Annotated in this window: 45 protein-coding genes, 5 tRNA genes and 2 pseudogenes (1 of these 52 only partly in view); 24 read left to right on the forward strand and 28 right to left on the reverse strand. The window is 65.4% G+C overall.

Features of this window, described 5'->3' with window-relative positions:
* Window positions 1–1,690: IPT/TIG domain-containing protein (locus tag CKY51_RS03070; RefSeq protein ID WP_211904858.1), on the reverse strand; the 1,690-nt coding region annotated here is incomplete at its 3' end.
* A gap of 5 nt (window positions 1,691–1,695) precedes the next feature.
* Here CKY51_RS03070 and CKY51_RS03075 point away from each other — a divergent pair.
* The gene (locus tag CKY51_RS03075; protein ID WP_152248868.1) at window positions 1,696–2,742 is read left to right on the forward strand and encodes a cytochrome-c peroxidase; all 1,047 of its coding nucleotides are present in this window, start codon (window positions 1,696–1,698) and stop codon (window positions 2,740–2,742) included.
* On the opposite strand, the gene CKY51_RS03080 is transcribed toward CKY51_RS03075, so the two are convergent.
* The 4 genes from CKY51_RS03080 to CKY51_RS03095 form a co-directional block, all read right to left on the reverse strand.
* On the reverse strand, window positions 2,739–3,233 hold the full coding sequence (locus CKY51_RS03080) for a hypothetical protein (RefSeq protein ID WP_152248869.1): 495 nt from the start codon (window positions 3,231–3,233) through the stop codon (window positions 2,739–2,741). The genes CKY51_RS03075 and CKY51_RS03080 overlap by 4 nt on opposite strands.
* A gap of 231 nt (window positions 3,234–3,464) precedes the next feature.
* On the reverse strand, window positions 3,465–6,554 hold the full coding sequence (locus tag CKY51_RS03085; RefSeq protein ID WP_152248870.1) for an efflux RND transporter permease subunit: 3,090 nt from the start codon (window positions 6,552–6,554) through the stop codon (window positions 3,465–3,467).
* Entirely contained in the window at window positions 6,551–10,048 is a 3,498-nt protein-coding gene (locus CKY51_RS03090) for an efflux RND transporter permease subunit (RefSeq protein WP_152248871.1), read from the reverse strand. The genes CKY51_RS03085 and CKY51_RS03090 overlap by 4 nt, the downstream gene beginning before the upstream one ends.
* The gene (locus CKY51_RS03095) at window positions 10,045–11,166 is read right to left on the reverse strand and encodes an efflux RND transporter periplasmic adaptor subunit (RefSeq protein ID WP_022973508.1); all 1,122 of its coding nucleotides are present in this window, start codon (window positions 11,164–11,166) and stop codon (window positions 10,045–10,047) included. The genes CKY51_RS03090 and CKY51_RS03095 overlap by 4 nt, the downstream gene beginning before the upstream one ends.
* A gap of 206 nt (window positions 11,167–11,372) precedes the next feature.
* On the opposite strand from CKY51_RS03095, the gene CKY51_RS03100 reads away from it, so the two are divergent.
* The 6 genes from CKY51_RS03100 to CKY51_RS03125 all read left to right on the forward strand — a co-directional run bounded on the left by CKY51_RS03100 (window position 11,373) and on the right by CKY51_RS03125 (window position 13,550).
* Window positions 11,373–11,789: a c-type cytochrome gene (locus tag CKY51_RS03100; protein WP_152248872.1), complete on the forward strand. Its 417-nt coding sequence runs from the start codon at window positions 11,373–11,375 to the stop codon at window positions 11,787–11,789.
* Window positions 11,790–11,797: 8 nt separating this feature from the next.
* The gene (locus CKY51_RS03105; protein WP_022973506.1) at window positions 11,798–12,259 is read left to right on the forward strand and encodes a c-type cytochrome; all 462 of its coding nucleotides are present in this window, start codon (window positions 11,798–11,800) and stop codon (window positions 12,257–12,259) included.
* Between the two features lie 95 nt (window positions 12,260–12,354).
* Window positions 12,355–12,430 (forward strand) — tRNA-Ala (locus CKY51_RS03110).
* Between the two features lie 46 nt (window positions 12,431–12,476).
* Window positions 12,477–12,552, forward strand: a tRNA-Glu gene (locus CKY51_RS03115).
* A 794-nt stretch (window positions 12,553–13,346) separates the two neighbouring features.
* A tRNA-Ala gene (locus tag CKY51_RS03120) sits at window positions 13,347–13,422 on the forward strand.
* Window positions 13,423–13,474: 52 nt separating this feature from the next.
* Window positions 13,475–13,550, forward strand: a tRNA-Glu gene (locus CKY51_RS03125).
* Between the two features lie 104 nt (window positions 13,551–13,654).
* On the opposite strand, the gene CKY51_RS03130 is transcribed toward CKY51_RS03125, so the two are convergent.
* The gene (locus CKY51_RS03130) at window positions 13,655–13,828 is read right to left on the reverse strand and encodes a hypothetical protein (RefSeq protein ID WP_152248873.1); all 174 of its coding nucleotides are present in this window, start codon (window positions 13,826–13,828) and stop codon (window positions 13,655–13,657) included.
* Between the two features lie 346 nt (window positions 13,829–14,174).
* Window positions 14,175–14,261: transfer RNA gene (locus CKY51_RS03135), tRNA-Leu, on the reverse strand.
* 139 nt (window positions 14,262–14,400) lie between these two features.
* Here CKY51_RS03135 and CKY51_RS03140 point away from each other — a divergent pair.
* Both CKY51_RS03140 and CKY51_RS03145 read left to right on the forward strand, forming a co-directional pair.
* Complete coding sequence (locus CKY51_RS03140) at window positions 14,401–14,784, forward strand: response regulator (protein WP_022973505.1); 384 nt, start codon at window positions 14,401–14,403, stop codon at window positions 14,782–14,784.
* 826 nt (window positions 14,785–15,610) lie between these two features.
* Window positions 15,611–18,595 (forward strand): annotated as a pseudogene (locus CKY51_RS03145) (PAS domain S-box protein); the annotation flags it as partial.
* 35 nt (window positions 18,596–18,630) lie between these two features.
* On the opposite strand, the gene CKY51_RS03150 reads toward CKY51_RS03145, so the two are convergent.
* Together CKY51_RS03150 and CKY51_RS03155 are read right to left on the reverse strand one after the other, a co-directional pair.
* Complete coding sequence (locus CKY51_RS03150) at window positions 18,631–20,985, reverse strand: Tex family protein (protein WP_152248874.1); 2,355 nt, start codon at window positions 20,983–20,985, stop codon at window positions 18,631–18,633.
* A gap of 98 nt (window positions 20,986–21,083) precedes the next feature.
* The gene (locus tag CKY51_RS03155) at window positions 21,084–21,311 is read right to left on the reverse strand and encodes a hypothetical protein (RefSeq protein WP_022971760.1); all 228 of its coding nucleotides are present in this window, start codon (window positions 21,309–21,311) and stop codon (window positions 21,084–21,086) included.
* A gap of 190 nt (window positions 21,312–21,501) precedes the next feature.
* Here CKY51_RS03155 and CKY51_RS03160 point away from each other — a divergent pair, with 190 nt between their 5' ends.
* Window positions 21,502–22,713 carry an NAD(P)/FAD-dependent oxidoreductase gene (locus tag CKY51_RS03160; RefSeq protein WP_022971761.1) on the forward strand — a complete coding sequence of 404 codons (1,212 nt, stop codon included), beginning with the start codon at window positions 21,502–21,504 and terminating at the stop codon, window positions 22,711–22,713.
* On the opposite strand, the gene CKY51_RS03165 is transcribed toward CKY51_RS03160, so the two are convergent.
* The 5 genes and pseudogenes from CKY51_RS03165 to CKY51_RS03185 all read right to left on the reverse strand — a co-directional run bounded on the left by CKY51_RS03165 (window position 22,671) and on the right by CKY51_RS03185 (window position 26,279).
* A complete protein-coding gene (locus CKY51_RS03165; RefSeq protein WP_022971762.1) occupies window positions 22,671–23,129 on the reverse strand; it encodes a hypothetical protein in 459 nt (152 codons plus the stop codon). The two genes, CKY51_RS03160 and CKY51_RS03165, sit on opposite strands and share 43 nt — an antisense overlap.
* Window positions 23,130–23,155: 26 nt before the next feature.
* A complete protein-coding gene (locus CKY51_RS03170; RefSeq protein WP_022971763.1) occupies window positions 23,156–23,353 on the reverse strand; it encodes a PspC domain-containing protein in 198 nt (65 codons plus the stop codon).
* A 112-nt stretch (window positions 23,354–23,465) separates the two neighbouring features.
* Entirely contained in the window at window positions 23,466–24,542 is a 1,077-nt protein-coding gene (locus CKY51_RS03175) for a class III poly(R)-hydroxyalkanoic acid synthase subunit PhaC (RefSeq protein WP_152248875.1), read from the reverse strand.
* Window positions 24,543–24,556: 14 nt separating this feature from the next.
* Window positions 24,557–25,606 (reverse strand): annotated as a pseudogene (phaE, locus tag CKY51_RS03180) (class III poly(R)-hydroxyalkanoic acid synthase subunit PhaE); the annotation flags it as partial.
* Between the two features lie 58 nt (window positions 25,607–25,664).
* Window positions 25,665–26,279, reverse strand: coding sequence for a CDP-alcohol phosphatidyltransferase family protein (locus CKY51_RS03185; RefSeq protein WP_022972400.1), 615 nt, complete (start codon window positions 26,277–26,279; stop codon window positions 25,665–25,667).
* Window positions 26,280–26,406: 127 nt separating this feature from the next.
* Between CKY51_RS03185 and CKY51_RS03190 the strand changes: the two genes are divergently transcribed.
* A complete protein-coding gene (locus CKY51_RS03190) occupies window positions 26,407–27,165 on the forward strand; it encodes a 3-hydroxybutyrate dehydrogenase (protein ID WP_022972399.1) in 759 nt (252 codons plus the stop codon).
* A 150-nt stretch (window positions 27,166–27,315) separates the two neighbouring features.
* On the opposite strand, the gene CKY51_RS03195 is transcribed toward CKY51_RS03190, so the two are convergent.
* From CKY51_RS03195 to ppsR, 3 genes are all read right to left on the reverse strand, one after another.
* A complete protein-coding gene (locus CKY51_RS03195) occupies window positions 27,316–27,804 on the reverse strand; it encodes an NUDIX hydrolase (protein ID WP_022972398.1) in 489 nt (162 codons plus the stop codon).
* A gap of 62 nt (window positions 27,805–27,866) precedes the next feature.
* Window positions 27,867–28,376 (reverse strand): DUF1249 domain-containing protein, encoded by a 510-nt coding sequence (locus tag CKY51_RS03200; RefSeq protein WP_022972397.1) that lies wholly within the window; start codon window positions 28,374–28,376, stop codon window positions 27,867–27,869.
* Window positions 28,377–28,503: 127 nt separating this feature from the next.
* Window positions 28,504–29,325 (reverse strand): posphoenolpyruvate synthetase regulatory kinase/phosphorylase PpsR, encoded by an 822-nt coding sequence (ppsR, locus tag CKY51_RS03205; RefSeq protein ID WP_031339803.1) that lies wholly within the window; start codon window positions 29,323–29,325, stop codon window positions 28,504–28,506.
* Window positions 29,326–29,467: 142 nt separating this feature from the next.
* Here ppsR and ppsA point away from each other — a divergent pair, with 142 nt between their 5' ends.
* Both ppsA and CKY51_RS03215 read left to right on the forward strand, forming a co-directional pair.
* Window positions 29,468–31,846, forward strand: coding sequence for a phosphoenolpyruvate synthase (ppsA, locus tag CKY51_RS03210; protein WP_152248877.1), 2,379 nt, complete (start codon window positions 29,468–29,470; stop codon window positions 31,844–31,846).
* Window positions 31,846–32,802 carry a mechanosensitive ion channel family protein gene (locus CKY51_RS03215; protein ID WP_170292286.1) on the forward strand — a complete coding sequence of 319 codons (957 nt, stop codon included), beginning with the start codon at window positions 31,846–31,848 and terminating at the stop codon, window positions 32,800–32,802. Before ppsA ends, CKY51_RS03215 begins: the two co-directional genes overlap by 1 nt.
* Window positions 32,803–32,957: 155 nt before the next feature.
* Here CKY51_RS03215 and orn read toward each other — a convergent pair whose 3' ends face one another.
* The 3 genes from orn to mntR form a co-directional block, all read right to left on the reverse strand.
* Complete coding sequence (gene orn / locus CKY51_RS03220) at window positions 32,958–33,542, reverse strand: oligoribonuclease (RefSeq protein ID WP_152248878.1); 585 nt, start codon at window positions 33,540–33,542, stop codon at window positions 32,958–32,960.
* Window positions 33,543–33,612: 70 nt separating this feature from the next.
* Window positions 33,613–34,128, reverse strand: coding sequence for a tRNA adenosine(34) deaminase TadA (gene tadA, locus CKY51_RS03225; RefSeq protein WP_022972392.1), 516 nt, complete (start codon window positions 34,126–34,128; stop codon window positions 33,613–33,615).
* A complete protein-coding gene (gene mntR, locus CKY51_RS03230) occupies window positions 34,125–34,592 on the reverse strand; it encodes a manganese-binding transcriptional regulator MntR (RefSeq protein ID WP_022972391.1) in 468 nt (155 codons plus the stop codon). Before mntR ends, tadA begins: the two co-directional genes overlap by 4 nt.
* Before the next feature lie 147 nt (window positions 34,593–34,739).
* Here mntR and CKY51_RS03235 point away from each other — a divergent pair, with 147 nt between their 5' ends.
* A complete protein-coding gene (locus CKY51_RS03235) occupies window positions 34,740–36,077 on the forward strand; it encodes an Nramp family divalent metal transporter (protein WP_022972390.1) in 1,338 nt (445 codons plus the stop codon).
* Window positions 36,078–36,164: 87 nt separating this feature from the next.
* Here CKY51_RS03235 and CKY51_RS03240 read toward each other — a convergent pair whose 3' ends face one another.
* From CKY51_RS03240 to CKY51_RS03270, 7 genes are all read right to left on the reverse strand, one after another.
* Window positions 36,165–36,989: an alpha/beta fold hydrolase gene (locus CKY51_RS03240; RefSeq protein WP_152248879.1), complete on the reverse strand. Its 825-nt coding sequence runs from the start codon at window positions 36,987–36,989 to the stop codon at window positions 36,165–36,167.
* A gap of 340 nt (window positions 36,990–37,329) precedes the next feature.
* Window positions 37,330–37,488, reverse strand: coding sequence for a XapX domain-containing protein (locus CKY51_RS03245; RefSeq protein WP_152248880.1), 159 nt, complete (start codon window positions 37,486–37,488; stop codon window positions 37,330–37,332).
* Entirely contained in the window at window positions 37,485–37,709 is a 225-nt protein-coding gene (locus CKY51_RS03250; protein WP_031339797.1) for a DUF1427 family protein, read from the reverse strand. The genes CKY51_RS03245 and CKY51_RS03250 overlap by 4 nt, the downstream gene beginning before the upstream one ends.
* A 7-nt stretch (window positions 37,710–37,716) precedes the next feature.
* Window positions 37,717–39,336 (reverse strand): MFS transporter, encoded by a 1,620-nt coding sequence (locus CKY51_RS03255; RefSeq protein ID WP_022972386.1) that lies wholly within the window; start codon window positions 39,334–39,336, stop codon window positions 37,717–37,719.
* A 76-nt stretch (window positions 39,337–39,412) separates the two neighbouring features.
* The gene (locus tag CKY51_RS03260; RefSeq protein ID WP_022972385.1) at window positions 39,413–41,254 is read right to left on the reverse strand and encodes an amidohydrolase; all 1,842 of its coding nucleotides are present in this window, start codon (window positions 41,252–41,254) and stop codon (window positions 39,413–39,415) included.
* Between the two features lie 118 nt (window positions 41,255–41,372).
* Complete coding sequence (locus CKY51_RS03265; protein ID WP_022972384.1) at window positions 41,373–42,029, reverse strand: hydrolase; 657 nt, start codon at window positions 42,027–42,029, stop codon at window positions 41,373–41,375.
* Entirely contained in the window at window positions 42,026–42,466 is a 441-nt protein-coding gene (locus CKY51_RS03270; RefSeq protein ID WP_052172259.1) for a helix-turn-helix transcriptional regulator, read from the reverse strand. Before CKY51_RS03270 ends, CKY51_RS03265 begins: the two co-directional genes overlap by 4 nt.
* 377 nt (window positions 42,467–42,843) lie before the next feature.
* Here CKY51_RS03270 and CKY51_RS03275 point away from each other — a divergent pair, with 377 nt between their 5' ends.
* The 8 genes from CKY51_RS03275 to CKY51_RS03310 all read left to right on the forward strand — a co-directional run bounded on the left by CKY51_RS03275 (window position 42,844) and on the right by CKY51_RS03310 (window position 52,895).
* Complete coding sequence (locus CKY51_RS03275) at window positions 42,844–45,945, forward strand: sensor histidine kinase (RefSeq protein WP_022972383.1); 3,102 nt, start codon at window positions 42,844–42,846, stop codon at window positions 45,943–45,945.
* Complete coding sequence (locus CKY51_RS03280; RefSeq protein WP_022972382.1) at window positions 45,938–46,579, forward strand: response regulator; 642 nt, start codon at window positions 45,938–45,940, stop codon at window positions 46,577–46,579. The genes CKY51_RS03275 and CKY51_RS03280 overlap by 8 nt, the downstream gene beginning before the upstream one ends.
* A 274-nt stretch (window positions 46,580–46,853) precedes the next feature.
* Window positions 46,854–48,008: a Cache 3/Cache 2 fusion domain-containing protein gene (locus CKY51_RS03285; RefSeq protein WP_170292287.1), complete on the forward strand. Its 1,155-nt coding sequence runs from the start codon at window positions 46,854–46,856 to the stop codon at window positions 48,006–48,008.
* 42 nt (window positions 48,009–48,050) lie between these two features.
* Complete coding sequence (locus CKY51_RS03290) at window positions 48,051–48,668, forward strand: DUF8082 domain-containing protein (RefSeq protein WP_022971950.1); 618 nt, start codon at window positions 48,051–48,053, stop codon at window positions 48,666–48,668.
* Window positions 48,669–49,131: 463 nt separating this feature from the next.
* The gene (locus CKY51_RS03295) at window positions 49,132–50,043 is read left to right on the forward strand and encodes a helix-turn-helix domain-containing protein (RefSeq protein ID WP_022971949.1); all 912 of its coding nucleotides are present in this window, start codon (window positions 49,132–49,134) and stop codon (window positions 50,041–50,043) included.
* Window positions 50,044–50,170: 127 nt separating this feature from the next.
* Window positions 50,171–51,352, forward strand: a complete 1,182-nt coding sequence (locus CKY51_RS03300; RefSeq protein ID WP_022971948.1) for a cytochrome P450 — start codon at window positions 50,171–50,173, stop codon at window positions 51,350–51,352.
* 8 nt (window positions 51,353–51,360) lie between these two features.
* Complete coding sequence (locus CKY51_RS03305; protein WP_022971947.1) at window positions 51,361–51,669, forward strand: 2Fe-2S iron-sulfur cluster-binding protein; 309 nt, start codon at window positions 51,361–51,363, stop codon at window positions 51,667–51,669.
* The gene (locus CKY51_RS03310) at window positions 51,666–52,895 is read left to right on the forward strand and encodes an NAD(P)/FAD-dependent oxidoreductase (RefSeq protein WP_022971946.1); all 1,230 of its coding nucleotides are present in this window, start codon (window positions 51,666–51,668) and stop codon (window positions 52,893–52,895) included. Before CKY51_RS03305 ends, CKY51_RS03310 begins: the two co-directional genes overlap by 4 nt.
* A 38-nt stretch (window positions 52,896–52,933) precedes the next feature.
* On the opposite strand, the gene CKY51_RS03315 is transcribed toward CKY51_RS03310, so the two are convergent.
* Entirely contained in the window at window positions 52,934–53,845 is a 912-nt protein-coding gene (locus CKY51_RS03315) for a LysR family transcriptional regulator (RefSeq protein ID WP_152248882.1), read from the reverse strand.
* A gap of 107 nt (window positions 53,846–53,952) precedes the next feature.
* On the opposite strand from CKY51_RS03315, the gene CKY51_RS03320 reads away from it, so the two are divergent.
* Together CKY51_RS03320 and CKY51_RS03325 are read left to right on the forward strand one after the other, a co-directional pair.
* The gene (locus CKY51_RS03320) at window positions 53,953–55,521 is read left to right on the forward strand and encodes a proton-conducting transporter transmembrane domain-containing protein (protein ID WP_031339459.1); all 1,569 of its coding nucleotides are present in this window, start codon (window positions 53,953–53,955) and stop codon (window positions 55,519–55,521) included.
* 25 nt (window positions 55,522–55,546) lie between these two features.
* Window positions 55,547–57,318: the 5' portion of a YbcC family protein gene (locus CKY51_RS03325; protein WP_022971943.1), read on the forward strand. It continues 622 nt past the right edge of the window; only the first 1,772 of its 2,394 coding nucleotides appear in the window; it begins with the start codon at window positions 55,547–55,549; its stop codon lies off the right edge, out of view.

Genomic DNA, 57,318 nt, shown 5'->3' on the forward strand with positions numbered 1-57,318 from the left:
GTGTCGTGCCGTCGGGGGCGTACACCCTGTAGTAGGCCTGGCGGCCTGCCGGGAACGTTGCCTGCCCGGCAACTTGCAATGCCAAGGTTTGACCGGCCGTGCCGGCAAAGCTCAGCCGCTCATTCTGGCCGCGCCGTCCCAAGGTCAAGGTCTGTGCGGTGTCTGCCGTCAGGGTTCCGGTGACGTCACTGGAGAGCGTGCTCTTGAAGCTCATCGTGTGATCACCGTCGTAAGGCGAAGTGACAATGACGCTGTAGGTCCCAGCCACGGTGTTGGGCAGGTTGACCTGACAACCGTCGTTGCCCGCAAAGCATTGTTGATCCGTCACGAACCAGCCGTCCGGGCTATAAACCGCCAGATAAGCAAAACCGCTGGCATTAGGCGTCACCAGCTCGCTCAGGCCCAGGCCTAGGTTTTGACCTGCCGCCGCGGTGAAGTACAAGCGCTTACTCTGCGCGATACCGGTCAGTGGTAGGGAAAGCACATTGCCATTGATAGAAAGGAACCCTGCCTTTTCTATCGCCAATGTCCAACTGGCCGGTGCGTCCGAGGCACGCAGCAGGACCATGTAGGTGCCATTAGCTCGTCCCTTCGGCAAATGGACCGACGGACTGCTCGACGAGACCGACCCGCTTGCCAAGCTGGCATTTGTCGGGCCATAGACGGTGTAGCTGAGGGTCGATGTCCCCAGGCCGCCGAACTGCAGACTGACAAGGTCGGCCGAGGATGCGTCATAGAGCACAGCAACAGCCTTGTCTTTCGCATTCAACAACATTGCCGGTGGCGAGGCGTCAAGTGACACGCGACTTACTGACTCGATGTCGCTGGTCGCTACACCCGTCGGCACCACGACCACATCCTGAGAGCTGGTGGCCGAGCCATATGGAGTAGTCACAGTCACCCTGCCGCTGCCTAGCGCTGGCGGAACGATGAAAACGATCTGCGTGTCGGACAAACTGGTCGCAGAGACTGTTCGGCCATTGAAAAATACAGATGTCTGGCCTGCGACCGGCAACAGGTGCTGGCCGGAAACGGTCACTTGATCCCCTACCGCCACGATCAATGGTGCCACCGATGCAATCGTCGGCGCCAAGGCTGCGGTATCGACAATGAAGTCAGTTGCACTACGCGCAGTAGCGCTACCCACGGTGACCGTAATGGCGCCTGTCGTCGCACCCGAGGGTACGGTGGCGATCAACTCATTGAAGCCAGCACTCACGACGGTGGCGGTGACGCCGTTGAACTTGACCTCATCCTGCGTTGCCGCGTCATTGAAGCCCTGCCCTGTGATCTTGACGGTGGTGCCTGGCGCGCCACGCCCTGGGGCAAAGGTAAAGATCGCAAGTTGATCGGCAGCGACACGATCGACCGCGATTAGATTCCCCATGCTGTCATAGCTGTAGCGCGCACTTGCGCCGGCGTCGTTGCGTACCGCAACCAATCGACCACTGGCGTCGTACGAATAATTTGTCGCGACTGCCACTGACGTGAGCAGAAAGAACAGCAGGAGTAAAAGCGCACTGCCAGGGTGGCCGATCTTGCGGTCGTTCTGTTTTCCAACACGCCCCAACACCTGGCCATGCCTGGACGACTGCCCTTCCATGAGGCTTTCCTTGTAGTCTGTCGAACAGCATTGAGGGCGGGTTCTGCTTTGTGATGATTTAATAAATGCATTGGAAAATCGAATCAAGACATATGTCCAATAAATTGTTTATCTCAACAGCAATTGGAGCCTTGATTCTTATCGGATCATCAATCCTCAAAGAGACCATATTCCTAAAAGAGGATCATCGAGCGAAAGCCACGAGCGAGCTAGGTCAAACGCTGTTCAATGACGCTTCGCTGAGCGCGACGGGCAGCATGGCCTGTGCTTCGTGCCATGTGGCAAGACACGCTTTCGCGCAATCAACGCCGGTTCCTGTGGTTGGCGGGCACTCCATTGGCACGCGCAATGCGCCCAGCTTGTTGGATCTGCCTTATTTCACCGTTTTTTTCTGGGACGGGCGCGGGCAAAGTCTGCGCCATGCGTCGGTGGCTGCATTTACCAATCGGGCCGAGATGGCACAGCCGAATATGAGCACGCTGCTACGATCGATACAGACGAAGGCGTCGTATCGGGCACAGTTCAAGCTGGCGTTCGGCGATGACGGCGTCGATGAAACGCGCATTTCAGCAGCCATACTGGCGTATCTACGCTCGGTCAGGAGTGGACGCAGCCGATATGACGAATACGCTCGAGGCAACACCAAGGCCCTGACAGACGCCGAGCGACGCGGGCTGGCAGTTTTCAATGGAAAGGCGGAGTGCTCCTCCTGCCACCTGTCTGCAGGGCAATCGGCTGCGTTCACCGATAACCAGTTCCATCATTCCAATGTCGGGCTTGAGCGCATCAACGGTCGGGTCGCAAACGTCATCGCGGCTTTCAACAACAAGCGCGCCCAAGGCATTCCCGTATCGGAAATCGTGCTGTCGGATCCTGATATGGCCGCGCTGGGCCGTTTTGCGATTACCGGTAAAGGCACCGACCTGGCTGCATACCGGACACCGACGCTGCGGAACGTGACGCGCACCGCGCCGTACATGCACGATGGCAGCATCGCGGCGCTGACTGAAGCGATCCAACGGGAAATCTATTACCGCGGCCTTGCCCGCGGAAGATCCATTTCATTGACTGTGGACGAACAGAACGACCTGCGCGCCTTCCTGCACGCCTTGGACGACCTGCCAACGGAAGCGCGCTAATGCGCAGATGGATCTGCACCCGCTGCTGCAGAGGGCGCGCTGGCGACATCAAACTCGCGTTGGAAGACCTTACCCAGCGCGCCGAGACGCGCTTCCAGTACGTGACGGCCACTGGACCATGCTGGATTCGGCTTGAACTGGAAATGCACGGCGTCCTGCCCTTTTACGATCGAGCCGGTTTGCTGATCCAGCGTTTTTCCGTTACCCAAGTCGATCAGACGCAGTGAAACCGCTGGCGACTCCACGCCAGGATGCGTGACAAGGACAGTCACGGCGATGGGCGTCTGCGGAGTAATCTGCTGCGGCCTACTCTGGTCGGAAGCCGCTCCGTCGTCGGCTGAAACCAGCACCTGATTGATGGTCGCCACCGTAGCGTCCTGCTTGGGAGCATCAGTGGCTGCTTGCCCCTTGCCTGAGCCTGCGTCTTGCGCATTACAGCCGCACAAGGCGACCAACAAAACGACCAGCCCACCCTTCACCAGACGATGCATACCCATTCCCCAAGGCCAATCGCAACAGGAGAGCGAAGAATATCAAGAACCGAACGCGACCGGCATTCTCCGGCATCGGAGCAATGGCAACAAACGTCTGCATACCTCACTCATTGAACTGGTTAGAGGTTATCTGCACAGATGGGGCGTCCCTGTCGACCGGGACGCCCACACGCAGGATAGGCTCTGCCTCACTGTCTAGAGGGCCTGCAGAACCACGGCCACACGTACTCACGGCGCGGCAGCGGCAGCCGAGGGCGCGGCCTTCGGCAAGCCACGCGCGCGCCGCACCAATGCCGACACGCCATTACTCATGTCGTCCAGGATTGCGTAAATGGTGGGCAGGAACAGCAGGCTGACCACGGTCGAGAAGGCCAGACCGCCGGCGATGGCGCGCGCCATCGGGAAGTACGGCGGTCCATCGCTGAACATGGTGGTGCTGGTCAGCGAGATCGGCACCATGGCCAGGATCGCGGTGCCCATGGTCATCATGATCGGCCGCAGCCGCTCGCGCGATCCCTCGATCAACGCCTGGGTGCGGCCCATGCCGCGGCGGCGCAGGTTGTTGATGTGCTCGATCATCACGATGCCGTTGTTCACCACCACGCCCATCAGCACCAGGATGCCGATGAAAGACATGATGCCGAACGCGGTTCCGGTGATCCAGAACAGCCAGAACACGCCGAAGATCGAGAACAGCACGCCACTCATGATCGCGGCCGGGAACAGCAACGATTCGAACACCGCCGCCATCACCACGTAGATCATCACCAGCGCGATCACCAGATTGAACAGCATCTGGCCCATCGCTTCGTTGTCGTCCTGATAGTCGCCGCCATCGAAGGTGTAGCTGTAGCCGGCCGGGAACTGCAGCGCCTTCAGCGGCCCTTCCATCGCCGCGCGTGCTTCCGGCATGGTGACCTTGGCGGCGGGATTGGCCTTGATGGTCAATGTGGTCTGGCGGTTGGTGCGGCCGATCTGGGTCGCGGCCGGGCGGATCTTGACGTCGACCAGGCTGAGCAGGGGGACGCTGCGGCCGTCCTTGGTGCGCACGCTGAAACTGGCCAGATCCTCCGGCTTGCTCTGCTCGGCGCCGGCAAAGCGCACCCACACCGGTACCTCGTTGTCGCCACGCCGGAACTCGCGCAGCGGTGTGCCACGCAAGGCCAAGCCAACGAAGCTGGCGACCTGTTCGGCACTGAAGCCAAAGGCCGCGGCACGTTCGCGATCCACCCGAATCGCCAGCTCGCTGGTGCGATCGCCGGTATCGACATGCACATCGCGCAATTCCTTGCGCTGGGCCAGCAACGGCACCACTTCGTCGGCCAGCGCCTGCAGGGACTGGGCCGAATCGCCGACCAACTGCACCTGCACTTCCTGCCCGCCGCTCCCGTTGCCATTCCCCTGATTGCCGATGCTGTAGTCGGCGCGCGCCGAGCGCGGCAGCTCCTTGCGGATCTGTTCCATCAATGGTGGCAGGTCCTTGACCTTGCTCGCATCGAAGGTGATGACGGTGTTACTGCCTTCGACTTCGCTGAACCAGGAATAGATCTGGGTGATGTGGTACTTGCTGCGATTGGCCTCGAGGTAGCGCTCGACCCGGCCGACTTCGTCGCCCAGCTGCTCGCGTGTGTACGAGCCCTTCCATTGATAGCGGATCACCGCCTCGTTGCCGCCGTCGCCGCCGAACATGTCGATCTTGGTCAGCTTCATCGGCACCAGGCTGATCGCACTGACCAGCACGATGCCGGCCACGCTCCAGCCGCGGTGCGCCAGCGTCCACGCCAGCAGGGAGGCATAGCGTCGCTGCAGGCGGGCGATGACACCGCGCTCGGAAGTCACCATCGGTGGTGTCTTCATGCGTGCGGACAGCATCGGGATCAGGCTGATCGCGACCAGCCAGGAGGCCAGCAACGACACCGAGATGGTGATGGCGATCTGCGCCATGAAGATGCTGATGTTATTGGTCTCGCCGAACAGGTTGGGCACGAACACGATGCAGTGACACAGCGTGCCCGCACTCAAGGCGATCGCCACATGACGGGTACCCAGCAGCGCTGCGCGTTGCGGCTGACCCGGCATGCGCTCACGTTCCTGGTAGATGCTCTCCACCACGACGACGGCGTTGTCCACCAGCATGCCGACTGCCAACAACAAGCCCATCATGGTCAGGATGTTGAGCGTCACGCCGACGAAGTACATGAAGCCCAAGGTGATGGCGAAGCAGATCGGGATAGCCAGGGTGACCATCAAGGTCGATGGCCAATGCCGCAGAAAGAAGAACAGCACGGTCACCGACAGCAGCAGACCGACCGCGCCGGCTTCGGCCAGTTCCGCCAAAGAGGACGTCACTGCCTTGCCCTGATTGTCGATCACCTTGACCTGTACGTCGCGCATGGCAGGCTGGGCGCGAATGTCCTCCACTTCCTTCAGCGCCGCCTTGGACACGTCCACCAGGTTGGCACTGCGCTCCTTGTAGATATCCAGACCGATCGCCGGGCGCCCGTCCAGCCGCCGGCCATAATTCATCCGCGTCGGCTTGAGCCGCACGTCGGCGATATCGCCGAGGCGCAGGCCCTTGGCATTGAGGACCAGGTCGCGCAGCTCCTGCAGGTCGCGCAACTCGCCGACCGGCTGCACGCGAATGCGTTGACCGTTGTCGTCGATCTGTCCGGCGGAGACCGAGAAGTTCAGCTTACCCAGGCGCTCGCTGAGCTCGTTGAGGCTGAGGTCGTGCGCAGTCAACCGGTCCGGCGCGATGGCGATTTCCACTTCGCTCGGCGGCGCGCCGCCGATCTCCACCTTGGCCACGCCAGGAATGCGCTCGATCCGCTGCTTGAACTCGCGGTCGAGCATGTCGTAGGCGCCGGTCAGGTCGGTCTGGCTGGCCAGGCGCACCTTCAATACCGGCTCGTCGCTGCTGGACCACTTGAAGATATGGAAGCGCTGCAAGTCGGTGGGCAGGTCGTCGCGGATCGCGTCCAGGCGCTCGCGGGCGTCGGAGGCGGCGATGGCGATATCGCGGTCCCAGTCGGAGAACTCGATGAAGATGTTGGCGCCATCGGCGGTAGCGGTCGAGCGCATGCGCTTGATGCCGGTCATGGTCGCCAATGCTTCCTCGGCCGGACGCACCAGATTGCGCTCGACCTCGTCCGGGGTCGAGCCGGTATACGGCAGTTGCACGAACAGGAACGGCGCAGAAATGTCCGGCAGCGCCTCCAGCGGCAACCGGAACGCCGCAATCAGGCCGACCACCACCAGCGACACGAAACACATGATGGTGGTGACGGGCCGGCGAATGCTGAAGGCAGCAACGCTCATACCGCCTCCAATCCGTCGTCGTGGCCGCCGGTCGCGGCACGCCGGCGGGCCATGCGGCGCCCGCGCTCCAGATATTCGGCATCGGCGCGCCGATCCAGCAAGTCATAGACCACCGGAATGACCAGCAGGGTCAACAAGGTCGAGACGAGCAGGCCACCGATCACCGTGATCGCCATCGGCGCGCGCACTTCGGCACCCTCGCCCATCGCCACCGCCAACGGCAGGAAACCGAACAGCGTGCACAAGGTCGTCATGATGATCGGCCGCAAGCGCGATCGCGCGCCTTCGATCAAGGCCGCCTGCTTGGCCACGCCCTCCTCGCGCAGCTGGTTCACCTTGTCGATCAGGATGATCGCGTTCTTGGTCACCAGGCCGACCAGCAGGATCAAGCCGATGAACACCACCACCGAAACCGGTTTGCCGGTCAGCAGCAGCGCGAGCACGGCACCCACCATTGCCAATGGAATGGTGAACAGGATGACGAAGGGATGCAGCAGCGATTCGAACTGCGAGGCCATGACCAGATAAACCAGGAAGATCGCCAGGCCGAAGGCGAACAACAACGACTTCACCGATTGCGATAACTCTTCGCCCTGGCCACCGATGTGCATGCCAACGCCGGCACCCAAGGGATTGGCGCGCACCATCGACTCGACCTCGCGTACGGCTCCGCCCAGGTCGATGTCGCGCAGGCTGGCCGAGACGATCGCCACCCGCGTCTGATCGGCACGATGGATCTCGCTGGGACCGGTGGTGGCTACCACCTCGGCCACCGCCGACAAGCGCACCGGACGGCTGCTGCCAGGATTGACGATCAGCTGCCGGATCGCATCCACGCTGGCGCGGTCGCTGCGCTGGGCACGTACCAGCACATCGATCTTGCGATCGCGGAAGCTGTAGCGGGTCGCGACATCGCCACGCACCTTCTTGACGATGACATCGGCGATCTGCCGCGTGGTCAGGCCCAGCGCAGCGGCACGCTCCTGATCGAAGCGGATCTGGATTTCGGGAAACCCCTCTTCCACGGTCGACTTGACGTCGGCGTAGTGACCATTGGCGCGCAGCATCGCCGCCAACCGCTGCCCGGCCTGCTCCAACTCGCCCAGATCCTGCCCGCGCAGTTCCACTTCCAGCGGCGTGGAGAAACTGAGCAATGCTGGCCGTGCGAAGTCCACCTGTGCTCCCGGATGGGCGGCCATGCTGGCGCGCAGTCGTTCGGTGGCAGCCGCCTCGATCGCGGCACTACCGCCACCGGCCATCACCACGGTGAGCTTGCCGATGTTCTCGCCGCTTTCGGTCGGATTGGCATCCAACCGCGTACCGCTTCCGCTGACGCCGTACAGCGAGGCGATGTCCGGATCCTTGTCGTGCGCGAGCTGCAGTTCGCGCACCAGGCCGTCGGTCTGCGCCAACGGCGTTCCAGCAGGCAGCTTGACCGTCATCTCGAAGCGGTCCTGCGCCAGCTGCGGGATCAAATCCGCACCTAGCAAAGGCACCAGCAGCAGCGTACCGACGAAGGCGACCGCGGCCAGGCCGAGCACCAGCCCCGGTCGCCGCAGCGCGGCCGGCAGGATGGCCAGGTAACCTCGCTCGGCACGCGCATACGGCGCCATCGCAAGATCGCTGGCCTTGCGCATCACCGGGCCAATGATTCGGGTCAGCAACCGCCACGCCCGCACCACTAGCCAGGCCGCACCGAAGAATGCAGAACGAATCCCTGCACCGACGCCGCGCCGGCCTGCCGCCACCGGCTTGAGCCAACCACGCTCGGGCCGCCATTGCGGATGCGCGGGCTCGTCGGGGAACGCCATCGGTGCCGTGCCTTTCAGCGAGCTCAGCATCGGAATCAGCGTCATCGACACCACCAGCGAGATCGCGATGGCAATCGCCACGGTCAAGGCCTGGTCGCGGAACAACTGGCCAGCGATACCTTCGACGAACACCAGTGGCAGGAACACCGCGATGGTGGTCAAGGTGGACGCCATCACCGCCATGCTCACTTCGCGGGTGCCGGCGATGGCCGCATCCAATACGCTCAGGCCGCGCTCGCGCGCCTTGGCGATGCTTTCCAGCACCACGATCGAGTCGTCCACCACCAGGCCGGTCGCCAGCGCCAATCCGCCCAGCGACATCACATTGAGGCTCAGCCCCAGCTGCCCCATGAAGAAGAACGTGGTGATGATCGACACCGGCAACGACAGGCTGATCACGAACGTGCTCCAGCCATCGCGCAGGAACAGAAAGATGATCAGGATCGCCAGCACGCCGCCGATCACCGCATCCTTCTTGACGTCGCTGATCGCATGTTCGATGAAGTGCGACTGGTCCTCGATCGTGGTGATCTCCACGTCCGCAGGCACGGTGGACTTGAGCTGTTCCAGCCGCTTGCGCAGCGCCGCGGCGGTGGACACGGTATTGGCGTCACCTTCCTTGTAGATCGCCAATTCCACCGCTTCCTTGCCGCCCAGGCGGATGATCGCCTCGCGCTCTTTGTAGCCCTGGCGGACTTCGGCCACGTCCTTCAAACGGACCGGCATGCCGCCGGCGATGCTGCTGGTGGAACTGGACGAGGTGCTCTGCACTTCGGCCGCGGCCGCCAGCGCCGCCTGCGAACCGGTGGCAGCGGCAATCGCATACATCTGTTGCATCGCTGCTTCGGCGGCACTGCCGCTGCTGCTTTGCGTGGTCACCAGCATGTTGCGGATCTCGTCCAGATCGACGAACTGGTTGACCGTGCGCACCAGATAGCGCTGCGACCCTTCTTCCAGCCGCCCGCCGGAGATGTTGACGTTCTCCTCCTTCAGGCGCGTGATGACGTTGTCGATCGGCAGGTTGAGCTGCGCCAGCTTCTGCTGGTCGAGATCGACCTGGATTTCATCCTCCAGACCGCCGCCGACCTTGACCGCGGCGACCCCGGCCACTGGCTCGAGCTTCTTTTTCAGGTCTTCGTCGGCATAGCGGCGCAGCCCGGTGAGCTGGCGGATCGCATCGGTGTCCGATTGCGCGGCCTGCTTGGGCGACAGCACCAGCCGCATGATCGGCTCGGTGGAAGGATTGAAGCGCAGCAACACCGGCGGCTTGGCCTCCAGCGGCAACGACAGCGCCTCCATCTTGTCGCGCACCTCCAGGCCTGCCTGGTCCATATTGGTGCCCCAGGCGAATTCCAGCACCACATCGCTCTGGCCGGTGCGCGAGATCGACTTGAGCTTGCGCAGGTTTTTGACCACCCCGACCGCCTCTTCCACCGGCTCGGTGACCAGCGTCTCGATCTCCGCTGGCGCCGCCCCGGTGTATTCGGTGCGCACGGTCAGCGTCGGATAGCTGAGGTCGGGCAGCAGATTGACCTTCAGGCTGTGCAGTGCGATCAGGCCGAACAGCAGCATGGTCACGGTGATCATCGCGATGGTCACGCGACGCCGGGTGGCGAACGCCACCAAGCCGCCGCCGGACGCCGGTGCATGCGCGCCAGCGTGGTCGTCGGGATGGCCGCTCATGCGCGCTTCTCGGTGCTCTCGCCTGCCGCAACGGCCGGCTTGCGATCGGGCTGGCCGATGATCTGCACCGTTGTGCCGTCACGCAGGGCGACCTTGCCAGCGGTGACGACCTGGTCGCCTTCCTTCAGCCCCTGCCGGACCTCCAGCCATGGCCCTTCGGCATAGCCAAGCTTGACCGGCACCCGGCTGACCTTGCCGTTGCGCACCACGAACACCGCCGGGTCGCCGTCGTCGAGCAAGGCCAGTCGCGGAATCACCAAGGCGTCCTTGCGCTGGTCGTAATCGATGCGGATGCGGCCGAACATGCCAGGCTGCAGCGCCTCGGCGCCCTTGCCGAACGCGCACACCACCCGGAAGGTACCGCTGCCCGAATCCACCACCGGCGCAATCCGATCGACCCTGCCGACGAACTGCTGGCCCGGCAAGGCATCGGCCAGCAAGGTCACCGGCTGTCCGGCCTTCAAGGTGGCCAGCTCGCGCTCGGGCACATTGAGCGTGGCCTCGAGCTGCGAATCGTCGACGATGCGGAAGATCGGCGTGTTGATCTGCACGAAGTTGCCGGTCTTGATCGAGCGCGAGGCGATGACGCCGGAGATTGGCGCCTGCACGGTCGCATAGGACAACTCCAGTGATGCCAATCGGTGCTGGGCACGCACGTTCTCCACGTCGAACTTCAACTGGTCGACATCGGCGGCACTGACCAATTGCTGGCTGACCAGTTGGTTGGCGCGACGGTAGCTGTTTTCCAGCTTGCGCAACTGCGCCTCGCTTTGCGCCACTGCCAGACGCGCACGGTCCGGATCCAGGCGCACCAGCGCCTGTCCGGCGGTCACCTTCTGGCCTTCTTCCACCAACACGGCCAGCGCGACGCCGGACGTCTTGGCAACCACCTGCGATTCGGCCCGCGGCTCGAGCGCGGCAGTGCCGGTGTAGCTGGCAGCCACGGCCCGTCGCGCCGCCTTGGCCGCCTCCACCGGCACCGCGTCGACTGCCTTCTTCTCTTCGGCAGCTGCGGCCTTGTTGCCGGCACCGCAGCCGGGCAGCAATAACAGGGTGGTCATCATCAACGCGGCGGCGCAGGTGCCGCGGCGGCCGGAAAGGAGGGAAAGTGGCAGCATCGGCGTGTCCTGGTGGATGCGTGAACAGGTGTTGTAGTCAAGTAGACCACCTATACCCTCATGCCGCCAATGCGCCAAAGGTCATGGTCGGAGCGACCCCGCCTATTCACCCCGGTTTGCGTAACACCAAATCGCAGGCATACTCGGTCCGGTTCCGTGACGCCCCCACGTGCGGACGCTCCAACCAGTCTTCCGGATACGAAACCATGCGCCCGCAGCCGCTCGCCGCTTGTCTCGCTCTGGTCGTCTTCCTGCCGTTTGGGGGCGCCTTGGCTACACCGTCTACTCCGCCCGCGCCGGCCACCCCGGCCGCGGCCGCCCCGACCCCGGGGACCACCAGCCCTGCCCCTGCGCCCGCACCGGCGGCGCCCACCGGCAACCCCGAGAATGGCCGGCTGCTGACATATACCTGCCAGGGCTGCCATGGGGTCACCGGCTACAAGAATGCCTACCCGAGCTACCGCGTCCCCAAGATCGGTGGCCAGACCAACCAATACCTGACCCAGGCCTTGACCGAATACCGCCAGGGCAAGCGTAAACACCCGACCATGCAGGCGCAGGCGCAGAGCTTCTCCGAACAGGACATCGCCGACATCGCCGCCTTCCTGTCCACCCTCAAGTAAGCGCCCACATGCCGAACGCCCTGCACGCTCCGCGTCTAGCCATCGTCCTGGTCGCTGCCTTGTTGGCGGCCTCCTGTTCCCAATCGCAAGTCGAATCCCCCGATCATTCCGCAGGCGACCCTGGCCATGCCAGCGGCGAGCACGGCTCAGGTTCTTCGGCCGGTCTGCCGCAGGGCCGCAGTGCAGCCGGCGATGCCCTCGCCCATGCAAAAGGCAAGGCCACTGGACAGAGCTGCGTGGATTGCCACGGCGCCGATGGCAATGCCCCCATCGACCCGAGCTATCCCAAACTGGGCGGCCAGTATGGCGATTACCTCGCCCACGCCTTGCAGGCCTATCGCAGCGGCGATCGCCAGCATCCGTTGATGACCGCACAGGCCACGGCCTTGAGCGATCAGGACATCGCCGACCTGGCCGCCTACTTCGGGTCGCGCCCTAGCCAGTTGCACGACCTGCATGGCGTGCATTGAGCGCAGCTGTTGCCTGCGCGGTGTCACGCCGCCCGATGTGAAAAAGCGCTTGCGCGAACATTAATAGGCCGCTATGATTTCTTTCTCAGTTTCGTGGGGCCATAGCTCAGCTGGGAGAGCGCCTGCATGGCATGCAGGAGGTCGGCGGTTCGATCCCGCCTGGCTCCACCACTTTCGGATCTAGGCCATCTGAAAGTGACAATCGGTTTTGATACGCGTCCCCATCGTCTAGAGGCCTAGGACATCACCCTTTCACGGTGGCGACCGGGGTTCGAATCCCCGTGGGGACGCCAATCATCCAAAACCCCGGCCCTGCCGGGGTTTTTTTATGCCTTCGTGCTGACCACGCAAACTCCACTTGTTCGGCGCAACGACAGAGCACTTCTTTCGGCGACAGCATCGCGCTGTTACGCAGACAACCGGCACGCTCGATCAGGCGCGCCAACACGCGCCATACAAACCGCCTCGCCCAGCTCACGCCCCACATTTCATTCAGCGCGACAGCCATCGCGCAAAGGCAGCGTCGTGTCTGCGCCCGCCATCGACGCCCAGCTCGCTTGGCCGAGCACGGACCTGGAAATGCCGGGCGCGACCGATCGCATGGTCGGCGCCCCCCCCTCGCGCATCGCGTGCTGATCGCCTCGCCCGAAATCGCAACATGCCGCCATCGGAGCAAATGGAAGCAATGAAAACCTCCGACACCACGTTCGCCGCATTGTTCGTCAGGGCATGCAAACCGATGCGCCGATCGGCGCATCCGCAACCGCTCGCCACCCACAACGACAGCAAGCCGCCGCCCCACACGCGGCCGGCACCGCGCACAGCGGCCGCGACACCCTCGGCGCGATCGACAACGGCATCGCGGCGCGCACCGACATCTTCGCTGCGGCACCTGCACCGAGTCCGCATCGCTCGACGTCCACGCCGGATAAGGACACACACAAGCACGGACGTCAGCGCTTCCACGCCATCGAGGATCGCGAGATCGCAGCCCTCGTCGCCCACCGCGCGGCAGGCAGTGAAAATTTCCCAACGCTGCTTCCCAAAACGAAAAGATGTCGCTATGATTGCGGGCTCGCAGCATCGTGGGGCCATAGCTCAGCTGGGAGAGCGCCTGCATGGCATGCAGGAGGTCGGCGGTTCGATCCCGCCTGGCTCCACCAACTTTCGGACATAGGCCGTCTGAAAGCGACAATCAGGTCCGTTCGTTTACGCGTCCCCATCGTCTAGAGGCCTAGGACATCACCCTTTCACGGTGGCGACCGGGGTTCGAATCCCCGTGGGGACGCCAACGACATCAGCCCCGCAATGCGGGGCTTTTTGTTGCGCTCGCAGTTGGCAGCACGCCGGTCGGCATCATCACCAGCCCAATGCCGCGCACTGCCGCCGCCGCGCTCATGCCTGACCGCTATCCAGCGCCTTGCGTCCTTCATGCGTCAGGTCGATATCGCCGTCTTCGGCGTGCGTGGCGTAGCCCGCCCGGACCGCCCAATCGGCCTCGTCCTGGGTCACCGGTGTGGCAGCATGGATGTCGCGCAAGATGCGCAGTTGCTCGGAATCGGAGGACATGTCGGCACCCACAGTGGAGGGCTTACCACCGTACTGCGCCGCCGTGACGAGCGCGTGCCTGCAGACCGAACCACACGGATGGAATGCACTGCGATCGCCAAGCACACCGCGCCGCAGCGGACCGTCGCGGCAGCATCGACGCCAGGAACGATTGCCGACCGGTTGCCATCACAAACGCGCACACACCTGGCGATAGAGAGCAAAGTTGGCGACGCTTGCCACCCAGCTGCCACGTCGTTGGCAAGACCAACCGAGCGTCACACACCATTCTCGATCGCCGAAAACGCCGACGGCCCGCCTGGAGGAAGCCAGGAGAGCCGTCAGTCCTTGCCGAAGCAAGGGTGTTTGGTGCCGAAGGTGGGACTCGAACCCACACGCTTTTAAGGGCGGCGGATTTTGAGTCCGCTGCGTCTACCGATTCCGCCACTTCGGCGTGGCCGCGCAGTATAGCGACTCATTCACGAACTGAATAGTGTCAGGACGCGCCTGACGAATTCAGCCAAGCGCGCCGCGTCGGGCACGCTTCAGTAACGGGGTCGATATACTCGTGCACTTACGTGAAGGAGTAAGCAATGTCGGCGTTGCGTGGGGTGCGGGTGCTCGTGGTCGAGAACGACGACATGAATGCCATGTTGTTGGAGCTGCAGCTCGCCCAACTCGGCGCTGTGGTCCTCGGCCCGGTGGGCGACGTCGCCGACGCCTTGCGGATCATCCAGGCCGAGTCTCCCGATCTGGCGGTGCTGGACTATCGCCTGGGCAATGGTCAGACCAGCGAGCCGATCGCACGCCAGCTCGGCCATAGCGGCATTGCCTTCGTACTGGCAACCGGCGTGGCAGCCGATACGCTCCCGGATGGTTTCGCCCAGGCGGTCGTACTGACCAAGCCCTATCTCTCCGACGAATTGACCCAGGCCCTGGACCAGGCGCGGCAACGCAGACGCCACACAGACGACTAGCATTGCCGTTGCTCCGCCTGTCACTAGAATCGTGCATCCAATGACGAATGAGCGCCGGATGGAAACCGTTGTGTCGGCGTTGGCAAGTACACTGCCAAGGGAGAGCGAGACCGCCCAACGGCTGCTGGCCAGCGCGCAGGCCAGCGCGGGGGTTGCCTGCCTGCACCCCGCCCTGCGCAGCGCGCTCTCCCTGTGCCTGCATGCGCAGGTGCCGATGCTGCTGAGCTGGGGCCCGCAGGAACAGTGCATCTACAACGATGCCTGCATCGCCTGGCTTGGGGTGCGTCATCCGCTGGTGTTCGCACAGTCGCTGGCCGAGCATGCGCCGGACCTGCTCACCGATCTGCGATCGTCGGTCTGGTCGCGCAGCCCGATCCTGCACGAGGATGGCCAGTGCCTGGGCACCTTGTACGTCGCCGCCACGCCGCTGGCCGCCGCGCCGCCCGCCCTGCCCTCGCTGCCTGTGCTGGACGCAATCGCCGCCGCCTTCGAACAGACCACCGCATTCCTGGCGGTGGTACAGGGCCCGCGGCACCATATCCGCCGAGCCAATCGGCGCTTCCGCGCCTTGATGGGCGAACGCCCCTTACTGGACCTTCCGCTGCTGGAGGCCATCCCGGAACTGGCTGGCCGCGGCGATGCCGCCTTGCTCGACGACGTGCGTCGCCAAGGCGTGCCCGTCATCGGTGGCGCGATGACGGCCACCTTGCAACCGGTGGCCGCCGGTGCGGTGGAGCCCACTGCGGTGGACTTCCTCTATCAGCCGATCCGCAACGACGCCGGCCAGATCGACATGATCCTGCTGCACGGCATCGATCGGGCATCGCAGCGGCGCTGGCAGAGTCGCGACAGCTTCCTGCTGACGCTGGAGGATGCATTGCAGCACGTGTCCGACCCAGGCCAGATCGTCGACATCAGCGTGCGCCTGCTCGGCGAGCACCTGCAGGTAAACCGTTGCGCATTCGCACTTCCAGACGCGGCCAACGAGATGATGCACGTGGTCAGCGACCACGTCCGTGATATGCCGAGTCTGCAAGGCAGCTTTCCGCTCGAGGCCGCGCAAGGCCTGCGCGATGCGTTGCTGAGCAACCGCCCGTGGTTCACCACCGATGCACTGGGGACGGACGCGCCGGACTATGTCGTCGACCACTACCAGCGCCTGGGCCTGCGTGCATCGTTGGCGATCCCGCTGCACAAGCACGGTCGACTGGTGGCGGCAATCGGCGTGCACCAGCGCACGCCCCGCCACTGGTCGTCCAGCGAGATCGAACTGGTGCGGCTGGTCGCGGCGCGCTGCTGGGAATCGATGCAACGCGCCAGTGCTCAGCGCCAGCTGACTGCCAGCGAAGAGCGCTTGCGGCGACTGGCCGACACCGTGCCGCAGATCATCTTCATCGCCGATGCGCGCGGGCAGCCACAGTATTTCAACCGACGGTGGTACGAGTACACCGGCTTGGACCGGCAACACGCCGCCGATAGCGCCTGGGTGCAGGCACACACCGCCGATGGTCTGCGTCTGTCCACGCAGGCCTGGGCGCAGGCGTTGGCCGGCGAGCAGGCCTACGAAGTTGAATGCGAGTTGCTGCGCCACGACGGGCAGCGCCGCTGGCACCTGATGCGCGCGCTGCCGGTGCGCGAGGACAGCGGGAGCATCAGCGAGTGGATCGGTAGTTGTACCGATATCCACGACCGCCGCAGCTTCGAACATCGCCTGCGCGACAGCGAGGCACGTTTCCGTGCCCTGTGCGAAACCGTGCCGGCGATGATCTGGATGTCTGATGCCGACGGCAATTGCGTCTATTGGAATCCGCGCTGGTATGCCTTCACCGGCCAGGGCGAAGACCAGGCGCTGGTGCAGGGTTGGTGGGATGTGATGCATCCGGACGATCTGGACCGGGTACAGCAGGCATTTGCCCACTCGTTGGCACAGCGCGGCGAGTTCGTGGCCGAGTACCGCGTCCGCCGCTACGATGGCCAGTACCGCTGGTGTATCGACACCGCGTCTCCGCACTTCAGCAGCGACGGCCATTTCCTCGGCCACATCGGCTCGCTCACCGATATCTCCGAGCGCAAGCACATCGAGGACGCCACCGCCGCCGACCGCGCCATCCTCAGTCTGATCACCACCGGCGCACCGCTGCCGGTGGTGCTGGATGCGATTGCGCTCAGCGTGGAGGCGCGCGGCGAGCGGCCGCTGCGTTGCGCGGTGATGCTGCGGGACGACGACAACGGCAGCCTGCAATTGGGTGCGGCGCCGCGCCTGCCGGAGGACGTATTCGGCGAGCTGGCCGGCGTGGCGGTGGGCCCGGACGGGCCGGCGTATGCACGCGCGGCCCACAGCGCGCAGCAGGTGATCTGCGAGGACCTGGCGCGGGATCCCGATGGCGGCCACCACAACGCGCTGGCCCTCTCCATCGGCATCGCCGCGTGTTGCGTCACCCCGATCCTGGACAGCAACGGCAGCGTGCTCGGCACCCTCAACATCTATTACGACGGTCCACACCGGCCCTCATCGCGCGAGCAGGCCATGGCCCGCTCGGCCTCGCACTTGGCCGGGATCGTCATCGAGCGCACCCGGGTGGACAGCCGGCTGAAACAATCGCTGCAGGCGGAGACTGCCGCCCGCAGCCAGGCCGAGCATGCCAATCGGGTCAAGGACGAGTTCCTGGCCACGCTGAGTCATGAACTGAGAACGCCGCTCAATGCCATTACCGGCTGGTCGCGGCTGCTGCAGTCGGCGGGGCTGGAGCCGACCAAACTGCAGCGCGGGCTGGTCGTCATCGAGCGCAGCGCGCGCGCGCAGTCGCAGATCATCGAAGACCTGCTGGACATGAGCGCGATCCTGTCCGGCAAGGTTCGCCTGCAACCGGAGCACTTCGATATCGCCGCACTGATCCGCAGCACACTGGACCTGATGCAACCGACCGCACAGGCGCGCGAGATCGCGCTGGAACTGGATGCGCCTGCCGACGCCAGCCTGCTGTTCTTCGGCGATCCTGGCCGCCTGCAACAGGTGCTGACCAACCTGATCAGCAATGCCCTCAAGTTCACCGCACCCGGCGGCGCTGTACAGGTGGCGCTGGAAGTGGAGGACAGCCGTTTGCGCGTGCGCGTGCAGGACACCGGCATCGGCATCGCGCCGCAGTTCCTGCCGCACGTATTCGATCGCTTTCGCCAGGCCGATGCAGGAACCACGCGTCGGGTCGGAGGCCTGGGCCTGGGCTTGTCGATCTCACGGCAGTTGGTCGACCTGCATGGCGGTAGCCTGGGGGCGTCCAGCGACGGCGAAGGGCGTGGTGCGGCGTTCACCATCGTGCTGCCGTTCCAGCATGGCGTCAGCGACCAACGGCCGAGCGCAAACACGTCCCTGCCCGCTCCAGTGCCGGACGATTGCCGCGGCCGCCTGGACGGCATCCGGCTGCTGCTGGTCGACGACGACCAGGACTCGCGCGAAGCGGTGATGTACTTCCTGGCGGAAGCCGGCGCGCAGGTGGAACCGGCCAGCTCGGTGGAAGCAGCAGAAAGCTGCCTGGTCGATGCGACATTCGATGTGCTGGTCAGCGACATCGCCATGCCGGTGCGCGATGGCTACGACCTGATTCGGAGCGTGCGAGGCGGCGGCCCTCACCTGCCGACAGAGATCCCGGCAATTGCCCTGACCGCCTACGTGCGCATGGAAGACCGCGATCGCGCGCTGCTGGCCGGGTTCGATGCGCACTTGGGCAAGCCGGTCGAGCCGCCTGCCCTGGTCGATCTGATCGAGCAACTGCTGCAGCGTCCACGCGCGCCGGACCCCACACCGGTCGCCTGACGTGCGGCCCGCCCATCGGCGGGCCGCGGCGGGAGTCAGCCGCGCTTGGCGCGGGCGAATGCCTCCGCCAAGGCATTGTTGGCCGGCGGTGTGCTGGGACGCGGCTTGGCGGCCGCCCCCGCACCGCGCCCGGCGCCATCGCGACGTCCGGCCGGCGCGCCGCCGCGCGACTCGCGCTGTCCAGCCGTTGCATCGGCCGGTGGCGGGCTATCGGACAGACGCCGCGTGAGCGCGATGCGCTTGCGCGCCACATCCACTTCCAGCACCTTGACCTTGACGATGTCCCCCGCCTTGACCACGTCGCGCGGATCCTTGACGAAGGTGTCGGCCAGCGCAGAAATATGCACCAGGCCGTCCTGATGCACGCCGATATCGACAAACGCGCCGAACGCGGCGACGTTGCTCACCACGCCTTCCAGCACCATGCCGGGCTTGAGGTCCTTGATGTCCTCCACGCCCTCGGCAAACTGCGCCGCCTTGAATTCCGGGCGCGGATCGCGACCTGGCTTTTCCAGCTCCTTGAGGATGTCGCGCACGGTCGGTACGCCGAACTGCTCGTCGGTGAACAGCTCCGGCTTGAGACTGCGCAGCAAGCTGCCATCACCGAGCAACGCCTTGATCGGCTTGCCGGTACTCCTCACGATGCGCTCGACCACCGGGTAGGCCTCCGGGTGCACCGCCGACACGTCCAGCGGCTGCTCGCCATCGGCGATCCGCAGGAAACCGGCGCATTGCTCGAACGTCTTGTCGCCCAGACGCGGCACCTTCAACAGCTCCTGGCGGCGTTTGAACGGGCCGTTATCGTCGCGATAGCGCACGATATTCTCCGCCACCGTGCTCGACAGACCCGATACGCGCGACAGCAGCGCGGCAGAAGCGGTGTTGACGTAGACGCCGACCGCATTGACGCAATCCTCCACCCTGGCGTCCAGCGCCTTGGCCAGCCGGTATTGATCGACATCGTGCTGGTACTGGCCCACGCCGATTGCCTTCGGCTCGATCTTGACCAACTCGGCCAGCGGATCCTGCAGCCGGCGCGCGATCGAGACCGCACCGCGCAGCGAGACATCCAGGTTGGGAAATTCCTTGGCGGCGAATTCAGACGCCGAATAGACCGAGGCGCCGGCTTCGCTGACCACGATCTTCTGCAAGCGCGCATTGCCACACAGCGCCATCGCTTCGCCGGCCAGCTTGTCGGTCTCACGGCTGGCGGTGCCATTGCCGATGGCGATCAACTCGACGTTGTGCTGCATGCACAGCTTCTTCAACGTCTGCAGCGACTGCTCCCACTGCCGCTTGGGTTCGTGCGGATAGATCGTCTCGGTCGCCACCAGTTTGCCGGTGGCGTCGACCACGGCGATCTTGCAGCCGGTGCGGATGCCAGGATCCAGACCGAGCACGGTCTTCGGCCCGGCCGGGGCCGCCAGCAGCAGATCCTTGAGGTTGTCGCCAAACACCGCGATCGCCTCGGCTTCGGCCTTCTCGCGCGCCTGGTTGAACAGGTCCAGCAACAAGTGCATGTGCAGTTTGGCGCGCCAGGTCAGCCGGCAGGCATCCAGCAGCCAGCGGTCGGCGGGCCGGCCCTGATCGGCGACGCCGGCACTGCGCGCAACCCGCCCTTCGGCGTATTGGTGCCCCGCTTCGGCGTCGCTGCCCGGATCCAGGTCCAGATAGAGGATTTCTTCGCGGCGGGCGCGGAACAATGCCAGCAACCGGTGCGAGGGAATCTTCGCCAGAGACTCGGCATGTTCGAAATAGTCGCGGTACTTGGCGCCCGCTTCCTGCTTGCCATCGGCCACGCGGGCACGGATCACCCCGTGCTCGGCCAGCCAGCCGCGCAACTCACCGACCAGTGCTGCGTCTTCGCCCCAGCGCTCCATCAGGATGGCGCGCGCACCTTCCAGGGCTGCCTTGCCATCGGCCACCCCCTTGTCCGCATCGACGTAGGCGGCCGCAGCCGTTTCGGGCGCTTGGGTCGGATCGGCCAGCAGGCCATCGGCCAGCGGCTCCAGCCCCGCCTCGCGGGCGATCTGCGCGCGCGTGCGGCGCTTGGGTTTATAAGGCAGATACAGATCTTCCAGGCGCGACTTGGTGTCGGCCGCGGCGATCTCGTCGCGCAATGCGTCGCTCAGCTTGCCTTGCTCGGCAATGCTGGCCAGCACCGCGGCGCGTCGCTCCTCCAGCTCGCGCAGATAGGTCAGGCGCGTCTCGAGATTGCGCAGCTGGGTATCGTCCAGGCCGCCGGTCACTTCCTTGCGGTAGCGGGCAATGAACGGGACGCTCGCGCCCTCGTCGAGAAGGCCGACTGCAGCACGCACTTGCGCGGGTTGGGCGCCGATCTCGTCGGCAATGGTGCGGGCGATCTGTTGGGCAAGCTGGCTGTCGTGCATGGCGGCGCGGCCGTGACCGCTTCACTGGAAAACGCCATTTTCGCAGTGCGCGGCGGCCGCGGAAACCCGTTGACAGGTCGCCGCGAACCTGGGTGTCGTCAGCTCAGCTGATGGGCATAGTGGCGTTCGGCACGCTCGGCCAGCAGGCTCTCCTGCAGCGATTCCAATGCCATCACGCGGATCTTGCCAACGTTCTTGAGCGGCACCATGCGCTCGACATAGATTTCCGGGCCACTCGCGGTCATGGTGCGGGACTTGCTGAAGCCATACGGCACGACGCCCTTATCGCCATCCTTGCTACCACCGACGTACAGGACAATCGACATACCTCACCTTCTTCTTGCAGTTGTTGCGTTGACGGCGCGAGCTTACGCGGGTCACCGTGAGGAGCCCTTGCACGCACGTTAACCCCAGCTGTTTGCGGTTTGGTGACCGCGTCAGGCCAGGGGCGCCTCACGACCGCTTCACCCCGCCAGGCCGTTCAATCCAGCGTCACCGAACTTTCCCAGGCGTGGCATGGATCTCAAAAGTGGTTATCCGTTCTGGTCGATCCGCAACGGCTTGATGCGCCCCTATCCGCGCCTGGAGCAAGACGTCCGCTGCGAAGTCGCGATCATCGGCGGTGGCGTCACCGCGGCGCTGATCGCGCACGAGTTGCTGCGCCATGGCCACGAGGTGGTGGTGATCGAGCAGCGTGAGATCGGCTGGGGCAGCACCTCCGCCAGCACCGCATTGCTGCAGTACGAAATCGACACGCCGATGGTGACGCTGGCACGACGTTATGGCATGCCCGCCGCTGCGTTGGCCTATGGGGCCTGCGCGCAGGCGATCGTGGACTTGCAGGATCTCTGCGACACCTTGGGCGGCTGCGACTTCACCCGCCAGGACAGCCTGTACTACGCCAGTCGCAGACGCGATGTGGGCGAGCTTCGTCAGGAGCTGCAGGTTCGACAGGCGCATGCCCTGCCGGTGCATTGGTTGGAGCGACAGGCGCTCTGGCACGACTACGGTGTCCGTGCCGACGGCGCCATCCTCAGCGAACTGGCTGCCAGCGTGGATCCTTACCGGCTGTGCTATCGCCTGTTCGCCGAGTGCGAACAATACGGTGCGCGCATCTACGACCGCACCACGGTCGCCGACCTGCAGGCCAGCGATGGCCACGTCACGCTACGCACCAGCGACGGCTGCACGGTTCACGCGCAACACGTGGTGATGGCGGCCGGGTATGGCAACCAGCAGTGGCTGTCGCAGCGCGTGGCGCGCAATCGCAGCAGCTACGCGTTTGTCACCGACCCGCTGCACGACAGCGACATGGGCGCCCTCCGCCACACCATGATGTGGGAGACCGCCCGTCCCTACCTCTACCTGCGCAGCACGCCCGACCGCCGCGTCGTCGCTGGCGGCGAGGACGACAACGTGGACATCCCCGCCCGCCGCAATGCACGTGTGCAAAGCAAGATGCGTCGGCTGCTGACGAAGATCCACACCGCCATGCCCGACATGCGTCTGCGGCCGGTGTTCTCCTGGGCTGGCACTTTCGCCGAGACGGCCGACGGGCTACCGTTTTTCGGCGCTCATCGCGAGCATGGGTCTCGCGTGCATTTCGCGATGGCCTACGGCGGCAATGGCATCACCTACAGCGCCATCGGCGCGGGGCTGGTGCGCGCAGCGATCGAGGGCAGCAATCACCCACTTGCCGCCCTGTTCGGCTTCGAGCGCCAGGCCTGAGGCCACCACGGCCACCAGCCGCGGCCCTGCATCGCATAGACATCGGCGGCGCGCTCCAGCGGATTGCGCACGTGGATGCCACCGCACAGCAGGTACAACGGCAGGAACAGCGGACCGAGCAGCATGTATTGGTAGACGTGCGCGCGCTCGTGGTCGCCCAGGCGGACATCGGGGTGACGACAGCGTCCGGCAGCGTGCGCATAGGTGGCGCAGCGCAGGTCAAGCGAAGCCCCCTTGAGCAGGATCACGTTGCCGAGCGTCATCGCCCCTCCCGGCCCCCACGGCCAGTCATCGAAGACCACCGCCAACTCGTCCGGCGACCAGCGCGGACGCGTACCAGCGCAACTGCCGATCAGGCCCAGCAAGGCTCCCAGCGCGGTATTGGGCAAGGTCCACACAGCGCCGGTGACCAGCAAGACCGAGCGCGCAGCGCGTCGTGCGCTCAGTCGGCCTGGTTTGGAATCAGTAGCCACAGGATCAGGTAGACCAGGATGCCCGGGAAGGCGGCCGAGGCGAGCGACACGATCACGAACAGGATGCGTAGCAGCGTGGAGCTCCAGCCGAACCGGTGCGCGATGCCGCCCATGACGCCGGCGATCATGCGGTCGTTGAGCGAACGGGAAAGCACGGTGGTGGACATGGCCAATCTCCAGGAAGCATGGCGCACAGTCTAGAGCGTGTGATGTACGTTGAGGTGAGCGGTTCGCACAGGGTGGCCGCCAGCGGCACGGAGCGGGCGCCGCGCTGATTGCTCAAGCCTCCGTGTCGCGTGCCTGCAGCCAGTGGTGGATCGCCGAGGGCACCTCGCGCTGCGCACGGCCGGAGACGTAGATGCCGATATGCCCGCCACGGAAGCTCAATTCGCTGTAATCGTCGCTACCGACCAGGCCGCGTAGCGCACGCGAGGCATCCGGCGGCACCAGATGATCCTGCTCGGCGTAGATGTTGAGAATCGGCAGATCCAGCGCCCGCAGATCGATCGCCTGCCCCGCGATGACGATCTCGCCGGTGACCAGCCCATTGCGCTGGTAGAACTGCTTGACGAACTCGCGGAAAGCCTCGCCGGCCAGATCCGGCGAATCGAAGATCCATTTCTCCATGCGCAGGAAGTCCTCCAGCGCCTGCTTGTCGTCGAGGATGTCCAGCAAGCCCACGTACTTCTGCAGATTGAGCCGGAATGGCTTGAGCATCAGGTAGCTGGCATTCATCAGATCCGCCGGCACGTTGCCCAGGGTGTCGACGAACAGGTCCACGTCAACCAACCGGGCCCAGTTGGACAGCATGTTGTCCGGCGTGTGGAAATCGACCGGCGTGACCATGGTGATCAGGTTGCGCAGCTTGGGACGTTGCAAGGCGCCATAGCACAGCGAGAATGTGCCGCCCTGGCAGATGCCGAGAACGTCGATCGCCTCCTGCCCCGACTGCGCACGCAGGTGATCCACCGCGCCGTCGATGAAGCGCAATAGATAATCTTCCAGCGTGAGATAGCGCTCGGAGCGGTCCGGATAGCCCCAGTCCAGTACGTAGACGTCCTGGCCCAGCGCCAGCAAGCCCTTGACCAGCGACCGGTCGGCCTGCAGGTCGACCATATAAGGGCGGTTGACCAGTGCGTAGACGATCAGCAGCGGCGTGCGCGCCACCGGTGCCTGCTCGCCAATGAAGCGATACAGCACGACCTTGCCGTCGCGCCACACTTCCTCGCGGGCGGTAACGCCGTAGTCCACCTCGTCCAGTCCGGGCAGCAGCGACAATCCTTCGCGCAGCTTGCGCTGCATGGACAAGGTCTCCTGCAACAAATCCTCGGCGCTGAATCCCAGCGGACCCTTCATGGTTGCGACCCACGCCCCGGGCGGCGCGCGCGCGAGGCGCCGGCGGACGGCTTGCGCGCCGTCGCGCCTGCATCGGCGCTCCGGCCTGGCGGGTCTGCCGCTGGCTGCGGCCGAGCGGCGGCGGACGGCTGCGGGCGACCGGCCTGCAGCATCCGCCGCATCGCACGTTCCAGTTCGGTGATGCGGCGATGGGCGGCATCCATTTCTGCACGGGTCGGCAGGCCGAAGCGCTCGCATAGCTGCTCCATTTCCTGCTGCAAGGCTGAGCGCAGCCGCATGTGGGCATTGGCGAAACGGGCGTAGACTTCGCGGAACTGCTCGGACAGCGCCACCTGCGCATAGGCTTCCTCGGCCGCCTCGATCCACAGATCGAACAAGGCACGTGCGCTGGTCAACTGGCTTCCGCTGCCCTCGTGCGCGGCGAGCTTGGCCTCAAACCCGGCAAAGGCTTGCTCGATGGCCGCCTTGAGCTGGTCGAGATAGGCCTGCGCCTGCACTTGGTACTCCTGTTGCGCGCGTGCCAGCGCCTGCCAGCGCGTCTGCTGGTTGCGGTGCAGGCCGAAAGCAGGCATCTGCAGCCAGGGCGCATGCTCCTGCTGCCAGCGCTCCAGACTCTGGGCCGCCTGCTGCAACCAGGGATCGAAGCCGACGCCGCTGGCGCCGCGCATCGCGCCCATGGTCATGTGCAACCACTGCTCGCCCTGCCCCTGCACCGCGCGGCGCCAGGCGTCGGCCACCTCATTGGCGGACGTATCGCGGCCGGCGAACTGCGCTGCCACCTGCTGCATGGTGCCGAACCAGTCGCCCGCCTGGTCGCGGAAACGCCCCACGGCGTCCTGCGTCTGCGGCGCGGCCTGGGCCGGCAACAGTTGCGACCACCAGTCCACCGCCTGGCGCCATCCTGGCGTTGCGTCGCCCGCCGGCGACGCAGTGGCCGTGGCACCGGCCGTCGATGTGGTGCCGGCCGCGGCCGCCTGGCCTTGACGCAGGGCGTCACCCCACGCGCTCCAGTACTGCCGGGCCAGGTCCTCGAAGTTGCCGTTGTCCGGCGTCTTGCTGGTCATCGCGCGCCCCGTTGCCTGCTCACTGCAGTCATCCTACCGCGTCGCCCGCGCGACGCGCTCAAGGTTTGGGAATACGCAGGGTCTTGCTGATCATCAGCGAGCCGGAGACCGCAAACACCAGCACCAGCGGATGCAACTGCCAGGGGCCCAGCTGCCACTGCCCCCACCACAGCGCTTCGCCGATCCGGCCCACACTGGCCGCGACCGCCAGCAGGATGACCAGCAGCAGGCTGGTTGGAATCGGCGTACCCTCGAAATACGGCACCTTGTCGGCAGAGCCGGCGATCTCTTCGGCCGTGACGTTGTAGCGCGCCAGCCGGCTCACCCCACAGCAGACGAAATAGCTCAGCACCAGCCAGTCCCAACCGCCCTGCATGCCACAGGCATAGCCCAATGCGGCCGGCGCCACCCCGAACGAGATCACGTCGGCCAGCGAGTCGAGCTCGCGCCCCAGGGTGGAGGACGCCTTGCGCCAGCGTGCCACATGGCCATCCAGCGCATCGAAGACGAAGGCCAGCGGAATCAGCGCCATGCCCAGCAATAGGTCGCCGCGGTGCCCCTCCTGCAGAAAGCGCATCGCCGCGAAGATCGCCCCGGTGCCGCAGAACGCATTGGCCAGTGTGAACCAGTCCGCCAGTTGAAAGTCGCGCAGCATCGAGAAGTGGCGTTTCATGCAGTGCCCAAGAAGATTCAGGAGCAAAGGGTAGCCTGCAACACATCATCCAGGCGACCTGGGCGGCAAGCTCGGCTACGCTCGTGACCGATGGCGCCATCCGGCGCCCCATCTTGAAGGAGCTGCGATGCATAGCATTCTGATCACTGGCGCTGGCAGCGGCATTGGCGCTGGCCTGGCCAGCGCGTTGGCCGCCGCCGGCCACCATGTGATCGCCAGCGACATGGACCTGGCGGCGGCCGGACAGACCGCCGCCCAGGTGCGTGACGCCGGCGGTAGTGCCGAGGCGTTGGCCCTGGACGTGACCGACGACGCCGGCATCGCGGCGGCGTTGGCCGGACTGGCGCGCCCGCCACAGGTGTTGGTCAACAACGCCGGCCTGCAGCAGGTCGCGCCGCTGGAAGAATTCCCGATGCAGCGCTGGGCGCTGCTAGTGGATGTGATGCTGACCGGTGCGGCGCGCCTGAGCCGCGCGCTGCTGCCAGGCATGCGTGCAGCCGGCTACGGCCGCATCGTCAACATCGGCAGCATCCACTCGCTGGTCGCCAGCCCCTACAAGAGTGCCTACGTGGCTGCCAAGCATGGCCTGACCGGGCTGGCCAAGGTGCTGGCGCTGGAGACCGCCGACTGCGATATCACCGTCAATACGCTCTGCCCCAGCTACGTCCGTACCCCGCTTGTGGACAAGCAGATCGCCGACCAGGCGAGGCTGCGCGGCTTGTCGGAGGAGGCCGTGGTCCGGGAAGTGATGCTGAAGCCAATGCCCAAGGGGGTGTTCATCGGCATCGACGAGTTGGCCGGGACGCTCACGTTTCTGATGTCGCCAGCAGCCCGCAACATCACCGGCCAGGCTCTGGCGATCGACGGCGGCTGGACCGCGCAGTAGGCCTGGTGAAATATTCATCACGCCAATGGAGTGCGTTCTATCGCAAGGACGTTGGCGGGTTGTCCACAGCCTTACTGAGCTTTGATCCACAGTTCTTGTGGAGAACTGCACGTCTCGCGCGCCCAACTAGAGCCTGCACGAACGCCCGCGCTAGACGCGTGAGTAGTTCCACGACTGCAGACGGCCATCGCGGTAAGGCATGACGCCGTGGAACGTCCGCGGATCGCCATCGAAGACCAGCGGCAGGAAGTGGCGATCGCCCTCCCACATCGGCAACTGGTCCAAGGCGTCGATGGCGACCCACTCCAGGCTGCCCTCGACATTGTGGGTCAGCGGTTGGCCCTGGAAGCTGCGGATCAGGAAGACGAACCCCATCCAGTCCTCGCCATGCTTGCCAAAGCCAGGCCAGCTGATGGTGCCGCGCAACTCCATCTTTCCGCATTCCACTCCCGCCTCTTCGCGGATCTCGCGCTGCATGCAGGCCAGCACATCCTCGTCCGCCTCGAGCTTGCCGCCCAGTCCGTTGTACTTCCCCAGATGGTGGTCGCCCGGCCGCGCATTGCGGTGGACCATCAGGACCTGGGTGCCATCGGCGGACAGCAGATAGCCAAGGGTGGCGACGATCGGGGTATAGGGCATGACGAATCTGGCGCAAAGCGCGGCAGTATGCCGCAACGCGTGGGCGTACGGGTGGGTGACGCTCAGCCGACCGCGGCGCGTGGACTGGCGCGCGGAGGCACCACGTCGGTGCGGTCCAGCCGCAAGGTGGCCACGCCATGGCCGCGCTCTGCCAGGTACTCCAGCCACTTGCCCAGGAAGGTATTCATCCGCATGCGGTGACTGATGAGCTCGGCAGGTGGCGGGAACATCCCCATGACGTCCTGCCAGCGCCGCCCCACGTAACAATGGGTCGTCTCGGCCTGGCGCGCGTCGCGGTAAAGGCGGACATAAGCGGATGGGTCCGGTTCACCGGTCACCGGATCGCACAGGTCATAGGTCAAACGCAGTTCGACCGTATAGCGGTGGCATTCGATCACATCCAGCCGCAGGTCCAGGCCATCGCCGATCGCGGAGAGGTAGGAGCCAGGTGCCAGGTCGGCCGGTGCGAATAACCGGTTCAGATGCTGAAAGTTTTCCGCATACAGCCCCATCAACCAGCCGAAGCGACTAAGCCGGGGAATGCGTTCGAGTTTGCTCAATGCGTGCGCCATGCCCCGATCCTACACGCTGCGCCGCCGCACGGGCAGCATTGACGCCCTGCCCGCTCCAGGCCTACCTTGCAAGACGACCCGCCGCTCCGCGCCAGGCGGTACGATGCTCGGGCGGGGCGCGACGCCGTCAGAACATCTCGCGCTGCAGCCCCAGCGTGGACAGCACCTTGCTGGAGATTTCCTCGATCGAGGTATGCGTGGTGCTGAGGGTGGGAATCCGCTCGGTCTGGAACATCCGCTCGGCGATGGCCACCTCGCGACGACAGGTTTCCGGCGCGCTGTAGCGCGAGTTGGCGCGACGTTCCTGGCGAATCTGCTGCAAACGCTCCGGGTCGATGGTCAGCCCGAACAATTTGCTGCGGTAGTTGCGTAGCCGCGGCGGCAGGCGTTCGCTCTCCAGATCCTCGTCTGTCAACGGATAGTTGGCGGCGCGGATGCCGTAATGCAGGGCCAGATAGATGCAGGTCGGGGTCTTGCCCGCTCTTGAAACCGCTACCAGGATGACGTCGGCCTCGTCGTAGTTGATGGCGATGCCGTCATCGTGACTGAGCGCAAAGTTCATCGCATTGATACGGCGATGATAGGTTTCGAAGTCCACCATGCCGTGCGCACGCCCCACGCGCGAATGGCGCGGCGCATTGAGCTCGCGCTCCAGCGGCTCGATGAAAGGCGCGAACACATCCAGCATCAGCGCGCCGCTTTCGGCCAGCAGCATGCTCAGTTGCGGATCGACACAGGAGTTGACCACCACCGGCCGCACCTGGTAACGCTCGCCGGCCGCACGAATGCGCAGCGCAGCGTCGCGCGCCTTGTCGGCGTCGTCGATGAACGCCATCCGATCGGTGACGAAGTTGAATCCGCTGAACTGCGTAAGCAAGCTATGTCCAATGGTTTCAGCGGTGATACCGGTTCCATCGGACACGTAGAACACCGGTCGAATCGTTGACATCAGCTCCACCTCTTTGAACTCGCGTACAGAACTTGCATGTTCATGCTTGTGCAGGCTCCGCTGTGCGCTGCATCATAGCGACTTCTTCCTACGGACGCGGCCATCAGCCCGCCTCGGGCGATGGCCAAACGGAGCATCGCGCTTGAACGAGAATATCCTGTGGTTGCATGAGCTGCGCCTGGCCGATCTGGCCCGCGTGGGCGGTAAGAACTCCTCACTTGGCGAGATGATTGGCAATCTGGCGGGACTCGGCGTGTCTGTACCCGGTGGCTATGCAACCACCGCCCAAGCATTCAAGAACTTCATCGCCCATAACGATCTGTCCAAGCGCATCTTCGACAAGCTGCAGACCTTGGATGTGGAAGACGTGGGCGCACTGACGGTTGCCGGCAAGGAGATCCGCGGCTGGGTCACCGACGCGCCGTTGCAGCCGGAGCTGGATCGCGACATCCGCAGCGCCTACGCCACGCTATGCGCCGACAACGGCGGTGGCGAGGTTGCCGTAGCGGTGCGCTCCTCGGCCACCGCCGAAGATCTGCCGGATGCATCCTTCGCCGGCCAGCAGGAAACGTTCCTCAATGTCACCGGTGCCGACGATGTCGTGCACAAGGTCAAGGAAGTCTTCGCCAGCCTGTACAACGATCGTGCCATCGCCTATCGCGTCCACCACGGCTTCAAGCACGAGGACGTGTTCCTGTCGGCCGGCGTGCAGCTGATGGTGCGCTCGGGCGTCGGCTCGTCGGGCGTGCTGTTCACCCTGGACACCGAGTCCGGCTTCCGCGATGTGGTGTTCGTGACGTCCAGCTTCGGCCTGGGCGAGATGGTGGTACAAGGCGCGGTCAATCCGGACGAGTTTTACGTCTACAAGCCCACGCTGACCGCCGGCAAGCCGGCGATCCTGCGCCGCTCGCTCGGCAGCAAGGCGATCCGCATGGTCTATTCGGATGTGCCCGGCGAGCGCGTGCGCACCGAGGACACCCCAGACGACCTGCGCAAGACCTTCTCGATCAGCGACGAAGACGTGCAGGAACTGTCCAAGCAGGCGCTGGTGATCGAAAAGCACTACGGCCGCCCGATGGATATCGAGTGGGCCAAGGACGGTGTCAGCGGCAAGCTGTTCATCGTGCAGGCACGCCCGGAGACAGTGAAGTCGCGCAGCCATGCCACCCAGATCGAGCGCTTTGCGCTGGAAGCCAAGGACGCCAAGGTGCTGGCCGAAGGTCGCGCCGTCGGTGCCAAGATCGGCAGCGGCGTGGCGCGCGTGGTGCGTTCGTTGGACGACATGAATCGTGTACAGCCTGGCGATGTATTGATCGCCGACATGACCGACCCGGACTGGGAACCGGTGATGAAGCGCGCCTCGGCGATCGTCACCAATCGCGGTGGACGTACCTGCCACGCCGCCATCATCGCGCGTGAGCTCGGTGTGCCTGCCGTGGTCGGCTCGGGTAATGCGACCACCGTGATCGAGGACGGCCAGGAAGTCACCGTCAGCTGTGCCGAGGGCGACACCGGCTTCATCTACGAAGGCAAACTGGCGTTCGAGCGCACCACGACCGATCTGGGCAACATGCCGCCGGCGCCGCTGAAGATCATGATGAACGTCGCCAACCCGGAGCGTGCGTTCGACTTCGGTCAGCTGCCCAACGCCGGCATCGGCCTGGCGCGCCTGGAGATGATCATCGCCTCGCATATCGGCGTGCATCCCAATGCCTTGCTGGAATACGACAAGCAGGATGCCGACGTCCGCAAGAAGATAGACGCCAAGATCGCTGGCTATGGCGACCCGGTCAGCTTCTACGTCAACCGCCTGGCCGAAGGCATCGCCACGCTGACCGCGTCGGTCGCGCCGAATACGGTGATCGTGCGCCTGTCGGACTTTAAGTCCAACGAGTATGCCAACCTGATCGGCGGGCCGCGCTACGAGCCGCACGAAGAGAATCCGATGATCGGCTTCCGTGGCGCCAGCCGCTACGTCGACCCGTCCTTCACCAAGGCCTTTGCGCTGGAATGCAAGGCAGTGCTGAAGGTGCGCAACGAGATGGGGCTGGACAACCTGTGGGTCATGATCCCGTTCGTGCGCACGCTGGAGGAAGGCCGCAAGGTGATCGAAGTGCTGGAGCAGAACGGGCTCAAGCAAGGCGAGAACGGTCTGAAGATCATCATGATGTGCGAGCTGCCGTCCAACGCGCTGCTGGCCGATGAGTTCCTGGAAATCTTCGACGGCTTCTCGATCGGCTCCAACGACCTGACCCAGCTGACCCTGGGCCTGGACCGCGACTCGTCGATCGTCGCCCACCTGTTCGATGAGCGGAACCTGGCGGTCAAGAAGCTGCTGTCCATGGCGATCAAATCGGCACGCGCCAAGGGCAAGTATGTCGGCATCTGCGGCCAGGGGCCGTCCGACCATCCGGAACTGGCCGAGTGGTTGATGCAGGAAGGCATCGAGTCGGTGTCGTTGAATCCGGACACTGTCGTCGATACCTGGCTGCGCCTGGCCAAGCTCAAGAGCGAAGGCTGATGGCCCTGCCTGGCGTGATGGCGGCGGCAACGGGCGCGGCAGCGGCCCCCCACCCTGCCGCCAAGGCGCAGGCATTCAGTTGGGCTCACCTCGATTGGGCGCAATACGCGCTCAATTGGGGTGTTGCCCTGGTCATCCTGGTGGTCGGCATGTGGCTGGCCAAGCAGCTCAGCCAGTGGCTGCACCGCGCGCTCACGCGCGCGCGCATCGAGACCACACTGACCAATTTCCTGCGCAACGTGTCCTACGCGTTGTTGCTGGTGTTGGTCTTTGTGACCGCATTGAGCAAGATCGGCGTGCCGCCGACGTCGCTGATTGCGGTATTGGGCGCCGCCGGCCTGGCGGTGGGTCTGGCGCTGAAGGATTCGCTGTCCAATATCGCCGCCGGCGTGATGTTGATCGTGCTGCGACCGATGCGCGATGGCGACCATGTGGTGGTGGCTGGACAGGAAGGCGTGGTCGATGAGATCCGCATTTTTCAGACCCGCCTGCGCACCTTCGACGAACGCATGGTGACGCTGCCCAACAGCACGATCACCACCGCACCGATCGTCAATTACAGCACCCTGCCCAACCGCCGCCTGGAGGTCACCGTGGGCGTGGGCTACGGCGATGACCTGAAGAAGGCACAGCAGTTATTGCTGCAGATCGCCAAGGACAATCCCAATGTACTGGAGTCCCCTGCGCCTTTCGTCCAGGTCACCAACCTGGGCGAGAGTGCAGTGGATCTGATGTTGTTCGCCTACGCGGCCAATGCCAACTTCGGTGCCGCCAAGAGCAGCGTGCTGGAACAGATCCGCAACCAGTTGCTGCAGAACGGACTCAATATCCCTTATCCGCAGCGCGATCTGCACGTCTATCACCACGATGCCGACGGCAAGCCGATCGCCGATCTATTGCGCAAGAGCGTGGTCGACGACGGCGACCTGAGCCAGGGGCCACCGCTGGCTCGGTGAAGCTGGCCGGCAGCGAGCACGACGCTCGCGATCGGCTGCATCGCAAGCCGCTACGCTGGAAGCCCATCACCCGACCCCATCGCACCCGACCCCATCGATCACCCCGGCTCCACGGCACGATGCGCGGGCACCGTGCGATCCCGAGCCTGCCCGGCTCAGGCCGGCACGCCCGCCTCGGGATCGCCGCCCAGTGCCCCCATGAACTGCCGGTAGTGGCGCAGTTCGTCGATCGAATCGCGGACGTCGCTGAGCGCGGTATGCGCCGAACTTTTGGCCACTCCTGCCACCACCCCCGGCGCCCAGCGTCGGGCCAGTTCCTTGAGCGTGGACACGTCCAGATTGCGGTAGTGGAAATAGCGCTCCAGCCGCGGCATCTGCCGGTGCAGGAAGCGCCGGTCCTGGCAGATCGAATTGCCGCACATCGGCGAGGCCCCGGCCTTGATCCAGGCTGTCAGGAAGGCCACCGTCTGCGCCTCGGCCTGTGCATGCGAAACCTCGCTGTCGAGCACGCGCTGCCACAGTCCCGAGCGGCGGTGCTGGTTGCGATTCCACTCGTCCATCGCTTCGAGCGTCTCCAACGGATGGGAAATGGCCAGCTCAGGACCCTCGGCAAGCACGTTCAACTGCGCATCGGTGACGATGGTGGCGATCTCGATGATGGAGTCGCGGTCGGGGTCCAGGCCGGTCATCTCCAGATCGATCCAGATCAGTCGGTCATTGCCTGCGGAGTTGTCTGCCATGTCACCGTCCTGTGGAAGGCCGTCGTCGGCCGCTACTGAAAGGGCGCGCATGATACCGCGGCCGTGACGCTCACGATACGCGCGGTGGCTTGCCGCGCTTGGCGCGGAAGTAATTGGTCAGCATTCGCCCCGCCACGTCGGCCAGGACGCCCCCGGCGACCTCGACCCGATGATTGTGCCGTGGATCGGCCAGCAGGTCGAAGACGCTGCCGCAGGCACCGGTCTTGGGATCGCTGGCCGCGAACACGACCCGGGCAACGCGCGCGTGCACCATCGCCATGGCACACATCGCGCATGGCTCCAGGGTCACGTACAGCGTGCACCCCAGCAAACGATGGTTGCGCAGGCGGCGCCCGCCTTCGCGCAGCGCCATGATCTCGGCATGCGCGCTGGGATCGTGGCTGGCGATGTTGTAGTTCCAGCCCTCGCCGATGACCTCGCCCTGCGCGTCCACCAGCACGGCACCGACCGGGATTTCGTCATAGTCGTGCTCGGCACGCTCGGCCAATCGCACCGCGTGCTGCATCCACTGCAGGTCGACCTGCGCCTGTGGCGTCGCCATCGTCGAGGCCTGCGGTGCGCTCATGGCATCGCGCCCTCCTGGCGCTCGAGGAAGGCGGCAAACGCTGCCAGCGTGGCTTCGCTCACATGGTGCTCGATGCCCTCGGCGTCACGCCGTGCAGTGGCTTCGTCCACGCCCAGCGCGAGCAAGAAACGCTCGACCAACTGGTGGCGCAGCCGACTGGCGGCGGCCAGTGCCTCGCCGGCCGGGGTCAGGAACACCCCGCGATATGGCCGCTGCACGACCCAACCGTCGCGCACCAGGCGCTTGAGCATCTTGGCCACGGTCGGTTGCGCCACGCCCAGTCGGGCGGCGATGTCGACCTGGCGGGCTTCGCCGCCGTCCACCAACAAGTCGGAAATCAACTCGACGTAGTCCTCGACCAGTTCGGCGCGGCGGGCCTCACGCACCTGCCGAAAGCTCTCCACATGCACCTGCGCATCGATCAGGACCGGCGCGGCCGCCTCCACCTTTTCGTTCTTACCCACCCTGGTCTGTCCTCTGGCTCGCGCTCGGCCTCACTGCCGCGTTGCCTAGTGTGAAGCACCACGTCGATCATTACGATTGAGTTTGCCAATGCTCAACAGCATAGCAATTGCTATATCATGCGATCCATCCCCCGAGTGCTCCGTCCTATGGACCTCCGCGCCTCCCCATCCGATCCAGCCTCGCGCCCCCCCGGCCACGCCGGCCTGGGCGATCACCACGCCTGCATCGCCGTCCCCAACGGCGGCCACTGGTGGCCGCGGCTGCTGGCGTTCCTGGGTCCCGGCTATATGGTGTCGGTGGGCTATATGGACCCCGGCAACTGGGCGACCGATCTGGCCGGCGGTGCGCAGTTCGGCTATCTGCTGTTGTCGGTGATCCTGTTGTCCAATCTGATGGCGATCGTGCTGCAGAGCCTGTCGGCACGGCTGGGGATCGCCACCGGCCTGGATCTGGCGCAGGCCTGCCGTGCACGCTACCGCCCCGGCCTCAACCTGGCGCTATGGGGGTTGTGCGAACTGGCGATCATCGCCTGCGACCTGGCCGAGGTCATCGGCACTGCGATCGCGTTGAAATTGCTGTTCGGCCTTCCATTGCTGTGGGGCGCGTTGATCACCGCCTTGGACGTGGTGCTGGTGCTGATGCTGATGGACCGCGGCTTCCGCGCACTGGAAGCCTTCGTGATCGCCTTGTTGCTGGTGATCTTCGGTTGTTTCGCCATCCAGATCGCCATGGCTGCGCCACCGATCGCCACCCTGTTGGCCGGTTTCGTGCCGCGCACCCAGGTGGTGACCGATCCGCATGCCCTCTACCTGGCAATCGGCATCATCGGCGCGACGGTGATGCCGCACAATCTGTATCTGCACTCCTCGATCGTGCAGACGCGTGCGTATCCCCGCACCGACAGCGGACGTCGCTCGGCACTGCGCTGGGCGGTCACCGACAGCACGGTGGCGTTGATGTTCGCGCTGGGCATCAACGCGGCGATCCTGATCCTGGCCGCGGCAGTGTTCCATGCGCAGGGCCGTACCGATGTGCAGGACATCGAGCAGGCGCATGCCTTGCTGGCGCCGATGCTGGGAGCTGGGCTGGCCTCGACCTTGTTCGCGGTGGCGTTGCTGGCCTCCGGCATCAACTCCACGATCACTGCGACCCTGGCCGGACAAATCGTCATGGAAGGCTTTCTGCGGCTGCGACTGCGGCCGTGGGTGCGACGGCTGCTGACGCGTGGCATCGCCATCGTGCCGGTGATCGCGGTGACCTGGTGGTATGGCGATGCCGGCACTGCGCGGCTGCTGGTCCTGAGCCAGGTGGTGCTGTCGATGCAGTTGCCGTTCGCCGTGATCCCGCTGGTGCAGTTCACTGCCGACCGGCGTTTGATGGGTGCATTGGTGGCGCCACCGTGGCTGGTACGGCTGGCCTGGGGCATCGCCGCGTTGATCGTGGTGCTGAACCTCAAACTGCTATGGGACACCGCGCTGAGCTGACATCCGTCCTGCGCCGGTAGCGCATGCCGCCGAGGCAACGCACCGCCTGCAGGCCGACCATGCGGCGTCGACCTGCAGGCGCACGCATCAACGCTTGGCGAACGCCAGCAGATCCTGGTTGAACTGCTCGGTGTGGGTAAACGTCAAACCGTGCGAGCCACCGGCATAGATCTTCAGTTCGGCGTTCTTGATGATCTCGGCCGAGCGCCTGGCCGACGCATCGATCGGCACGATCTGGTCGTCGTCGCCATGCACCACCAGTGTCGGTACGTCGATCTTCTTCAGGTCCGGGGTGTAGTCGACTTCGGAGAACTGCTTGATGCAGTCGTATTGCCCCTTGTGGCCGCCCAGCATGCCCTGCAGCCAGAAGGAATCGCGCATGCCCTGGGTGACCTTGTGACCCTGGCGATTGGCACCGAAGAATGGCGTGGTCAGATCCTGGTAGAACTGCGAGCGGTCCTTGGCCACGCCCTCGCGGATGCCGTCGAACACGCTCATCGGCAGACCGCCGGGATTGGTCGGGCTCTTCACCATCTGCGGCGGCACCGCGCCGACCAGCACGACCTTGGCCACGCGCTTGCTGCCATGGCGGCCGACGTAGTGTGCCACTTCACCGCCGCCGGTCGAATGGCCGACCAGGATGGCCTCGTGCAGGTCGAGCTTTTCGATCACCGCCGCCAGGTCGTCGGCGTAGGTGTCCATGTCGTTGCCGTCCCAGGTTTGCGATGAGCGCCCGTGGCTGCGACGGTCGTGGGCAATGACTCGGAAGCCGTGCTGTCCCATGAACAGCATCTGCGCATCCCAGGCGTCGGCGGTCAGCGGCCAGCCATGCGAGAACACGACCGGCTGACCCTTGCCCCAATCCTTGTAGAAGATCTGGGCGCCATCGGGGCGAGTGACGAAATTGGACATCGGGGAGACTCCGTGCTGGGTGGACTGATGCGGGGATGGGGAAGCGGCCGCGGCCGCGCCGACAACAGCTGGCAACGACAACGCTGCCAATGTGGCCGTACTGGCGATGAGAAAATTGCGACGCCCGGCATCGCTTGGGGTCGTCTGGATCGGATCCATTGAGGCTCCTGGAACGGGGACATGCAGGGGGCGTCAGCGGCAAAAGGGCCGTCTGCCGGCAGCGGATGTGGTGCGATGAACGCGCCCACGCGACCGATGCATCTCCCAGTGAAACGTGCGGCCGGGGTGGCGGATTGCATCTGTGTGCGCAGTCCGCGCGCGTGGCGCAGCCGACCTCGTTTCACTGCAGGACCCAGTTGGCCAGCAGGAATCCGCAGCTCATCGCCACCACCAACACCGCGCCGGTGAGCCGCGGTGGCGCCGGCAGCGGCAGGTCCAGCAAGCGGCAGCCGATGCCGATCACCGCCGCCAGCAGCAAGCCGACCAGCGTCATGCTCATGCAGCTTCCCGCCCGCGTCCGCTTGGTCCGCCGCAGTGCACATGCTGCCTGGTCGCGCGGCGGGCGAGCCAGCGATCGGCCAAGCTGTACCCGCAGGTCATCGCCAGCACCAACAAGGCGCCGACCAAAGCCGTCGGCGCGGGCGACGGAATCCCCATCACGCGGCAGCCGAAACCGATCGCCACACCCAGCACCAGGCTGGCCGCGAACTTGAGTGCCATGCGCATCTCAGTGCTCCATCCTTGGCGCATGCGGTGGCTCAGCGCCGCCGACGAAGTGGCGTACCTGCGGTGGCTCGTTGCCTTGATGCAGCAGGCGCAGGCGCTCCTGCAGCTGCCGATCCTCGCCGGTGACCCGCTCGTGCTGGCGTAGATGCTCCAGCCAGGACGCCGCCAGGAAATACTCCAGTTGCACTCCAGGTGCGGCAACGTCTTCGGCCACGCCCCAGATCACCGCACCGTCGCGACGCCGCGCCACGCCCAACTGTGTCAGCAAGGCAAGGAACTCGGCGCGATCGGCGTCGGCGATGCGGTACTCCACCGTCACCAGCACCGGCCCTCGGTCGTGCGCGATACCCGTGGTTCCGACCGGTTCCGGCCAGTGCCCGGCTGGCGCCAGATCCAGCTGCTCGGTGCCGGCGATGCGCGCCCGCCGCACGAGGATCGCCGCGATCACTGCACCGGCAGCGGCGATCTGTAGCGCGGTGGCGATCGAAGTGCGCTGCGCCAGCGCCCCCCACAGCAGCGAACCGCTCGCCATGCCCAGCGAGAACACCACGATATACAGCGCCAACGCGCGTGCCCGCACCCATGCCGGCACCGCGGTCTGTGCGGCGATCTGCAACGACGACAGCACGCTGATCCAGGCCAGGCCATTGAACAGCATCACCACGCACAGCACGCCGAACTGGCGCGACAGCGCCAATCCGAGCAGCGAGGCAGCGCACAGCAGGGTGGCGACGAACACCAGCAGGTCGCGGTCGTACCGTGCGCGCAGCCGCGGCAACAGCAGTGCGCCGCCGATGGCGCCGATCCCGATGCAGCCCAGCAGGATGCCATAGCTCCCTGCCCCCAGCCCCATGTCGCGACGGACCACCAGCGGCAGCAGCGCGGTCACCGCGCTGGCGAACAGGAAGAAGCCACCTGCCTTGATCAGCACCGCTTGCAGGCGCCCGGCGCGCGCGGCGTACCGTAGCCCGGCCCGCAGGCCGGCGCCGAAGCCCTCCGGCGGCAGACGCATCGCCGGCACCGCCCGTCGCCAGCGCCACAACACTGCCAGCATCAGCGCAAAGCTCACGCCGTTGAGCAGGAAGGCCCACGGCGGCCCGAACCGAGCGACGATCAAGCCACCGATCGCAGGTCCGATCGAGCGCGCGATATTCATCCCGATCGAGTTCAATGCCACCGCCGAGGCGAGCATCGGGCGCGGCACCAGTTCGGACACGATCGCCGCTTGCGCCGGCATCGCCATCGCCGCCCCCACGCCCATCGCAAACGTCAGCACCACCAGCATCCACGGCGTGAGCAATTGCAGGTGCGCCAATACCGCCAAGCTGGCTGCGACCAGCAACATCCAGCCCTGGGTGAGCAGCAAGTAGCGGCGACGATCCACGCTATCGGCCAGCGTCCCGGCGGCCAGCGCCAGCAGCACCACCGGCAAGGTCGTGGCCGATTGCACCGCGGCCACCATCAACGGTGAACCGGTCTGCGAGGCCATCACCCAGGTCGCGGCGACATCGTTGACCCAGGTCCCGATGTTGCTGCCGAGGATCGCCAGCCAGAGACTGCGAAACAGCGGTGCGCATAACGGTGCCCAGGCGCCGTCATCTTCGGCGGCGGCGGTGGTCATGAGAGCCCTCCCGAAACGAGCGACCAGGCACGACGATCGCGCCAGGCCGCGTTCGCCGTGCGCCGGTGGCGCGGTGTCAGAACGCGAAGCATGCACACCCCAACGCACCCCAGAAACCACGCAAATCCTCGCTGGGAATCGCCTGCTTCGCGGCATGCCGATGCGCGCCATGCGCGCGACAGTGGTGTCCGTGCGCTGGGAGCATGGCGGCCACTCCGTCGACGCGACCGCCGACGTGATAGCCGCCAAAGCGATTGACCGGCGACCAATCCGGCATCGCCGGTGGCAGCGACGGCGCCAGCGCGGCGAAGTCGCCGTCGCCATGCACGATGCGTCCGCCCAGGACGGTCAGCACACTGTTGATATCGGCGATGTCTGCCTCATCGACACGAAAGTAGTCCTGCGAGAGCACGATGAAATCGGCCAGCTGGCCGATGGCCAACGTGCCCTTGCGCTGCTGCTCATCGGAGAACCAGGCGCTGCCCTGCGTCCATAGACGCAGCGCGGCCTCGCGGTCCAGCAGGTTGTCCTCGCCATACAGGGCCAGACCGCTGACGGTGCGCCCGGTCACCAGCCACGACAAGGCCACCCAGGGGTTGTAGCTGGCCACGCGCGTGGCATCGGTGCCGGCACCAACCGGCACGCCGGCTGCCAGCATGCGGCGGATCGGCGGCGTCTGGCGGGCCGCCTGCACACCATAGCGCTCGACGAAGGCCTCGCCTTGGTACGCCATGCGGTGCTGGACCGCGATCCCACCGCCCAACGCGGCGATTCGGTCGATATTGCGGGCGCCGATGGTCTCGGCGTGATCGATGAACCAGTGCAGGCCATCGAAGGGAATCTGCGCGTCGACCCGCTCGTAGACGTCGAGGATGCGGGTGATGCTCTCGTCGTAGGTGGCATGGATGCGGAACGGCCAGCGCTTTTCCACCAGCAAACGCACCACCTGCTCCAGGTCCGGCTCCAGCGTGGCGGGTAGCTCCGGCCGTGGCTCGCTGAACTGCTCGAAGTCGGCTGCCGAGAACACCAGCATTTCGCCGGCACCGTTGTGACGCAGCAGATCGTCGCCCTGCCCCATCGGCACCCGCTCGGTCCAGCGCCGGAAGTCGTCGACCTCCTGGCCCTTGTTCTGGGTGAACAGGTTGTAGGCGATGCGCACGCTCAGCTGAGCGTCGGCGTGCAGCTGTTCGATGACCTGGTAGTCCTCAGGATAGTTCTGCAAACCGCCGCCGGCATCGATCACCGAGGTGATGCCCAGGCGATTGAGTTCGCGCATGAAATGACGGGTGGAATTGCGCTGGTACTCCACCGGCAAGCGTGGGCCCTTGGCCAGGCTGGCATACAGGATCAACGCATTGGGCTTGGCCAGCAGCAGGCCGGTCGGGTTGCCCAGCTTGTCGCGCACCAACTGCCCACCCGGCGGGTCGGGCGTGTGCTTGTCGTAGCCACAGGCCCGCAGCGCGGCTTGATTGAGCAGCGCACGGTCGTACAGATGCAACAGGAACACGGGGGTGTCGGGCGCCAACGCATTGAGCTCTGCCAAGGTCGGAAGACGCTTTTCGACGAACTGCTGGGCAGTGAATCCACCCACGACACGCACCCATTGCGGTGCTGGCGTGCGTGCGACTTGCGCCTTGAGCAGCGCCATCGCGTCGGCCAGCGAGCGCAATCCATCCCAGCGCAATTCCAGGTTGTAGTTGAGTCCGCCACGAATCAGATGGGTATGACTGTCGTTGAGTCCAGGCACGACCCGGCGCTGGCCGGCATCGATGACGCGCGCATCCTTTGCCAGTGCCATGATCTGGGCGTCGTCGCCGACCGCGACGATGCGACCATCGCGCACCGCCAGTGCACTGGCATGCGGTTGGCGTGGGTCGAGCGTACTGATCCGTGCATTGCGAATGACCAGATCGGCCATCGATGCTGTCCTCTCGGTCGTCATCGCAGACGGAAGTGCGGCCGTGGCCAAGCCAGTGGCCGCAAGCTGCAGCAGCTGACGGCGACGCCGGGCGTACCGCGCGTGGGTAGTGGCGCGATCAATGTCCGCCTTCCTGGGCGCCGAACATGCGCTTGGCGTACTGGATCCCGAGGCCGTAGCCGCCGGCATGCGCGCGTGCGATGCCGGTGGTCAGCGCGTAGGTCTCCGACCGCGCCCAGTCGCGTTGCAATTCCAGCAGGTATTGCAGGCTGGTGATCGGCACGGCCCCTGCCTGCACCATCCGGGTCACCGCACGCTCATGGGCCTCTTCGCTGACATCGCCGCAGGCATCGGTGACCACGTAGACCTCGAACCCTTGCGCGATGGCCGACAACGCCGGGCCGACGATGCACACACTGGTCCACAACCCTGCAAGTACAAGCCGCTGCTTGCCGATGGCATTGATCCGCGCGATCACCGCCGCGTCTTCCCAGGCATTCATGCTGGTGCGGTCGTACACCGTTTCGTTGGCGAGAATGTCCGCCAGCTCGGGAAACAGGGGACCGGAAAACGACGCCTCCGCCACCGTGGTCACCAGCACCGGCAGCTGGAAGCCGCTGGCTGCCTTGGCGATCAGTGCGACATTGTTGCGCAATGCCGAAATATCGCTGCTGTGGGTGGCAAAAGCCATCTGCGATTGGTGGTCGATCAGGATCAGTGCGTGATCGTCGGGCGACAACAAGCGATTGCCGGGCACTGCGGTGGCGGTGCTCATGGGTGGCGCTCCTGGAGTGGCAAAAAGACGGGATTTCCTGTTGGCGCGTGCCCCGCCTGAGCGGCGAAACGTGCCGGCGTACAGCCGGTGGCATGACGGAAGCTGCGGACGAAATGGCTCTGGTCGAAGAAGCACAGGTCGCAGGCGATCTGGCTGATGCTGTGGCGCCCTTCGCGCAACAGCGCCTGTGCGCGGGCGATGCGACGGCGACGCAGATAATCCATCGGACTGATGCCAACCAACGCGCGAAACACACGAGCGAAATGGAACCGACTCATGCAGGCGACTGCGGCGAGCTCGCCAGCACTGATGGGCTCGCACAGATGCGCTTCGATGTGGCGCATGGCGCGCGCCACCCCGCGGGCACGCGAGGCAGCACTGCGGGATGTGACATCGATGCCGGCGATCTCGCATGCGGCGGCAGGGGCAAGAGCCATGGGCGTCTCCGGAAGATGACAAGCATGGTGACGCCAGCATCGACAGCGCCCTACCCCGGATGGTGAGAGTCGCCGCTCCCTCTTTGGAGGTAGCGCAGCCGCCCACGCGTGCGCCAGCGACTATCCGCCGTCGGCCCCGCCGCAACATTGCGCAACAACGCGACACCGCATTGTCGGACTGCAGTCGATACAGCGCTGCGCATCACGCGCCAGCACTGCCCAACGCGATGCCCACGCATTGAACGGAGCGCCGCCAACATCGCGTCGGTGCGCGCGCAATCGCCGCGAGCTCGCCCTCTCCTAACCGAGCCGGACCGCCATGTCCTCCCCCGAAAGAGGCGGTGGTGATTCCCCCGGCTTGATCGGACAATGCCGCGATGCCGCATGCATCCCTCGCCCGCTCAGCCAGCTTCCTGCCCACGCGCACCGCATGCTGGGCGTGGCTGGTGCTGGGACTGGCGTGGCTGCCGATCGGCCTGGCCGCGGCGGCAACCACCGGGATCGCGAGCACCCGCGAGGGCCTGCTGACGTTCCATCCCAGCGCCTGGAGCACCGAACGCGGCGCGCCTGCCGATATCTGGGACATGGCGCAGGCCCGCAGTGGTCCGCTATGGCTGGCCACTGGCTTCGGTTTGTTCCAGTTCGACGGCGAACGCTTTGCGCGCCTGCCGCCGCCAGCTGGCCAAGCCTATGCCTCGCACAATATGACCGCGCTGCGGCTGCTGGAGAATGGCGCGTGGATCGGCTACTTCAGTGCCGGCATCGACCGGCTCGCGGATGGACGGCTCACCCATTACGCCGCCGGCAAGGACATTCCTCCCGGCATGGTGTTCCGGCTCGAATACGACGCCAGCGGGCGACTGTGGGCCGCCATCGACGGTGGATTGTGCTGGTTCGATGGCCTGCGCTGGCGGCAAGCGGGCGCCGATTGGGGCTATCTGGCCGCAAGCGCGCAATGGTTGCTGCGTGATCGCCGCGGCACGCTGTGGGTCAGCGACGGCCAGCAACTGCTGTCCCTGCCTGCCGGCGGCACGCGCTTCGTGCCCAGCGGCCAGCGGGTCGGCCAATTCACCACCCTGGCCGAAAGCCCGGACGGGCGGATCTGGGTCGCCGATCCAACCCGTGGCCTGTTTCCGCTGACCGCCGCCGATGGCGCGCTCATGCCTGCCGCTGCACGCGTGCAGCCACGCTTCGCTGGACTGTCTGCGCGCCGTATCCAGTTCAGTCGCGATGGTGCCTTGTGGGGAAGCGACTATGCGCCGGGTGGGGTGTTCCGCATTGCCCAGCCGCAGGACGCGTCACCCGTGCTGGAGCACGTGGGGACTGCGCAGGGCCTGACCTCGGCGGTGGCTGGGCCACTGCTGGAAGACCGCGAAGGCAACTTCTGGGCCGGCACCAACCTCGGCCTGAACCGGTTCCGTCATCGCGCCCTGCTGCCATTGGCCGCCTTGCTGTCCGGACACACTGCCGCAGTGGCCGTATTCACCAGCAATGGGCCTCAAGCATCGGCGCCGCTGCTGGCCGCACTGCGCGACGGCCGCCTGCTGGCGTTGTCGCGACGACGCATCGAGCGCCTGCAGCGCGATGCCGATCCCGCCGCGTTGGCGCTGCCTGACGACTTCGATGGCTGGGCGCTCGGCCCGCACGACTTGCTGCGGATACGTCACGGCCACGCCCAGCCAGTGGACTTGCCAGCGAGCGTGGACGCCGGCCAGGTGCGCGCCCTGCTGGTCGATGACGCGGCCGGCACGCTCGTGTGTCCGGATGCACGCGGACCGTTTCGGCTGGTCGGCAGTACCTGGCAGCCGATTGCTGGCCTGCAGGAGCGCGCCTGCTCGGTGCTGGCACGCGGCAGCGATGGCCGCCTGTGGGTCGGCGACGTCACCGGCGAGTTACGCGTGCAGCAAGCACAGCAACTGCGCCGCTATGGGCTCACCGACGGACTGGCGGTGGGACCGCTGACCGCGCTCTGGAGCGGCCCCGAGCTGACCGTGGCAGCCGGCGAATCGGGCCTGGCGGTGTTGACTGCCGACGACCGCTTCCATGACGTGCCCGACCAGCCCAGCCCGGTATTGCAGGGAATCACCGGCATCGTGCGCGATCGGCGCGGCGACCTCTGGCTCAACGGCAATCGCGGCGTGGTGCAATTGTCCGAATCCGCGCTGCGGGACAGCGTGCGCAGTGGGCTACCGGCACCGACGCTACGGCTATACGACACGCTCGACGGCTTGCCCGGCATCGCCCAGCAGGCGATGCCGGTGCCCAGTGCGGTGGCGGCTGCCGATGGCCTGCTGTGGTTCACCGGCAACCAGGGGCTGGCCTGGCTGGATCCGGCGCAGACCTACCGCAATCCCAGCGCACCGCGGGTCAGCATTCGCGACGTGGTCGCCAACGACCGTCCGTATGCGCCGCAAGCGCCGTTGCAGCTGCCGCAGTGGACCGACCGCCTGCGGGTGGCTTACGAAGCGACCAGCCTGACCCGCCCGGAGCGCGTCCGCTTCCGCTATCGGTTGGAAGGCGTGGAGAGCCAGTGGCAGGACGCCGGCAATCGCACCGAAGCCTTCTATGCCAACCTCGGGCCGGGCCGCTATCGATTCCATGTCGCGGCCGCCAACAGCGATGATGTCTGGGGCGAGGAGCAGACGCTGGACATGGTGATCGCCCCGGCTTTCGTGCAGACCTGGCAATTCCAAGTGTGCTGTGTGTTGGCGGGCCTGGCCGCGCTGGCCAGCGTCTGGCAACTGCGCACGCGCCGGATCGCTGCACGCCTGCGCGCTCGGTTGGAAGAGCGCTACCGTGAACGCGAACGCATCGCGCGCGAATTGCACGACACCTTGTTGCAAGGCACCCAGGGCCTGATCCTGCGCGTGCATTCCACCAGTCGTTCCTTGCCGCCGGAAGACCCACGCCGAGTGGAGCTGGAGCGCACCGTGGAGCTGGCCGAACGCGCGCTGGAGGAAGGACGCGATCGCGTCAGCGGACTGCGCGACAGCCAGACCGTGCGCAGCGATCTGGGACTGGCGCTGCAGCAGGCGCGTACCGCGCAGGGCACGATCACCGCGGCACAGCTGCTGCTGCAGCAACACGGGCAACGGCGACCGCTACGCCCTCTGGTCGCCGACGAGCTGTTCCAACTGGGCCGCGAAGCGCTCGCCAATGCCGATCGCCATGCCCGCGCCAGCACGATCGTGCTGGAACTGCGTTACGGTTCACGTGACTTCATGCTGCGCATCCGTGACGATGGCAGCGGGTTGGCGCCGGATGTCTTGCACGGCCGCGCCCGTACCGGCCATTGGGGACTGACCGGCATGCAGGAACGCGCGCAGCGCATCGGTGCGCGCATGCAGCTGTGGTCGCGACCGGGCAGCGGCACCGAGATCCAGGTCGTGGTTCCAGCACGCTCGGCCTACGCACGACGGCCCCGTCGGCGGTGGTGGTGGCCTTTCCAGCAAGCATCCAGGGAGCATTGCGATGAGTGAACCGACGCGCGTAACCCAGGTGCTGGTGGTGGACGACCACCCCCTGCTGCGCGATGGCTTAAGTGCGATGCTCGCCGCCGAGCACGACATGCGCGTGGTCGGCGAGGCCGAAGACGGCGAACAGGCGGTGGTCCGTTACGCCACGCTGCGCCCGGACATCGTACTGATGGATCTGCAGATGCCGCGCGTGGATGGTGTCGAGGCGATCCAGCGCATCCGCCAGGTCGACGCCGCCGCCAAGGTCATCGTGCTGACGACCTATACCGGCGATGTGCGCGCAGTGCGTGCGCTGCAAGCCGGCGCCTGCGGCTATCTGCTCAAGAGTGCGCTGCGACGCGAACTGGTCGACACCATTCGCGACGTCGGTCGCGGCCAGCGTCGCCATGTCCCGTCTGCGGTGGCGGAAAACATCGCCGCCCATGTGCTCGACGATGCGTTATCGGCACGCGAGACCGAAGTGCTCGCGCTGGTCGCCGACGGCCGCTCCAATAAGCAGGTCGGCCATGCACTCGCAATCTCCGAGGAAACAGTGAAGGCGCACATGAAAAACATCCTTGCCAAACTGGCAGCCCGCGATCGCACGCACGCGGTCACCGTCGCGCTGCGGCGTGGAATCCTGTCGTTGGATACCTGAGCCGACGAACGGTCGCAACGCGACAGCCTCCATAGCTGACAAGGCAAAACGGCGTGTTGGCTCGCTCCATGCGGGAGCGAATGTTGAATCAACGCGCACGCAAAAGCGAGAAGCGCATCGCAAAATCGATCGGCTTGCGCTATCTTATGCATGAGTTGCGGCTGGGGAGCCGCTTCAGCATGGCTTTCATCAGCCGCTAATCATCTCGTTAATCAGCCCACTGCGCTGCGAGCGCAGTGTTGTACTTTTTCTTAATGCGTTCAGGGGGAATGCAATGCTTCGTCACTCTTTGCGGGTGCGCCTGCTGCTGCCGGTATTGGCCTTGGGGCTGATCGTGATGTCGGGACTAACTGTGTCCCTGGCTGTTACCGAAGCGAAACGGATCGAGTCTGAAACCGAAGCGTCCATCCGACGTACCTCGGTTCTAACCCAGACCATGTTCTCGGTGACCCGCGAGATGCTGCTCGATCGCGTCGACGCCTCCATGCGCAATCTGCGCAAGCAAGTCGATGAGCTAGGCCCGGCCAGTCAAGGGAGCCAAGTCCGCGTCGGGCGCCGCACTGCCAACGACATCCTGCTGGGTCAGAAGTCGCAGGCCAACACGTTCGGCTTGGTCGACGCCGCCACTTCCAGCTTGGTCGACGACGGCGCTTCCATCAGTAAGCAGGGCAACGCAACGATTTTTTCTCGTGTCGGCGACGACTTCGTTCGTATATCCACCAACATCACTAATGCCGACGGCAGTCGCGCCGTCGGCACCGTGCTCGATCCGAACGGCAAGGCCGCTGGCAAGCTGCGCAATGGAGAGAGCTTCTATGGTGTGCTCGATGTTCTCGGCAACCCATATGTTACTCGCTACGAACCGATCTTTGCCGACAACGACAAACGCGTCATCGGTGCTTTGGCTATCGCCTACAAGGCCGATACGCCTGAGCTGGCGACCGTGATCGGCAGCCGTACCATGCTCTCGTCTGGCTTCGTCGCGGTGTTGGACAGCAAGAATAAATTGCGCTTCCAGTCGACCACTGGTTCCACCACCGATAGCGCCACCATCGAGCGAGTCGTCAAGGAGAGCCCGGAAGACTGGGTGGTGGTTAAAGAGGAGATACGCAATTGGGGCTTCACCTTGGCATCGGCCTATCCCAAGAGCGACATCAACACCTTGATCTTGCATCAATCCTTGTGGATTGCCGGCATCGGCTTGCTCGTCTGCGCAATCATGGTCGGCGTGCAGTCCGCGCTGATTTGGAACCGCGTGTTGCGCCCGATCCAGAACCTCACCGCCGTGGCGGAAGAACTCAGCATGGGCAAATGGAATCACACCATCGCCGAGGTCAACCTCAAGGACGAGATCGGCACTCTGGCAAGGGCGATTTCGCGCTTGTCCAACAGCGTGCGCCTGGCGATGGAGCGGCTCAGCAAACGCTGAGCCAGCCCTTCCCATCCGAACGAATGAGGCAAGGAAGACCGCATGTCCAATGAATTCCCTCCGCTGATCGAGGTCCTGCGCGAACTCAGGGCGCTGGCGCTGAAAAAGGCGTCCGGCTTCCTGTTCATCGTCACCGAGGAAAACCACTCCTGCATCGTCAGGCTGCACGCCGGCCAGATCGAGGAGGTGGTGTTTCGCTTGCTGCGCAACGACGAAGCGGTGCAGCGCCTGACCATGGTCGCCGCTGCCAAGAGTCGCTTCCAGGCCGACCCCGGCGCAGGGCTGGGCAAGCCCTCCCTGTTGAGCGAAGATTCCCGCCAATGGCTGATGGGCGGGTTTGAACAGGATCTGGGCGGAGCGCCCGCCGCGCCGCGCGTCCCGACGCCAGCGGTCACACCCACGCCAACGCCGTCTGCACCAGCAGCGGCGCCGTCCACCGCCGGCCATAGTGCCGGCCCGGACGAGCGCACGCGCGATGCGCTGGAGAAAGTCGCGTTGAATTATCTCGGTCCCATCGCCGGCATGCTCTGCGATGAAGCCTGGGAGACCAGCAGCGATCCGGAACAGGTGATCAGCCAGCTGGCAGCCAATCTGGCCACGCCGCAGGAATCGCAGCGCTTCCAGACCGATGCGCGTGCGGCGCTGGCCAAGCTGCGCTGACCCTGGCAACCGTTTCGGCCTGCGCCTTACTGGCGCAGTGGCCAGGGTCCTGATACTGAAAAACCATTGCGACACCCTGTTTACCATGGGTGTCCGCTGCAATGCATCGGCACGCCGATGCGAACGCGTCATGTGGCAGGAGCGACCATCCCTGCCCGATCACCCTGCTTGCGGCATAGTGGTCACTTGACACGGTCGCCACGCGCGCTTGCGCATGCGCGGCTGGAGCCGTATGACGCTGCTGGCACCGCATGCCGTTGGCAAATCCGCTACGCCTCTGCATTTCTCGCATGCGGCCGCGGGCGCTCGCCGAACATGTGATTCGCGAGGCTGGATCGCTCCCCGCATCGTGCTGCCTCGCCAGCTGCGGATGATGCACTGCAAAACAAGCGCATCCCATTCCGGTGCATCATCGAGCACGACAGCGACAGTCGCGCCGCTGTCCCAGCCGGAGGACACCGCCGTGCCCATCACCGAAGTCTTCGACACCACGGCCGTTCACGCAGGCGCGCGCCTGCGCTACTGGAACACCCTGGCCAAGACGGCCTTCGACACCATGCGGATCGAACCCGCCTCCACTCACTTCCACGGCCGCATGCAGCGACGCTTGTTCGGATCGCTGCAGTTGACCACCGTCGACTCGACTCCGGTCGCGATCCAGGCCCAACGCAGCGCAACCCTCAACGGTATCTACCTAATGCGCAATATGCACGGTAGCTGCGATGTGTATCAGCATGGCCGCCATGCGCACCTGCAGATCGGCGACCTGGTCGTCCTGTCTACCCAGGATCCGTATCGCATCGAATGCAGTCGCGCGCATCGCACTTGCGTGTTGTACGTGCCCGGTGCAGAACTGGCCAGCACGCTGGCACCGCAGATCGCGCTAGCGCATCGGGACGAGAGCTGCGCCCTGCTCGGCAGCTTCCTGGAACATCTGGGTCGGCTCGGCAACGCGCAGCCCGGCGGCAATCTATTGACCACCGCCTGCACCTTGCTGGAACTGACCTGGCCTGCGGCGGCAGACACGCGGCCGAGCAAGAGCAACGCGCATGCGTGGCGACTGCGGCTGCAACAGCATGTCCAGCAGCACCTCGCCGATCCACAGCTGAGCGCACAGGGCGTCGCCCGGCACTTCGGCATCAGCGCACGCTACCTGCAGATGATCTTCGCCGGCGCCGATACATCCTTCAGCGCCTACCTGCTCGAGCAACGCCTGCGATGGGTCGCCGAACGCCTGCGCGATGACCGCGGGCCGAGCATCTGCGAACTCGCGCTGGAAGCGGGATTCGGCGACATCTCGCATTTCTGCCGTTGTTTCCGCAAGCGCTTCGGCATCAGCGCAAGCGCCTATCGCCGCGACCCTGCACCGGCCTGATCGCGGCGGTGCGGACGGCGAGTTCGCCCCCGGTCAAGTCTTGTTCGCTCCGCGCCAAGCGCAGCCGTTCTGCGGCCGCCTAGGCTGATGGTGCCCGATGGGGCGTAGACCAGCCGGAGCGCACTCCATGACCGCCTTGAGTCGCATCAGCAGCGATATCGATCTATTCGCCGACGACGCGCTGCACGATCCCTACCCGCTCTATACCGAGCTCCGCAACCTCGGTCCGGCCGCCTATCTTCGCCGCTACGACGTCTACCACCTGGGTCGCTACGATCAGGTGCGCAAGGCGTTGGCCGACTGGCAAACCTTTTCGTCCGCACAAGGCGCTGGATTCAACCCGATCATCAACAAGCAGTGGGAACACGCACTGATCTGCGTCGATCCGCCCATCCATGGCGCCACCCGCAAGCTGTTCACCGAACGGCTCGGCCCACGTCACCTGCAGGACGTCGAAGACACCATCCATCAACGCGCCGAGGCGCTGGCCAAGCAGCTGCGCGAACGGCGGGACTTCGACGGCGTGCGCGATGTCGCGCACGATCTGCCGATCAACGTCATCTTCGACCTGATCGGCTGGCCGGAGGAAGCGCGCGACGAACTGGCGGCATTGGCAGCCGGCTGCTTCGACGCCTGCGGTCCCGATTCCCTGCGCATGCGGGCGGCGCTGCCGCGTCTTGAAGCGATGCGGGCGTTCGTCGCCGACACCTACGACCGCGACCGGCTCAAGCCAGGCGGGTTCGGCTCGACCGTCGCCGAGGCGGGAAGGCGGGGAGACATTCCACGCGAAGCGGCAATCGGCTTGATGGAGGGCTACGTGATTGCGGCCTTCGATACCACCATCAACGCGATCAGCAACGGCTTGTGGCAATTCGCCCAGAATCCGCAGCAGTGGGACAGGCTCCGCCGGGACCCTGCCAAGGCGGCCGCCGCCTTTCTGGAAATCATCCGCATCGATAGTCCGTTGCAACACCTGGCGCGCGTCACCACCCGTGAGGTCGACCTGGGCGAAGGCGTGGTGCTTCCCGCCGGCGCACGGGTGGTCATCAGCTATGCCTCGGCCAACCGCGACGAACGCCACTACCGCGCGCCCGACACGTTCGATATCGACCGTCATCCCACCGACCATCTGGGATTTGGCCTGGCGACCCACAACTGCGCCGGTCAAGCGCTTGCCAAACTGGAAGGTCTGGCGGTGTTCTCGGCCCTCGCCCGCCATATCGATGGCTTCATCCTGACCGGGCCGGTACAACGCGTGCCCAACAGCATCACGCGCGGGCTGTCGCATCTGCCGATGCGCGCGCACTAGGAGGACGCATGCCGAAGGTGACCTACATCGAACCGGACGGCCAGGCCATCGTGATCGACCTGGAGCCGGGCTGGAGCCTGATGCAAGGTGCAATGCACCATGGCATCGACGGGATCGAAGCGCAATGCGGCGGTTCCTGCGCATGCGCGACCTGCCATTGCTATGTGGAAGCCGGCGGCGAAGACCTACCGCTGCTGGAGATGGAAGCGGCCATGCTCGGCAACGTGGCCGCCGAGCGGCGCGACAATAGCCGCCTGGCCTGCCAGATCACCCCGGTGAACGCGATGACGATTCGCTTCCCGGATCGCCAGACATGAATCCACGCGTAGGCGGCATGGTCATCGTCGGTGCCGGCCAGGCTGGTCTGCAGACGGCCGAATCCCTGCGCATCGGGGGCTATGACGGCTCGATCGTCCTGCTCGGCGACGAAGCCTTCCCGCCGTATCATCGGCCGCCGCTCTCCAAGGCCTATCTCCTCGGCGAACTGAGCGACGCGCAGCTGAGCATTCGTGCGCTCGCAGCATTGGCTCGCAAGCAGATCGACTGGCGGCCCAATAGTGCTGTCGTGCGTATCGACCGTGCCAACCAAACCTTGCAGTTGCAGGACGGCGATCCACTGCGTTATGCGGGACTCTGTCTGGCAACCGGCGCGCGCGCGCGTCCACTGACGGTTGCCGGCGCAGCGCTGGACAACGTGCGACGCTTGCGCAGTATGGCCGATGCGCAAGCGATTGCCGCCGTGCTGCCGCAGAGTCATCGGATCGTGGTGATCGGTGGCGGCTTCATCGGGCTTGAATTCGCCGCAGTCGCACGACGGCTCGGAAAGCAGGTGGTGGTCCTGGAAGCCGCCAACCGACTCCTGGCACGGGCAATGACGCCCTTGCTGTCGGACTTCTTCATCGGCTTGCATCGCGCGAACGGGGTCGCGGTCGAATTGGGCGTTGGCGTGGAGGCGCTGAGCGGTGCCGATGGTCGCGTGAGCGCAGTCCACTTGCACGATGGCCGGGAGCTGCCTGCCGACTTGGTCATCGCCGGCATTGGCGCCGTCCCCAATGGTGAGCTGGCGCAACACGCTGGCCTGACCTGCGAAGGCGGTGCTGTGCTGGTGGACGACTGCACGCGCACCAGCGATCCGACCATCGTGGCCGCAGGCGATTGCACCATCAGGCAACTGGCGGGAGGCGACCGCCTGCGGCTGGAGTCGGTGCAGAACGCCATCGAACAGGGCAAGTCCGCAGCCGCCTCGTTACTCGGCCAGCATCGGCCCTGTCCGGCACAGCCCTGGTTCTGGTCGGACCAATACGATGTCACCTTGCAGATGGTCGGCCTCACCGCAGGCCACGACCGCGCGGTGGTCCGCGGCGATATCGCGGCCAATGCATTTTCGGTGTGCTATTTCACCAACGGCCGGCTGTGCGCCGTCGACTCCGTCAATCGCCCGCAGGATCACCTGGCCGCACGCAAACTGCTCAATGCAGGCAGGTCGCCCACCCCACAGCAAGCAGGCATGAGCGATGTTGCGCTGGACAGCCCGCTCCGCTGAGTCGGCGTCGCCGTCGCAGCGGCCGGTCCTGCATGGATCTATTGTTCTCGCGCCGCAGCGAGGCTGTCGTCCGGTGTGGCCGCAGGCTGCAGCAGCAGCCGAACCAAGGGATTCGGGAAACGCCGCGACATGGTGACGGCATAAAACGTCTCCACGATCTCCGGCAATTGATCGCCCTCCACCAGCATCCCGGCGGCAATCTCGTCCTTGACCACGATGGGTGGAAGAACGGCCAGGCCGATGTCCTCACGGGCAAGCAATCGCATCATCGCCATGTCCTCCACTTCGGCAACGATCTGTGGCCGCACGCCCAGCCGATCGGCCAAGGCATCGAAGCCGATGCGCACACTGCTGTCCACCGTCGGCAGGATGATGGGATGGCGTCGGAGCCGATCTGCGAAGCTCGCGGCGTGCCCCAGCCGATCCGGCGTCCCCACCAGGCTGACCGGCCACCCTGCGAGCCGGTGGGTGACAAACGGAGTCAATGCATCGCCAGGCGGGGCCTGATTCAGTAGCACGACGTCGAGGTTGAGCGCCTCCAGCGCCCGCAACAGTTCGGCCGCGCCCCCGGAGCGAAGAATGAGATCGATGTCGGCGCGGCCGAGGACCGGGCGCAGGAACTCCATCTGGAAGTTGCGCGACAGCGTGGCCAGCGAACCGACGCGCAGCGCATGTCGCGCTGCGCCAGTCTGCCGCAGTGTGCCCAGCAACTCATCGCCGGTGGCAAAGATGGCATCGGCGTGGTCGAGGACGATCTGCCCGGCCTCGGTCAGATGGAGTTGGCGCCCGCGGCGCTCGAACAGCGCATGGCCGAGGCGTTCCTCGAGCTTGCGGATCTGTACCGACAACGCCGACTGCGTAACGCTGAGCCGTTCTGCGGTGCGGGTGAGATTGCCGTCATGGGCAACCGCCCAGAAGTAGCGCAGGTGATTGTAGTTGAGAGCGGCCATTGTTCGATATTAACGAACGATTTCGTGAGAACAATGAATTTTTATTCAACCTCATGCATCGGTATCTTGGCGCCGCCCGCCACCGCGCTCGAATCAAGGGAATCGCCTTGTCGCCCTCTTTGCTGCCACTTTTCGCTCCGCTTCTGCTGCTTGTCGCCGCCGTCTTCGGCTTCGTCGGGAGCGGCCGACGCCCACGCTGGGCCACCACCTTCGCGGAAGGGGCCTCACTCGGCGCCTTGGTGATCGCGATGGCATCGCTGGCGCTACTGCTACTGCGCGGTACTGCAACCAGCCCACTGATCGGCTGGGACGGCATCGGCCTGTCCGCACGACTCGACGCCGTGAGCACGGTCATGTTGCTGTTGGTGGCATTCGTCGGCTGGATCGTGGTGCGATACGCACGTACCTATCTGGATGGCGAGGCGCGCCAGGGCTATTTCACCGGCTGGCTGTGTATCGCGCTCGCGGCCGTGCTGCTGCTGGTGCAGGCCGGCAATCTGGTCCAAGTGGTCATTGCCTGGATCAGCACCAGCGTCGCGCTGAATCGCCTGCTGCTGTTCTATCCAGAACGCGTGGCGGCACGGCGCGCTGCGCGCAAGAAACGGCTGTTCGCCACGATCGGCGGCACCGCCCTGATCTGCGCCGCGCTGCTTCTCTGGAAGCACCTCGGCACCAGCGATATCGCCACGATCAATGCGCTGGCCTGGAGCAGGCACTCCTGGTCGCTGGTCGCGGCGGCCGCGCTGCTTGCGCTGGCCGCGGTGCTGAAATCGGCGCAGTTCCCGACCCATGGCTGGCTCACCGAGATGATGGAGGCGCCCACGCCGGTGTCGGCCTTGCTGCATGCGGGTGTGATCAATGGCGGCGGCTTCCTGCTGATCCGCTTCGCCGATCTGATGCTGTCCGCCCCCGGCGTGCTCGCCGTGCTGGCCATGCTGGGCGGATTCACCGCCTTGTTCGGTGCACTGGTGATGCTGACCCAGCCCGCCGTCAAGACCTCGCTCGCCTGGTCGACGGTCGCGCAGATGGGATTCATGATGCTCCAGTGCGGTCTGGCGCTGTTTCCGCTGGCCCTGCTGCACATCGTCGCGCACTCGCTCTATAAGGCGCACGCGTTCCTGGCATCCGGCGGCGCGGTCGAGCAGGTGGCGGCCATCCGCCGGCCCGGGCCAGTGGCCGTTCCAAACGGGGCAGCGGTCTGCCGCGCCTTCCTGATCGCTCTGGCGATCTATGTCGGGATCGGCGCTGCCTTCGGCCTCACCTTCGGGTTCGGGCACAAGTCGCCACAAGCGCTGGCATTGGGCGCCATCCTGATCTTCGGCGTCGCCTATCTGCTGGCCCAGGGCCTTGCCGATACCGCGCCGCGCCCGCTTACCCGCAGGACCGCGATCTACGCCAGCGCCGCGGCGATCGGCTACTTCGCGCTGCAGACCGCCGCCGAATGGCTGACGGCCGGGGTGCTGCCGACGACGCCGGCACCGGGACGGCTGGAGTGGACGTTGATGGCGCTGGCGGTGCTGAGCTTCGGGCTGGTGGCGGTAGCGCAGGCGCTGTTCCCGCTCTGGGCATCGCATCCTGCCGCTGCCGGACTCCGCGTCCATCTCTCCAACGGCCTCTACGTCAATGCCATGATCGATCGCCTCCTCGGCGGCTGGTCCACCCGCAAGGCCTCGTGACCCCACACTTGTCAGGACAACGCCCATGTCGACCACCACGTCCCCCTCATCGCCGCTGTCGACCGACCTGATCATCGGGGCCGTCCATCGCGCAACGTACGCGATCCCCCCGCTATGGCCGCTGGCCTCCAGCGTCGCGGTCAATCCCTTCCTCGGCCAGACCGGCGAGCCGTTGGCAACGGCAGCGGCGCGCCTGCGGCACGCGGGCGGCGTTGCCCTGACCATGCCCCGGTCCTGGTATGCGCAGCGGCTGGCATCGGGCGAGATCGCCGAGGAAGACCTGCACGCCGCTTTCCACAGTGCGCCCGCAGCACTACGGCCACAGACGCTGTCCGCACTGAAGCAGGCCATGGCCGATGCCCCCCCTGCCCCGCAAGCCTTGCCGACCATTGCCGACCTGGCACGCGATATCTCGGCAATCGATTGGCAGGGCATCGTCAACGAACGCATCGGCCACTGGGCAGCCGGCTATTTCGACCAGGGCCAGGCGCTCTGGGCTGCCGGGCAATCCGGCGGTGCATACAGCACATGGCGGATCATCGCGACCCACGATCTGACGCCTGAGATTGCCGGCCTGACGGGTTTCGCGCAGCGCATAGCGGATGCGTCATCGAACGCCGAAGACGCCATCGCCGACTGCGTCGCCCGGCTTGGACTCCCCCAGGAGGCGCTCGACAGCTACTTCCACCGCTTGCTGACAACGCTTGGCGGTTGGAGTCAGGTCGCCCGCTATCGGCTCTGGCAAGCGGAGTTGAACGCAGGGACCGATGCTTCCGTCACCGAGTTGCTTGCCATCCGCCTGCACTGGGAAGCCGCGCTCCTGGAGCGCTACCGCTCGGCACTCGCGTCTCCGTGGCACACCGCCATTGCAGCCTACAGTGCCGCGGTGGCTGCAACGCCGGACGATGTCGTCGACAGCATCCTGCAGGAAGCTGCAGAACGTGCAGCGCAGCGGCGGCTCGATACCGTGCTTGCCGCGCCATCGCCAGCGCAGGCCGCACCCGGCCGCGTCAAGCTGCAAATGGCGTTCTGCATCGACGTACGCTCGGAAGTCTTCCGCCGCGCATTGGAAAGCCTCGATCCCGGCATCCAGACGCTGGGATTCGCAGGCTTCTTCGGCTTGGGCATCGGCCATCGACGGTTTGCCTCGGATGTGGTCGAGGCGCGTCTTCCCGTGTTGCTGACCCCAGGCGTTTTCACCTGCGCTGGAGACGCGACACCGTCGGAAGCCGCGGCGGACCTGAGTGCGCGGATCAAGGCACGTGCGAAGCGTGCCTGGGGCCGTTTCAAACTGGCTGCGATTTCCTCGTTTGCCTTCGTCGAAGCCACCGGCCCGATCTACGTCGCCAAGCTGCTGCGCGATGGCTTGGCGCTGAAGCGCCACCACGCGCCGAACGACCCGGCGCCGCGTCCAGCCTCCGATCTCGATCTCGACACCCGGCTGGCCATCGCCAAGCGCATTCTCGAGGCGATGTCGCTCACCACCGGCTTCGCCAGGCTCGTCGTGCTCGCCGGCCATGGGGCAAACGTGGTCAACAATCCACATGCGAGCGCGCTGCACTGCGGTGCGTGCGGCGGCTACTCGGGCGAAGTCAATGCGCGCCTGCTGGCCTCGTTGCTCAACGACCCTGCCGTGCGTGCCGGTCTTGCCGTGCGTGGCATCGCGATTCCGGCAGACACGCTGTTCCTGGCGGCACTGCACGACACCACGACCGATGCGGTCACGCTCTATACCGCCGACCAGCCTTCTGCCGAGCATACCGAGGATGTCGAGCATGCAAGGCAGTGGCTGACCGC

Source organism: Xanthomonas maliensis, assembly GCF_009192945.1.
In the GTDB taxonomy this organism is placed as follows: domain Bacteria; phylum Pseudomonadota; class Gammaproteobacteria; order Xanthomonadales; family Xanthomonadaceae; genus Xanthomonas; species Xanthomonas maliensis.

What these genes read in the sequence shown, in the direction of transcription:
- CKY51_RS03170 (WP_022971763.1), bottom strand. Translation starts at nt 23,353, where the DNA reads ATGTCCACCACCGTGCTTTCCCGTTCGCTCAACGACCGCATGATCGCC.
- CKY51_RS03290 (WP_022971950.1), top strand. Translation starts at nt 48,051, where the DNA reads ATGTCCAATGAATTCCCTCCGCTGATCGAGGTCCTGCGCGAACTCAGG.
- CKY51_RS03105 (WP_022973506.1), top strand. Translation starts at nt 11,798, where the DNA reads ATGCCGAACGCCCTGCACGCTCCGCGTCTAGCCATCGTCCTGGTCGCT.
- CKY51_RS03185 (WP_022972400.1), bottom strand. Translation starts at nt 26,279, where the DNA reads ATGAAACGCCACTTCTCGATGCTGCGCGACTTTCAACTGGCGGACTGG.
- CKY51_RS03250 (WP_031339797.1), bottom strand. Translation starts at nt 37,709, where the DNA reads ATGGCACTCAAGTTCGCGGCCAGCCTGGTGCTGGGTGTGGCGATCGGT.
- CKY51_RS03265 (WP_022972384.1), bottom strand. Translation starts at nt 42,029, where the DNA reads ATGAGCACCGCCACCGCAGTGCCCGGCAATCGCTTGTTGTCGCCCGAC.
- CKY51_RS03215 (WP_170292286.1), top strand. Translation starts at nt 31,846, where the DNA reads ATGGCCCTGCCTGGCGTGATGGCGGCGGCAACGGGCGCGGCAGCGGCC.
- CKY51_RS03195 (WP_022972398.1), bottom strand. Translation starts at nt 27,804, where the DNA reads ATGCCCTATACCCCGATCGTCGCCACCCTTGGCTATCTGCTGTCCGCC.
- CKY51_RS03240 (WP_152248879.1), bottom strand. Translation starts at nt 36,989, where the DNA reads ATGTCCAATTTCGTCACTCGCCCCGATGGCGCCCAGATCTTCTACAAG.
- CKY51_RS03140 (WP_022973505.1), top strand. Translation starts at nt 14,401, where the DNA reads ATGTCGGCGTTGCGTGGGGTGCGGGTGCTCGTGGTCGAGAACGACGAC.
- CKY51_RS03075 (WP_152248868.1), top strand. Translation starts at nt 1,696, where the DNA reads ATGTCCAATAAATTGTTTATCTCAACAGCAATTGGAGCCTTGATTCTT.
- CKY51_RS03085 (WP_152248870.1), bottom strand. Translation starts at nt 6,554, where the DNA reads ATGAGCGTTGCTGCCTTCAGCATTCGCCGGCCCGTCACCACCATCATG.
- CKY51_RS03155 (WP_022971760.1), bottom strand. Translation starts at nt 21,311, where the DNA reads ATGTCGATTGTCCTGTACGTCGGTGGTAGCAAGGATGGCGATAAGGGC.
- CKY51_RS03175 (WP_152248875.1), bottom strand. Translation starts at nt 24,542, where the DNA reads ATGAAGGGTCCGCTGGGATTCAGCGCCGAGGATTTGTTGCAGGAGACC.
- ppsR (WP_031339803.1), bottom strand. Translation starts at nt 29,325, where the DNA reads ATGTCAACGATTCGACCGGTGTTCTACGTGTCCGATGGAACCGGTATC.
- CKY51_RS03130 (WP_152248873.1), bottom strand. Translation starts at nt 13,828, where the DNA reads ATGTCCTCCGATTCCGAGCAACTGCGCATCTTGCGCGACATCCATGCT.
- CKY51_RS03255 (WP_022972386.1), bottom strand. Translation starts at nt 39,336, where the DNA reads ATGACCACCGCCGCCGCCGAAGATGACGGCGCCTGGGCACCGTTATGC.
- CKY51_RS03095 (WP_022973508.1), bottom strand. Translation starts at nt 11,166, where the DNA reads ATGCTGCCACTTTCCCTCCTTTCCGGCCGCCGCGGCACCTGCGCCGCC.
- CKY51_RS03275 (WP_022972383.1), top strand. Translation starts at nt 42,844, where the DNA reads ATGCCGCATGCATCCCTCGCCCGCTCAGCCAGCTTCCTGCCCACGCGC.
- CKY51_RS03235 (WP_022972390.1), top strand. Translation starts at nt 34,740, where the DNA reads ATGGACCTCCGCGCCTCCCCATCCGATCCAGCCTCGCGCCCCCCCGGC.
- CKY51_RS03200 (WP_022972397.1), bottom strand. Translation starts at nt 28,376, where the DNA reads ATGGCGCACGCATTGAGCAAACTCGAACGCATTCCCCGGCTTAGTCGC.
- CKY51_RS03245 (WP_152248880.1), bottom strand. Translation starts at nt 37,488, where the DNA reads ATGAGCATGACGCTGGTCGGCTTGCTGCTGGCGGCGGTGATCGGCATC.
- CKY51_RS03090 (WP_152248871.1), bottom strand. Translation starts at nt 10,048, where the DNA reads ATGAGCGGCCATCCCGACGACCACGCTGGCGCGCATGCACCGGCGTCC.
- CKY51_RS03100 (WP_152248872.1), top strand. Translation starts at nt 11,373, where the DNA reads ATGCGCCCGCAGCCGCTCGCCGCTTGTCTCGCTCTGGTCGTCTTCCTG.
- CKY51_RS03160 (WP_022971761.1), top strand. Translation starts at nt 21,502, where the DNA reads ATGGATCTCAAAAGTGGTTATCCGTTCTGGTCGATCCGCAACGGCTTG.
- CKY51_RS03285 (WP_170292287.1), top strand. Translation starts at nt 46,854, where the DNA reads ATGCTTCGTCACTCTTTGCGGGTGCGCCTGCTGCTGCCGGTATTGGCC.
- CKY51_RS03080 (WP_152248869.1), bottom strand. Translation starts at nt 3,233, where the DNA reads ATGCATCGTCTGGTGAAGGGTGGGCTGGTCGTTTTGTTGGTCGCCTTG.
- CKY51_RS03260 (WP_022972385.1), bottom strand. Translation starts at nt 41,254, where the DNA reads ATGGCCGATCTGGTCATTCGCAATGCACGGATCAGTACGCTCGACCCA.
- CKY51_RS03305 (WP_022971947.1), top strand. Translation starts at nt 51,361, where the DNA reads ATGCCGAAGGTGACCTACATCGAACCGGACGGCCAGGCCATCGTGATC.
- CKY51_RS03190 (WP_022972399.1), top strand. Translation starts at nt 26,407, where the DNA reads ATGCATAGCATTCTGATCACTGGCGCTGGCAGCGGCATTGGCGCTGGC.
- CKY51_RS03310 (WP_022971946.1), top strand. Translation starts at nt 51,666, where the DNA reads ATGAATCCACGCGTAGGCGGCATGGTCATCGTCGGTGCCGGCCAGGCT.
- orn (WP_152248878.1), bottom strand. Translation starts at nt 33,542, where the DNA reads ATGGCAGACAACTCCGCAGGCAATGACCGACTGATCTGGATCGATCTG.
- CKY51_RS03270 (WP_052172259.1), bottom strand. Translation starts at nt 42,466, where the DNA reads ATGGCTCTTGCCCCTGCCGCCGCATGCGAGATCGCCGGCATCGATGTC.
- CKY51_RS03280 (WP_022972382.1), top strand. Translation starts at nt 45,938, where the DNA reads ATGAGTGAACCGACGCGCGTAACCCAGGTGCTGGTGGTGGACGACCAC.
- CKY51_RS03315 (WP_152248882.1), bottom strand. Translation starts at nt 53,845, where the DNA reads ATGGCCGCTCTCAACTACAATCACCTGCGCTACTTCTGGGCGGTTGCC.
- CKY51_RS03300 (WP_022971948.1), top strand. Translation starts at nt 50,171, where the DNA reads ATGACCGCCTTGAGTCGCATCAGCAGCGATATCGATCTATTCGCCGAC.
- CKY51_RS03150 (WP_152248874.1), bottom strand. Translation starts at nt 20,985, where the DNA reads ATGCACGACAGCCAGCTTGCCCAACAGATCGCCCGCACCATTGCCGAC.
- tadA (WP_022972392.1), bottom strand. Translation starts at nt 34,128, where the DNA reads ATGAGCGCACCGCAGGCCTCGACGATGGCGACGCCACAGGCGCAGGTC.